Raw genomic sequence first — 57,671 nt, forward strand, 5'->3', positions numbered from 1 at the left:
GTGATTGATTGGACCGGTTTTCAAAGAGATTTTTTGTTGTTTGTGGACCATTTTTAGATTAGCATATACATATCGAAATCCTTCTGTCGCGTTTACTATCTTGCTTTTTTCTTGATTCACTCTGAGGCTTCGTTGCTCCAGTTCCTCTCCGGTTCTTCGGATCAAGTCTTCCATGCCGTTATTAGGTGCGATAAGCATATCATCCACATATCTCAGATAAAAGACGGAGTTGTTTGACATGGTTTGGTCGAAACGGACGGATGTAAAAAAAACGGGAAAATATTTTAAAAAATATTCTCCCGATCAAATAAACGTTTGTGTTGTAGGTCCTCATCATTTAGAAGGGTGACAGCATAAGATCAACGTAAACTTCAATGTATCCATCCGATGAATAAAGAGGTTTCTTTGTCGATATTCGTTGTCTATTCAAACTTTTAGTTAAGGAGTGTTCGGTTTCTTGCAAACCTCTCTTGAACAATCTATAGCACATTGAAGAGAATTGGAAATAAAGCCCTTCGTTAATTTAATCTTGAATGGTTGTCCTTTATCAGGATCCACTCCCTCTAACCCCTGCTTTTCAAGGTAGGCTATCATCCCCTGACTTGTGGTCATATTCCCACTTGCATGGTTAAGATTATTTCGAATCACTCTAATTGCATGGTAAAATTTCATAGCTTTAAAAAGATCATTATATTCCTTATGACGGGTTGCTTCTTTTTCTAAAATTTCTAAAGCCTTTAAATTAAATTCAGGTTCATTTGTGCCAAGATTTTTAATTTTGTTCGCCAAATATCTTTTAGCGTTATAATCCCCATTTTTCAATGCCTGAATAAAACGATAAAAATCTTTTTGAAGTACTAAAACGCTAGTACCATTCTGATTTATTTTGTGAGGAAGTGTCCCATTAATGTACTCGCTGGATATAGCTCTACATGCCTCAAAATCCGTTTTTATATGTTTTGCCACTCTTTGATCAATATCTCTTGCCGAGATATTTGTTGTACACGCAAGCACATCACTAAGTATATATTCAATAATACTTTTTTTATAAAGAAGATTATTGAATTTTTCTAGTATTTCATTACTTTTGCAATTACAAGGATCATTCTTTCTTAAAAACCAGTGTAGTACACCCCCAAAAACTTCCCAGTTATTATGATAATAATCCAAAATTTTTTCATTATAGATGGTTACCGCCTGTTGCAACATATTATTCTCCAAACACCACTGAGCCAAGTCCAAAATAGAGGGCGATGCTTTGTCGATATACAACTTTTCTTTTACTGTGGGGATAAGGGTCTTAAACATTTGAACAAAGATATCTTGTGTTGTGTCGTCTTCCAGATTCTTTATATTATCGGTTATTTCTTCTATCGACTTTTCTATATCATCTACCCTGCAGAGGGCGATCGCATCGGAAAAACTTTGCAGGCTATCAACAAAATCCTTCGCTTTGCTTTTATCAATACCGTTAGAGTTTGGTGCTTTCAAGTTTTCTTGCAGTTTGATCAACTGCCTTGCGTTTCCTGTACCGACAAACTCGCTTACCCCGTTGATCATATCAAACATATCATAGATATAACGAATATTACGAATTTCTTTAGGTTTGGAGAAAAAATCACTATAGACGATATCCTTACATTCGATATCCTTAAATTCCAAATATCGTATAAGCGCTACCATAAAGAAATTACTATCTCGAAGCCCTCCGGTATAATCAATATAAATACTATGCTCCACTTTATTTTCAGAACTCACGTTCAACCCAAGTTTTTCTTCTATTTTCCGATATATGTTTACCGATCTTTCTTTCGATTCCGGTAAAGATTTTAAATCAGATCCATCACCATCGTATTTTTCTCCTTTTTCAAACTTAGTGGGAACTTCAAAATCATATCCGATAGGAAGGATCTTTATTTTTGTTTTATAATCATCACCATATATTGCTGAGCAATGTTTAAGTACCATGTCCTTAAATCTCTCAAAAGCTGTCTGATTACCGGGAGCCTTCCTTTCCGTAAAAACTTCTTGTGACACGATACAAATAATCGTATCAATCGGATTATGATTTTCTTTTGCTATTTGAATCAAGCGCTTGACAGGAGCATCATTTGTTTGCTCTCCTTCAAATCCTCCCTTTGTCTCGTCATAGAAGTAAGTGTCTTTTTGCGCTTTATCACTATATTTACTCAAAAACAATATCATACTTGACCTTTTTTGTTCTTCCATAGGTTTTTCCTCCTTATATCAATATAACGATCTTATCTCAGCCGTCAATCACGATCATATGCTAAGATCGGATAAAAGAGTGGTCATATCGACCCTGCAACTTTGAATCTTCGTTTCATATCCTGTAAAATACAACTCTTCGATCAATAATCCCAATAGATCACAGTATTAAGGCGATACCACATAATCCAACAATCAACCTAAAATCCATTTTGCGCGAAGAATAAAATTTTTGAAAATATTGATATGACAAACCTTTATATTTTATAAACAAAGAAACATCGAAAGTTTGCCTTCGTGCGGTGTTTCTCTAAAGCAAAGGCGCAAAGTCAACACCCCTATCGTATGTAAACCGAAATCATGCCACGACCTGCACAGGAGTACAGGTACTCAGTATCTTCAAACTTCCTTTTCAAAGATAAAGCCTCGCAAGGATGTAACCTCTCCTCCGTCGTTTTATACTATCACTCGTTTAAATTGTGGATATAAACGATTTGTACCATAGAAGATAACACAATTTTTCATGGTCGAAAAACAGATATATCCACACTTCTATCGGAGAATAGTATTCGGAGTAAAACGGTACAAAAAACGACCGATGTCCATTCAAACTTTAACCTGCTCACACACTGCTTATATCAACGATTTGAGCTTTACAGACGTCGAAATACTTTTTTGTGATGAGCAGCTGCACTTGCATTGAACAGCGGTAAAATAAGTCGTTTAGAAACATCCGTATATTCCACTCTGTCTTTGTGAAGCGTCTTTCTTATTTCTCTCCATATTCCCGAAAACGTACAAACTCAAATACGATCTCTTTCTTGCTGATGCCCTCCACATACACCTCCTTCGTATTTCTTTCGCTACAAGCGGAAACCACGGTGATTCCTTTTTCCTTCAGTTTTTTCACTACCGCATAGGTCAGGGTAAATTCTCCCTGGCACAGAACAGCGGTGGGATTTTTTTCAAGGATCCGCTCCACCTGTCTGCATGCAAGGTCTTCCACCTCTGTTTCATCCGCGTGAGCGGGAACCGCCGGAAAAGCGAGGTCTTCGATTTCTCCCCATTGCGATGCCGCTTCTCTTTGTTCCTTGCTCCAATACTGAGACGGATGATTCGAAAAATTGATCAACATAAGATCACCTTCCTTCGTTTTGATTTTTAGAGAGGTCTCACAGCGCCATACCGCATTCCTGTCGTTGTTGTACCAAACGGATATCTTTATACATAGTTGCTTGCCGGAATTTTACCATTCGTGTAACACCGATTTCATTGCGGATTTTTGAATTGTTCGACATCTCCTTAGTATACTGTATCACAAACTAAGGCCTTCTGTACAGTACTTACCGATGCCATCAAGCCCTAACTTGCCTCCTACTTTTATATCCTTCGTTTTTTAAGCCATGTTAAGAAAACGCCGAGAAATTCAAAAAAATCGGTGCAATACCCATTTTGTATTAAGGGTGAGTTTCTTGAACATATTGATTTGAAAGATGTTTGAATTTGGGATCTTCATAGAGAAATCAAGTGTTCCCTTTTTACGGCATCCGTTTAATACTGTTCTGCGCCGAAATATCCGACATATCCCTATCGAAAAACAACTTGGATCATCCCGGTTCAAAGTTCGGGATCATACAATTCGAACAGACATCAACATAAAGAAACTACTTAAAATCTCAGGCTAATCCACCATATTTTTTGAGATATCTCCCATAAATAAAGGAATATCGGTAACGAGCTCTCAATGATTCCAATTCAAAAAACTTAACATCGCTTTCTTCCGGGTGAGATATTATATTGTAAGCGGATCGATTTAAAGCTTGCACATTTTGGAAAACCGTCTTATACTATTACAATCACTATAAAGGAGGAGCTTATGAAAAAGAAACTGATACCCTTTGTCCTGTTGACGCTGATGTTTGTTCAAACAGCAGTCGCACCGTCTCTGGCATCAAATTCAAAGTTCAAGTATTTTGACAAAGAAATCAAGACCGAACTCGACAAGATCTATTCTTCACCCAATTTTGTATACGGGACTCAGATCAAGATCCACTATACCATGAACAGCAAGGGAAAGGTTACCGGCTACAAGATCGTTCAGCACCAATCGGAAGCACTGAAACAAAAGGTTCAATCGGCGAACAGTGTTGTGAGAAAGTTCTACCTGGAGCGTATTCAAAAGCAGTTCCCGCCCACCGAACCCGACTGGAGATTCAAGCGGGAGATGGAGATCATACGATATATGCTTGAGAACATCGACTATGCGATCGACCGCTACAATACCGATACGATAAGCGATGACGATGCTACCGCCTACGGTGCTCTGGTCAAGAAAGAGGCTGTCTGTCAAGGATATGCCCACACCTTCTACCTGCTCGCAACTCGCTGCGGTCTGGAAGCGCATATCGTCAGTAACGGAGACCACGCCTGGAACATCATAAAACTCGATGACGGCAACTACTACCATGTCGATGTTACTTGGGAGGATCCCTATGAGAGCGATACCGGAAGACCCAACAAGGAATACGGCTACAAAAAACTTAGAAACCGCTATATCAACTTGACTTCGGAAGAGATACGAATGAGGGATGAAAGAGGTTTTCACAAAACCTGGACTCCCAACAAGTTCGAATGTAATTCTCTCACCTACGGACCCGATAAGGTGGAAAGCTATATCAAGGAGCTGACGGGAACTTCCACAGATATGAGATAAAAATCTGTGTGCAATCTTCTTAACTCCGGAGATAGATGCAAAGATAAGAGGATGATCAAGAGAAGGAAAGGGGTTTGGCCTTGTTTAGAAATTCATACAGAAGTTCGTACTATAACGGGGCATATCCAAGTCGGAGGATGACGATTCAAAGTATTCAACCTGTTAATTTTAACGAAAAGTAGTATTACACTGTTTTCTGTTTAAAATGTCAGATAAACAGAATATGTATTTGCCGGAAACGTTTTGAGTAATTGTAGGGTTCAAACCTCTCGACCGGACAACTTTAAGATATAATAGTATTATACTATTCTCCAATAGAAGTGTGGATATATCTGTTTTTCAAATCACGAAAAGTTGGTTTATCTTCTATGGCTCACAGATCGTTTATGTCCACAACTCAAAAGAATAATAACATTACACAAAATTACCGTGTTCAAAGAACAGTATCCGTCAAAAGAGGGACAAGCCTTATGCTTCGTCCCTCTTTCTCCCTTATTGCTCTTCTTTTGAATTTCTTTTTTCTTTGATCAACTTATGCTTGACATCGTACAGTTCTTGTGACAAATCCACCTTGTAGGGTTCCGGATTGCTTAGTCTCAAATACTGAGGCCAGAGGGAGGCCTTTTCCTTAAAGGCATATTCCCTGTACTCTTTGACTGTTTTTTTCTCCCTTACGCATTTCCCGTCTATAAACAAAGGTTGGAGAAGTTCTTTGATATAATAATCCTTATATGTTCGTACCTTCCATGTATAGATCGGATGAAAAATGGTCAGAGGCTTGGAGGTATCAATCTTTTCTCCGTCCATCATAATCAGATCCGCCTCCGCCTTATCGTTGTTCTTGTTATAGATACGAACGACCTGCTTGTATCCGGGATTGGTTATTTTTTCCGGAGATTCGGAGATTTTGATTTTCGGTTCATATTCCCCATTCTTGAGGACAGCGGCAAGCTTATACACTCCCCCAAGAGACGGGCAGTCACTCGAAGTAATCAACCTTGTTCCTATTCCCCAGGAATCGATTTTGGCTCCCTGGAGCTTGAGATCCATCAAGGTGTACTCGTCCAAGTCGTTGGATGCCGTGATTTTAACATTTGGAAACCCTGCTTCATCCAACCGTTGTCGGACTTCCTTGGACAGATACTCCAAGTCTCCCGAATCGATTCTTACCCCAAGAGGCTCATAGCCCTTCTGCCTCATCTCACGGAATACGGTAATTGCATTGGGAAGACCGCTTGCAAGGGTGTCGTAGGTGTCGATCAGCAGTATCGTCTTGGTCGGGTAGGTCCTCGCATAGGATCGAAAAGCCTCCAGCTCCGAATCGAACTTCTGGATCCAGCTGTGAGCATGGGTTCCCATTACAGGAACATCAAACATCTTGCCCGCCAGGACATTAGAGGTCCCTTGACAACCTCCTACGATAGCAGCCTTTGCCCCGTAGATCCCTGCATCCGGGCCCTGTGCACGACGCAGACCGAATTCCATCACGATATCGTCTTTGGCGACTTGACAGATCCTTGAGGCCTTGGTCGCAATCAGAGACTGGAAATTCAAGATACACAACATTGCAGTCTCAATAAACTGGGCCTCGATCGCCTTTGCTTTTACCCTCAAGATCGGCTCATAGGGAAACATCACGCTACCCTGCTCCACCGCATAAATCTCGCCCGTAAAACGGAAGTTCTTCAGATAGTCTAAAAATCCTTCGTCAAATATATCCAAACTGTGTAAATACTCGATGTCTTCCTGTGTAAGATGGAGGTTCTCAATATAGTCGATGATCTCATCAATACCGCAAATCAGCGTATATCCTCCCTTGCTCGGGTTGTTTCGGAAAAAAATATCGAAGACCATGATGTCTTCATGGCTATTATCCTTGTAATATCCATTCATCATTGTCAATTGATAAAGGTCCGTCATCAACGTCAGGTTTCTCATTACTACACTTCCTTTGTATGTAACTATTATTTTTTGATACAACTACAATTGAACCCATTGTATCAGTAATGGATATAAAATTCAAGAAAAAAACAAAGCCTTTGTATTCAGATCAAACCCCTGCTTTCATAAACACGGAAGATTTTTTCAATAACCCTCAAATTTTTAGGGAAACTCTGCAAAAAAAACACCCCTTTATTTATCCGAATGCTATAACTTATCTTCATAAAAGAAAAATAGTTCTATTTAAACTTTCAAAAACTCAAACATCCCTTATCGGACACGACTCATTTTTCTTCTATGTTTGACTATGCGACGTTTCCCTAAATCTTAGGCTTGAAAAACTACTTCAAATCCTCCATCTCTCTTATCAGATTTATCATCTCAATGGCTCCGACCGCACAATCAAAGCCTTTGTTTCCCGCCTTTGTTCCCGCTCTCTCGATCGCCTGCTCGATGTTTTCCGTTGTCAACACCCCGAACATCACCGGAAGACCCGTTTCTAAGGAAACCTGTGCGATCCCCTTCGAGACTTCGTTGCATACATAGTCGTAGTGGCTCGTACTTCCGCGAATTACGGTCCCCAAACAAATGACCGCATCGTATTTTCCGCTTTTTGCCATCTTAGACGCGATAAGCGGGATCTCAAAGGCTCCCGGTACCCAAGCGACATCGATGTCCTCTTCTCCCACCTCATGACGCTTGAGAGCATCCATAGCACCTCCCAAAAGCTTAGATGTGATAAACTCATTGAATCGCGCAACTACGATACCTATTTTTACTCCTTTAGATAAAAACTTTCCTTCATAGACCTTCATCTTTTGTCTCCTCATATCTCCGGGAAAGCCAAGCTCCAAGTTAGCCTCCAAGGTATCTCTTCCTCTGTCCTGCAGTTCATAGGCCTTGAGTTTGTTGATCAGACCGATACCCCTTCCTTCTTGACGCATATACAGCAAAATCCCTCTTCCCTCTTCCTCAATTCTCTTCATCGCAGCTGCAAACTGTTGTCCGCAATCACATCTTAAAGAACCGAAGGCATCTCCGGTAAGACATTCGGAGTGAACACGGCACAGTACGTTCTCTCCCTTGGAGATATCTCCCTTGATCAAAGCGACGTGATGTTCTCCGTTAAGCCTGTTGATGTAACCGAAAGCTCTAAAGTCTCCGTATCTCTCTTCCCTACCCCCTCCACAAAAGCACGGGAACATCAATCACTACAATCCCTTCCAACAAAAACACGAGAATTTAATGCAGAAATTTTTTGAGAAGAGAAAGCTTCGTCTTGCTGTAAGGCGGCTTGAGCACAAGCTCAGAGGTATGCAGCACGGTCTTTACAACGGCTTTTTTATGCGAAAACGCTTCCATACTGTACTTCCCATGATAGGATCCCATCCCCGAATGAGATACTCCTCCGAAGGGGAGATGTTCATTGGCCACATGCAGGATCACATCATTGATCATGGCTCCCCCCGAAGAAATCCTCGCCAAAATGCTTTGAATTTCAGTGTTATCCCTTCCAAATACATAAAGGGCCAAAGGCTTCGGATAAGACTGCACTATATTGTAAACTTCTTCCAATGACTTAAAACCGATGAGAGGAAGAACGGGGCCGAAGATCTCTTCTTCCATCGCAACACCCTCGGCGGAGTTCAAATCCAATAAAGTCGGCTCCACATATCTTCCTTCAATTCGACCTCCGTAGACAATATCTTCCCGATGCGCCTCGATCATCTTTTCGAGTCTCTTTACATGATGAGTGTTCACGATTCGGGGATAATCAGGCGAAAGTTGTGCATCATCACCATAGAGGACTTTGATCTCACGAATCATCTCCTTGATCAAACGCTGTTTTAACGGTTCATACACAAGGCAGTAATCAGGAGCGATACAAGTTTGTCCCGCATTGAGAAGTCTGCCCCAAACAATCCTTTTCGCCGCCAGTTTGACCTGTGCATCTTCCAACACGATGGCGGGACTTTTTCCTCCCAATTCAAGAATAACGGGAGTCAGATGTTTTGCCGCTTTCTCCATAATCAATCGTCCTACCCGTGAACTGCCCGTAAAAAAGATCAAATCGAAATCCTCTTCCAAAAGTCTCTTTGTCACATCGACCTCTCCGAGCACTACTTCAATATAGTCCGGTTCAAAGACGAAACTCAGCATCTCATACATCACTTCACTCACCTTGGGAGTTTGCTCCGAAGGTTTGATCACCACGGTGTTTCCTGCCATCATTGCTCCCACGAGGGGCTCTATCACCGTCAAAAAAGGGTAGTTGAAAGGTCCTATGATCAACACGCACCCGTAAGGTTCGTAGACCGTGTAAGCACAACTTCCGAAAAGCGTTAAAGGAGTGCGTTCCCTCTTTGGCTTCGCCCATCCGTCCAAATTTTTCAGTGCACTGCGGATGCTTCGTTTGCTCACCCCGACCTCCGTAATAAAGGCCTCGAATTCGCTTTTTTGCAAGTCTTGATAAAAGGCTTCATACAACCTCGGCTCATATAATTCTATCGCCATCAGAAGCCTGCGCAACTGCCGTTTTCTCCATCGAAGATCCAGAGTTTTTCCCGATAAAAAAAACTCCTTCTGTCTCTTTAAGCTCATCCCTTATCCCTCCGTTTCATCCAAGAGCATTTCCTGATTATACCGTTCTCTGCCGCAATATGTTTACGATTGATATCCCTTACATCCGCTAAGTCATTGTCCCTCTTCTATCTTAAAGCTATGATGGAGCGATCGATATGTCGTCCTGTCATCCGATTTATATCTCCTCCGCCTCTATTGTCTACACCCTCGACAATTCATACTGTTACCCGTTTTGAATTATCGAGATCAACAACTCAAATAAATAGAAGTATAAAATTCCGTAATACTATTCTCCAATAGAAGTATGGATATATCCGTTTTTTTCAACCTGCGAAAAACCTCTTCATCTTCTATGGTCACAGATTGTTTATATCCACAACTCAAAGGAAGAATAGTATAAGATACAGATACCTGTCATCAGTCTATCACAAGATAAGACGAAAGAGCAAATAAAAGGCGGAGGTTTCCAAAAGGAATTCCCCCGCCTTTACGACCCCACTTCCTGATAAAACCACAGGATATCGTCTGAACAAAACTTGCTTCCTGCCCCCTTCCTGCGATCCTCAGGCCGTGCCGACAAAGATATAATACTGTTATCTAAGGAAACAGTGCACAAAGGCAAGCTTCTGATTTTCCTCCGGTTTTATAAAGCATAGAAGTTTGTTATATCAATATTTTCAAGAATTTTATCCTTCGTATGAAATTGGTTTTATGCCGTTTTTTCGAATTATGCGTTATCTCCCTAATTAAAATGTCAGGTTGGATGCTTTGAATACTCTCATTATCCAAGCTGTTTTTCGGCAACGGTAAGTCTGTATGCCCTACATTTCAAACAGAGAACGGTATAATACTGTTCGCGATATCCATTCCGAGACGATTACTTCTTCCAGCAACCGATCTTATCTTCCAGACCTTTCAAGGTCTTGAGGTTGGAAATATGAAACTCCGGCTCTTTGCCCGACTTTAATTGGGAGAAATAATCCTGATACGCTTCTATCGCAATTTTGCCCAGCTTAATCAGTACGACGAGGTTAATGGTCGCCATAATTCCCATAAAGATATCTCCGGTATCCCAAACGATGGAGAAATCTGCAACACAACCCACAAAAACCATACCCAATACAAGAACTCTATAGAAGTTCAATGCCGTTTTTCCCCAGCCCAAATGCTGGATGTTGTTTTCTCCGTAGTAATAGTTTCCGATTACAGAAGAGAATGCAAACATCAACACACAGAATGTAAGGAAGGTGTGTGCCCACGGGCCTACCTCATGTGCCAATGCGGTCTGCGTGATGGCAATTCCTTTTAAGTTCGGATCCATGTATACTTCCTGCCCCGCCAAAATAATAATAAACGCCGTTGCCGAGCAAACGAGAATGGTATCCATATATACACCGAGAGCCTGAATCAAACCTTGTTTTGCAGGGTGGGTAACATCCGCGGTCGAAGACGCGTTCGGTACTGCTCCCATTCCAGCCTCATTGGAGAAAAGGCCTCGACGAACTCCGTTCAAAATAGCGGCCCCCAAAGTTCCTCCCGCTACCGCCTGCAGGCTGAACGCCGATCGGAAGATGATAGCAAACATCGAAGGAACCAGGGTAATATTCTTAAAGATGATGAGAAGGGCAAGCCCCATATAGGCAATCGCCATAAACGGTACGAGCAGGGATGTGACATCGGCAATCCTTCTTACTCCTCCGAAGATAACAAGGGCTACAACCACAATCAAAACCGCCCCTACAACATACTCTTTGACTCCATAAGAATTTGAAAACGCAGAGGCGATGGTGTTCGCCTGAATAGAGTTAAACATGAATCCGTATACAACGGAAATAACGATGGAGAAAACGATACCCAACTTAGGCAGCCCCAATGCATGGGTCATATAGTAGGCGGGACCTCCCCGAAAAGTTCCATCCGAATTTTTCTCCTTAAAAATCTGTCCGAGAGTATTCTCCACAAAAGAAGATGCCCCTCCTATCAAAGCAATGACCCACATCCAGAACACGGCACCCGGTCCTCCGGCAGCAATGGCTCCGGCAACCCCTACGATGTTTCCCGTACCGATATGAGACGCCGCGGAGATGGTAAACGCCTTGAACGGCGAAATCCCCTTTTCACCATTTTGCTGCTCTTTTGCAGGTTCGGTCAACAGCTTCAAAACGTGCTTCAGATGTGTAAACTGACCACATTTTAACTGAACGGTGTATAAAACTCCCACAATCAGCAACAGAGGAATCAGGATCCATGTATATATCGTATCGTTAAAAAAACCCGTCCAACTCGCAAATTTTTCCATTCTAAGAACCTCCTAAATAAATATGTTTAAATTCAATGTCTTCGAAATTTCTTCCAACACTTTAAGACCTCTCACGCTGTTTCCCGAACGATCGAGCCTCGGAGAATAAGTACAGATCCCGCATTTTCCGGGTACAATGCCGATGATGGCACCTCCAACTCCACTCTTGGAGGGAAAACCGACCTCCACCAAATACTGTCCGCTCTCCTCATACATTCCGCAGGCTGCCATAAGTGCCAAGGTGATTTTGACAACCTCCTTGTCCACAAGCTGCTCCTTCCCGTCCAAAGATCTTCCTCCATTTGCCAACACCGCCGCTATATGTGCAAGCTGTTTGACATTCAGACCGATGGAACAGTTCCTGACATACAACTCCAAGACCTCTTCCGCATCGTTATCGATGATCCCGATGCTCTTTAGATAGTAGCTGATGGATCGATTGATATCCGTCGTCTCCATCTCGGAGAGGAAGATGTGTTCCAAAAAACGTACATCTTCACTATTGCTCAAACTCCCGATCTTCTCAATTACCCGGTCGAATTTCTCCTGTGTCGAAGATCCCCGGATAAGAGAGCAGGTACTGATGGCTCCGGCATTGATCAAAGGATTTGCCGCCTTGTCGCTGATGGGGCGAATGGAGTTGAACTTGTATTCCGTCGGCTCCATGCCCACCTTGGAAAAGACCTCCTCTCTTCCCACGTCTTCCAAGGCCATGATCAGGTCGATGACCTTCGATATACTCTGGATCGAAAAAACAATCTCATCATCCCCCTTGACAATGATCTCTCCATCCACATCGACAAGCGCAATTCCAAAATTGTCGGGTTCCACATTGGCAAGCTCCGGAATATAGTCCGCGAGTTTTCCCACATCTTTATACGCCTCGCTGTTCCTGATTGCCTGCTCCAACACCCGCTCTACTTCCACTCTGTTTTTCATAGTTCCTTCCCCACTGTTTCTTTTACTTTTGTTATCAGTTCGTTTTCCTCGATATCAAAGAAAAACTCCTCCTTCAAGAGCAACTCTCTTCCAAGAGCTGTAACCTCACTCCCGCTCCTTCCGTTCCTGATTCGTACCAGCTCCCTGTCGTTCAGCTCTCCCAAAATCGACCTGATCTCCACTTCCGAGATCTTAAAGTAAATGTCCGAGAACAACTTCTCAAGGGTACGCCTTCCCGAAGGGATACCGACCTGTTCCAGTGCGCACATCAGGGCCAGAACAAGATACTTCAGCTGTTCTTCATCAAAATACTCCCTCCTGTGAAGATATTGAGGCAGGGAGTGAAACCCCACTTCCCTCACAGTCATTACCTCAATGTAACTGAACATATTCTTGAGTTCCCTGATGTTTCCGTCCCAACTGTAGTTCTCACAAAAAATGCGAAATCCCTTGCAGAACTTTCTTTCGATATTTTGATCATCCATCCAGTAGCGTAAGATCACAGGGATGTCCTCGACTCTCTCCTCCAAAGAGGGCAAATGGAGTTCAAACACATTGAGGCGATACAGAAGATCACGGCGAAACTTCGATTCTTTGACCATCTGAAGGATGTCCCTGTTCGTCGCAGCCAAAACTCTGGTGTTGATCCGAATGAGTTTATCTCCCCCAACTCTCATAATGCTCTGCTCCTCGAGCGCTCTTAGAAGCCTGGGTTGCAACTCCATCGGAAGGTCTCCGATCTCATCGAGAAAAATGGTCCCTCCACTGGCGCGCTCCAATAAGCCGATCTTCCCTCCTTTCTTTGCTCCCGTAAAAGCTCCTTCTTCATAACCGAACAACTCCGATTCCAGAAGAGTCTTGGACAAGGTCGAGCAATTGACTGCGATAAACGCCTCCTTCCTTCTTCGAGAGGCATTGTGGATCGCTCCGGCGAAAAGTTCTTTGCCCGTCCCTGTATCTCCGAGTATCAAAACCGGCTCATCCGTCAAGGAAAATTTGAGAGCCATACGCTTGGTTCTACGAATTACCTGCGATTGCCCAAGGATACTCTCAAAGCAATACTTCGAAAAGTAACCGCTCTTTACGATCTTATTGGACTTGTTGAACAACTCGACCACATCAAAGTAAGGTTTGAGCAAAACCATTTTTCCATAGTTATCCTCCTTATGATGGATGGTTCTGACACTGACGAAACAGTCCGTCCCGTTGACACTTACCAACTCTTCACGGACCTGCTCCTTGTCCGCCAGATTCATGAACTTTTCTTCAAGACGAAAGACCTCATAGAAATTGTGGTGTAGAAGCTTTTTCTTGCTTACTCCTATCAGTTTGCAAAACGCATTGTTACAGGTATTGATATCAAAATTTTTGTCTAAAATAAGTACTCCGGAGTCAAAGTCATCCAGAACATAATCCAACTGTACCTCCGATACAAACTTGGATTTTATGGAATAATTGATCCCATACCAACAGGTGGGTACCCGATTCATCATCTCCCATATAATCGACTGTGCCGTCTTCTCCTCAATGTTTAGGATGTAGATGATATCGAGAACGTTGGATATGTCCAAAAGTCTATGTCCCGTAACAATCGCCCTGCCGCGAATATCCGCGGCAAACTCAAAGACATCCGGTGCAATGTGAATGACGTAGGTATATTCCTGCTTACTCAGCACCTTCCCGGGAAAATACGGTTCCATAAAGATGTCCGTCTTTCCCAACTGGTAGATCAGAGCCATGGTTTCATTTGCCATAAATTCATTGATATTCACCACCAACACGTCACTGTCCGGTTCGATCCGATTGATCTCCTTTAGTGCCGCCCTGCTTATCGTCCTCTTCATCATCAACTGCGGTACATCACACTTGATCTTTCCGATCAGAAGGTTGATGATCTCGGGATCCGTATAGAGGATGAGGTCTGTATGATAGATGGGCGGAATCGGCTCCATCTCAAGGTTCCTATAATCTACAGCAATATCCTTGAAGATGGAACGAAGCTGGCGTTTATAAAACTGCGAAGAGTCCTCATCAATGGAAAGAATGGTAATTTGTCTCATCTCTACTCCTCCTTTTCCTTGACACTTATACTATATGCAAGTTCTGTGCCAAGTTCGTTAAACTTAAGATAAACTTTTAAAGCCGGCTGTTTTCATGCTTACAAACATCCTTCTTCTTCTGCTGAAAATATCACAATGGATTAAACGGGATTCTTCATTTTCTATTTGTATAAGTATCCCATTTATTGACGGAAAATGCAAGGTACTTCTTTATTCACTCGTACCGGATGGATTGCATTGTTGATGTCGAAGATTTTGCTCCACACGAGAGAAAGTGAGTTTCATCGCCGCAGAATAGATATCACCGCACTTCTATCAAACTCTGCTATTCATTGAAACGACAGATATCGGTAATTTTGCCTTTTTAAGAGCTGAAATAATTGATTTTGATGATCGAGATGGATATAAGCATACTTCTATCGAAGAATTTTATAAAACTCTCTGTTTTTTAGAACCGGAGCGATAATGTGAAAACCCGATAAAAAATGTCAGGCGAAGAGTGGTATAAGGGAGATATAGTTTGAACAAAAAAGCTGCCGAAAATAAATTTCCGACAGCTCTGTGATTGTAATACTAACGTTTGGAGAATTGAGGTGCTCTTCTTGCAGCCTTCAATCCGTATTTCTTTCTTTCTTTCATTCTCGGATCTCTGGTGAGGAAGCCTGCTTTTTTGAGCAGAGGTCTTAACTCCGCATCCACTTCCAACAGGGCACGTGAAATACCGTGGCGAATCGCTCCGGCTTGTCCCGTGAAACCTCCACCTTCTACTTTAACGACTACATCATATTTTCCAAGTGTATCCGTGATCGTCAAAGGTCTTGTTACTTCTCTTTTCAATGTCTCATATCCGAAATAGTCATCAAGAGTTCTTCCGTTGATGGTTACAACACCCTCTCCCGGAATAAGTCTTACTCTGGCAACCGAACTCTTTCTTCTTCCTGTTCCAAAATATTGTACTTTAGCCATGTGTATCCTCCCTTCTTATATGTCCATCGGTTTCAATTGTTGTGCTTCGTGCTTGTGTTCCGGTCCTACATAGATCTTTAATCTCTTCATCATAGGTGCTCTCAATTTATTTTTGGAAAGCATTCCGTACACTGCATGGCGAACAATCTCTTCCGGTTTCTTCTGTAACATATCTTTGAAGGAAACTTCTTTCAATCCACCAAAGTAACCTGTATGATGTCTATACACCTTTTGGCTTGTTTTCTTCCCTGTTAATCTTACTTTTTCGGCGTTTACTACGACTACATAATCTCCACCGTCAACGTGGGGTGTAAATGTAGGCTTATGTTTTCCTCTTAATAAAATTGCTATTTCTGTGCAGAGTCTTCCCAATGTTTTTCCTTCTGCATCTACAAGATACCAATTTCTTGTAACCTCAGACGGCTTAGAAATATAAGACTTCATTCTTATCCTCCTCAAATATAATTTTCATTATGGTTGTGTATGAATAAAGTCCGGGGCTGGTGGACAAATATATTAACACGTACTAATGAATTTTACCACCTGCTGTTTTTTCTGTCAACCGTATAAATTGATTTCTTAACAAAAATTTCCGTGTTTATAAGTGTTGCGATCTATTCTCAAGCCTTTGCCCCTTATCCTTGTGCAAACAACATCAGGCAAGGACCTTCGTTCCTTTGCTTTTCCTACTTGAAGCGTTTTAAGATTTTAGGGGGATGGTGCAAAATTCAAAAAGTCAGCATAACATCAACTTTGTACGAAGGATGAGATTGTTGAAAATATTGATTTGACAAATTTCTATATTTCATTGACTTGTAACAAAATCAAGAGTTTTCCTTTGTGCAAGATTTCTCTTAAAATATTTTTTGTAATTTGTAGAAAGACCTTCACTTTAACACGTTGATATTCGAACCGTTGTTGAGTGTGTTATCCGTATGTCTGCACCATAACATGAATATAACAACATAAGGCGAGCCGGAGATACGTCGTTACACCCATTCCGTTCTTCAAACAAACAATACCGTCAATCCCTACTCTGCGAAGAGTTTCTCTTCTCCATAATCCACCCTCTCCAAAAAAAGAGCGTGTGCAGGAGCCGTATGCCCCGCCTTTTTTCTGTCGGGCACATGCAGCAGCTCGTCGATATCGATCTCTTTCCCCTTCCCGATTTCTACAAGAGTTCCTGCAATGATCCGAACCATATTGTATAAAAATCCGTTTCCGCTTATCCTCAATTCAACTATTCCCTTCCGCTCACTTATCTCACAGTTGTAGATGGTCCTTACCGTCGTCAATGCGGAAGAGCCTTCACTGCGAAAGGCCTCGAAGTCATGAGTTCCCTCAAATTTTGAAGCGGCAAGCTTCATCGCCGCAACATTGAGCTTCCTTCCGATAAAGTAAACTCTGCCCTTTTCCATTGGAGATTCCACCGAATTGGTGTTGATGCGGTAACAATAGGTTTTCCTCTTAGCACAAAATCGTGCATGAAAGTCCTCCCTACACCTGCTGCTCCTCATGATCCTGATATCCCATGGGAGATAGTAGTTCAAAGCATTCTTGAATCTCGGCGCTTCCAGCTTTGTTTCGATATGAAAGTTGGCAATCTGAGCCAAGGCATGAACCCCGCTGTCGGTCCTTCCGGAACCTATCAGCTCCACGTTTCTTCCCGTCGTCTTAAAGATCGCCTCTTCGATCTCTTCCTGTATGGAAGGTGCATTTTTCTGCTTCTGCCATCCGGCATAACGTTCTCCCAAGTATTGAATCTCCAAAATAATGTTCATAAGTGCCCTCTTAGTATTATAATCTGCTTACATTGTCTGTAAGAAATCCGCATCCACACCGTTTTTCTCTTTGCACGGTTTATACAGGTGATGTCGTTCGGCTCAATTCCATACTACATTCTTTCTCTTCCATCTGCCAAAACCGTCTTTGATCTCACAATTTTTTTCGGGAAAAGTCTATGTCTGTTCCTATGATTTCTCCGAATCCCTAATTTGTATTGTAACTTATTTTTTGACTTTTTTCTATTTTTTCTTTCTCTGATCCAATTGATAAATCCTCTCCTTTATGCTATAACCTATTTATTGATTTCAACTTTGAGAAAATACCGCATAATTCAAAAAAAATAGAACGAAACCCGTTTTATACTACTATTCCTTTGAATAATGGATATCAACGATTTGCACTCCATAGAAGAAAAAACGAATTTTCGTGGTTGCAAAACAGATATAACCATACTTCTATCGAAGAATAGTATTATACAAAAGAATACAATTCTTCAACGTATTTATTTTACAAGATTTTCACACTTTATAAAACAATAGCAAAAGAAAGATCTCGTTTTGTGAGGTGTTTCCTAAACTACTTATTGATTTCAACCCTATACTGTTTCCTGATCGAACGGTATGGGATCAGAACCTGTATGATCGCCGACAAACACTCGAGCGTTTTCAGAGTTCAACTACACAACGTCGATACAACAGGGAATAACATCAGCATTCAGGAGGAACCTTATGTATAAAAAAACACTAATGATGATTTTCATCTGTCTCACTTTGCTTTTATCCGGCTGTGCAAAAAAAGATACGCCTTCTTCACACTCGGAGTTTGTTATGGACACCCTATGCACGATCACCCTATACGAGACCGACGAAGCGCGCATAAGTCGTGCCTTTGAGATCTTAAAGGAGGTCGAAGCTGAGATGAGCAATACCATAGAGACAAGCGAGATCTCCCTTGTAAACTCCGAAGCGGGAAAGAAGGCCGTTGTCGTATCCGAACCTACCTTCCGTGTTATCCGAACCGCCTTGGAATACTCTCGGGAAAGCGATGGGAATTTCGATGTTTCGATTGCTCCTCTGGCAGATGTATGGAATATCAACTCCGAGCATCCTTCCGTACCTTCCGAAGACAAGATCCGGAACGCACTTTCCAAGATCTCTTGGAGCGATATCAAACTTGATGAGAGTTCCTCCTCCGTCTTTCTCAAACGCGAAGGAATGAAACTCGACCTGGGCGGGATTGCAAAAGGCTACGCGGCCGATGCGGTAGCGGACTATTTCATAGAAGAAGGGGTGAAGAGAGCCCTTATCAACCTTGGAGGAAACGTATTTGTTCACGGTGCAAAGGAGGACTCTTCTCCTTGGAACATCGGGATCCAAGATCCAACCACCTCTCAAGAAAGAGCCATAGCCACCGTTAAGGTGAACGAAGGAACTGCCGTTGTCACCTCAGGGATCTATCAGAGATATTTTGAGCAGGAGGGAAAGGTCTACCATCACATTTTGAGCCCCAAAGACGGAAGACCTGTCGATAACGAGTTGGTATCGGTCACGATTATCGCCAAGTCCTCCATGGAGGCCGACGCTCTCTCGACAACAATGTTTACCTTAGGCTTGGAAAAAGGCCTCGCCTATATCAACGCTTCAAAAAAAGCCGAAGCGGTCTTTATCAAAAAAGACGGTTCCGTCTACCTCTCGGAGAACCTCAAAAGTGTCTTTGAACTTACCTCTCCCGAGTTTCGCTTGGCAAATCCTTAGACCGCAAAAAAGAGCTGTCTGTAAATTTGTCTATATTCCCAAACAGAAGATATAGACTGTCAAACAGATATGATCACCGACTAATACTATTCTCGTTTAAAATGCGAACAAAACAAAAGATATATCCACCGGAAGTATTTCGAGAGATCATAAAGCTCAAGCTGCACGACCGGACAATTTGAATGGATCATGGTATAATACTGCTGTTCTTTTGAATAGTGGATATAAACAATCTGTGACCCGTAGAAGACAACATAGTTTTTCGTCATCGAAGAATAGATATATCCACACTTCTATTGAAAAATAGTATGAGGAGACTAAACAGATAGAAACATCCTGTCGCGACGGCACACAGCTACAGTACATTTCTATACTGAATAAGATACCGGTCATATAGAGCTTAAGGTTCAAACGTTGTATCGGATCGCATGTAATACTGCAAAGAATACCCCGACAATTCAAAAGCCTTGGAGATCTCCACAAAGACCTCCAAGGCTTTTTCTACTTTATCATCCTCTTTATCACATCCATCAGTTCTTCTACAGCCTCATCCTCCCTGTCGTTTCGGTAGGCCTGTTTCATACACTTCTTGGTATGCCTTTCCAAAAGAAGAAGATTGACGTTTTCCAAGGCAGATATCACCGAGGAGATCTGGGTAAGGATATCAATACAATATCTGTCCTCCGTTACCATATTTTGGATTCCTCTTATCTGCCCTTCGATCCTCTTAAGACGGTTGATCAGGAGCTTAATCTCGTCTTCCGACTTGGGAACGGACTTTTGCTTCAGATCGCCTTCCGGTTTCTTCATCACAGTTGCTTCCTTTGCAGTCTAAGTGAATTTGTTACCACAGACACCGAACTGAAGGCCATGGCAGCCCCCGCTACCCAAGGTGCCAAAAATCCGAAGGCTGCAATCGGAATCCCTATGACATTGTAGCCCAAAGCCCAAAAAAGATTCTGCTTGATGATCCTCATCGTCAGTCTGCTCATCTGAAGTGCATCATAGATGGATTCCAGGTCCCCCCTCATCAAGGTGATGTCGGCAGTTTCCATGGCGATATCGGTACCTGTTCCGATCGCCATACTGACATCGGCAACTGCAAGAGAGGGAGCGTCGTTAATACCGTCGCCCACCATTGCAACCTTCCTGTTCTGAGCACGAAGTTTCTGCACTTCTTCCGCCTTCTTTTCCGGTGTCATTTCAGCAAAGACTTTGTCGATGCCTACCTGTTTCCCGATAAGTTTGGCAGTCCCTTCATTGTCTCCCGTCATCATAACGACCTCAATGCCCATGTCCTTGAGTTTGTTCACGCCGGACACAGAGGTTTCTTTCAAGGTGTCCGCCACTGCGATAACTGCATGCACTCCTCTGTCAACGGCAGCCATCATTACAGTCTTACCTTGCTTCTCAAACTCTTCTATACCGTGGTTTTGAGGAAGTTCGATTTCTTCCTCCTGCATAAGGCGACGGTTTCCTATCACAACTCGTCTTCCTTCGACTTCAGCGACGATCCCCCGTCCTGTCCTATTTTCAAAAAAACCAGGCTCGACCGTTTCGATCTCCCCTTTCTCAAGAAGTCCTTTCACAACTGCATGCGCCAAGGGATGCTCGGACATTTTTTCGCTATTAAATACAAGTCGGAGAAGTTCATCTTCTTCCATACCGTCGATCACGATATCCGTCAACTCGGGCTTGCCCTTTGTGATGGTACCCGTCTTATCCAAGACTACGGTATCGGCCCTATGTGCATTTTCGAGATGTTCCCCGCCCTTGAACAAAACTCCGTATTCCGCGGCACGACCGGAACCCGCCATGATGGCCGTCGGTGTTGCCAATCCCAGAGAGCAGGGGCAGGCGATCACCAAGACCGCTATCATATTCTCCAAGGCCCGTGCAAAGTTGCCGAAATCGGCAATAAAATACCACACCAAAAAGGTGATGACCGATACCGCTACGACAAAGGGTACAAAATAACTCGATATCTTGTCCGCCACCCTCTGGATGGGAGCCTTTGAGTTCTGTGCCTGCTTTACCATCTCGATGATTTGAGACAACACGGTATCTTTTTGTTCCCTGTCTACCTCCACCTTCAAAAAACCGTTGAGGTTGATGGTCGCTCCAATTACCCTGTCGCCTGTTTTTTTATCGACCGGCAGAGGCTCTCCGCTGAGCATCGACTCATCTATAGAAGAGGAGCCGAACACTACGACTCCGTCGAGAGGCACCTTTTCTCCGGGTTTGATATGAACGATATCTCCTACGCGAACATCGTCGATATCGATCTCACAGATCTGTGCATCCCTCTCCACCACAGCAACCCTCATCTGTAGTCCGGCGAGCTTTTTGATTGCTTCGGAGGTTCTTCCCTTGGCCTTCTGCTCCAAGAGTTTGCCCAGCAGGATTAAGGTGATCAACATCGCTGACGTTTCAAAGTAAAGGTGAGGATGGTGGATCACATGTCTGTAATACTGAATCGTCAAGTAGACACTGTAAAAATATGCCGCCGATGTTCCCAGAGCGACCAACACATCCATATTGCTGCTCTTGTTCTTCAAAGAAAGGTAGGCCCCTTCATAGAACTGACGTCCGATGATAAACTGTATCGGTGTCGCCAATAACCACTGGAACAAAGGATTTAGAAAAATAGATGGAATCCAAAGAAACGAGGTGAACGAAAAGTGGGTCACCATCGTCCACATCAGAGGGATGGACAGGATAAGCGATATCACAAACTTCTTCTCCTGTTGCCTGATAAGATCATCCTTATACTCCTCCAAGTTGGTCTCGGATCCTCCCTCCTCCTTCTCCACAAATTCAAATCCCATCTGCTTAACAATTTCCATCACTCTCTGCGCCGAGATCTTATCTTCTTCGATCACGACCCTCGATGTTTCAAGCGCAAGATTCACTGTGGCAAGTTGGACTCCTTCTTCCTTTGAAAGCCGGTTTTCGATCCTCGCTGCACAGGCTGCACAGTGCATACCTATGACATCAAACTCCATTGCCTTATCCTTCATTACATTCACCCTATCTCTTCTTAAACGACATCAAAGCCCACATTTTCGATTGCGGAGTGCAATGCCTCCAGGCTGACGACGGATTCATCGTACTCCACTTCCGCCTTGTTCTCCGCAAGGTCCACCTCCGCAAACTTTACTCCTTCTACCGATTTCAATGCCTGTGTAACAGCCTGTACACAATGCCCACAACTCATTCCTTTAATCTCGATACTTGCCTTCATAGGATACCTCCTGAATGTTTATAACTGATATTTAGTTTCATTTACTACCTTCTTCATTATACCCCCTACCCCTATTTTTGTCAAATTCTTTCTGCAAAAAATCCCCCTCCCACAGGCCTATCTTTCCTGCAAGAAGGAGAATATTTTCTTTTTCACTCTTATAGTATTATTTCACTCATAAGAAGAACCCTCTTACCTCGCTATCTTTTCTCCGCTGCATCTCTCCAACTCCTCTCTGAGATCGAAACCGTACTTCTTCTCAAAAAGACCGAAGTGGATAAACTCCAAGTACCTTGTGTACTGTACATCCGTATTCATCCGATTAAAGAGGAAGGAGGCTATACTGACATCTTCAAGACTGCCGTTTTTCTGTTTGACCCAAATATTGTCTTTCTCTCTATCATAGATTTTAATGTTGATCCTGTCCTCAAGGTAGAAATACTCCTTGGAAAAATCCTCGATCCGAGGATGACCGTGCTCTTCCAAGGCCCTGTTGATACTATCCTTCACAAAACCTTCTTCCTCTATGGAAGCTCTCAACTTGTTCTTATAGAACTTCTTACGGTAGAGGAAGGACGTACTCAATTCGCTTAAGATCTCATCGTCTGCCTCCTGCCACTTGGAAATATGATACATCAAGGTACTGTCATCCATTTTGATATACTCTTTCAAACTGAGTTCTTCTCCACTAAGCAGCTTCGAGAGAGCCCTGTCACAGTAGATTTCTTCTCCCGAATGATATAAGATCCCCGCCCTCTGAACAATTCGGCTTAAAATACCCTCCATCTGTCTCTTAAGAGCATGTTGGTAGACCTCTCTATGCATATAAAAACGTCCCATGATGTATTCCTCTATGGAAGAAATAAACTTTTCGTTGACACAGATGGTATAGGTCCCGTCCCGTTCGTCGATCTCGATGGCGCGAATCAACCTCTCCAAGTCATAGTTGCCGTTAGTAACACTCGTGAAATATGAATCTCTAAGCAAGTAGTCCATCCTGTCCGCATCGATCTGAGAGCTGACAAGCTGGGAGATCAAAGAAAAAATAAGGTTTTGCTGCATTGCCCCCTTCTTAGAAATAATTCCGACCAGTTGATTCAAGAAATCTTGAGAAAATTCTTCCACCAGAACCTTATGGATCTCGGTTTCCTCGCTCTCCAAGATCCTGACCGTCCACTCCTCATGCGATCCCTGACCAAATACCCTCTCAAAGGTATGTGAAAGACTTCCATGGCCGATATCGTGGAGCAATGCACTGCACAGAGCCAGATCCCTCTCCTCCTGCGTGACCTCAAGCCCTATCTTTTGAAGCTCCTTCTCTAAACGTTCCAAGAGTTTACGCATCACATAATAGGTGCCTATGCTGTGTGCAAACCGCGTGTGCGTCGCAGTAGGAAACACCACATATTCACAACTTAACTGTTTGATACGGTTTAAACGCTGAAATTCCGCCGCATTGATAATCCGAAAAAACTTTTCATTGAAGGGGATATCGTAATGAACGACATCTCTGACAATATAGGTATGTTCCCCCGCCTTATTCACGCTCGATCTCCTCCCTTTTGAAAATAGTTTACTATGTTAGCTGCCGTCTTTTTGTCGATACCCTTGACCTTGGAGAGCTCCTCCTGCGTCTTGGTACGGATCTCTTTGACGGACTTGAACTCCTTGAGCAGGATCATCTTCTTCTTGGGTCCGACCCCTTCGATCCTGTCAAGTTCAGATTTCGAGATATTCTTCTCCCTAAGACTTCTGTGGTAACTGATGGCAAACCTGTGAACCTCATCTTGAATAGAGGTGATAAAGCGGAAAAGTTCGCTTCGTTTGTCGACCTCAAAGAGTTCCTCCTCCGAGCAGATCCCCTTCGTCCTGTGTCTGTCGTCCTTATACAAGCCGAACACCGGAACTTCTACACCCAAATCATCCAAGGTCTTTCGAATAACCGACACCTGGCCCTTTCCTCCATCCATCAGGAAAAGATCCGGAAGATTTCCGTGACCGACCCTTCGTTCGATCACCTCTTTGAGTGACGCGTAGTCATCAGGACCTACCACCGTTTTGATCCGATATCTTCGATACTCCTTGGGAGCCTTCTTCCCGTTGAGATAGACCACCTGACCTCCTACGGAATCGACACCTGCGATGTTGGAGATGTCAAACACCTCTATCCTCTCGGGCAGATCTTCGAGTTTCAACAACCCTCGGAGTTCTTCGAGGAGTTGCATTTCCTTTCTTTTTTTCAGGTCCGAAATATTATTCTCCTTGATGTAATTCTGTTCTGCATTCTTGCGTACCAAGTCGAGCAATTTCCGCTTTTCCCCGCGATGAGGGATATGAAAACTTACCTTCTTCCCCTTCTTTTTGCTGAGAAGTTCTTCCAGAAGAGACCTATCTTCGAACTCTTCTTCAATATACACCTCTTCGGGTATAAAGTTTGCATTGATATAAAATTGCTTGATAAACGACGCCAATGTATCCTCGACACTCTGCTCCAAGTTTTTATAATAAAACCTGTCCGATCCGAGAAGTTTCCCGTCTCGAATATAGAACAGTTGTATCATTAGATTGTCTTTTTCCTCATAATAGGAAATATAGTCCTGATGCTTGGTCGATGTCACAAAGACAATCTTCTGTGTTTCTCGAAGGGTCTCGATCGCCTTGAACTTATCCCTCAGACGAGCTGCTTCCTCAAAACGAAGCTCATCTGCCGCCTTCTTCATTTTCTCCTTTACCAGCTTCATGACCTCATCACTCTTACCCTGCAAAAACAGAAGGATCTCATCGATCATCTCCCGATATTCTTCTTGAGAAACATGACCTGTGCAAGGCCCTATACAACGATGGATATAGTAGTTGAGGCAGGGTCTTTCCTTTTTTTCTATGGAACGCTCGATATCCCGCTTACACGTCCTTATCGGATAAATCTCCTGTAACATGTCCAAGATATCGTTGAGGGCAAAGACATTGGTATAGGGACCGAAATAGCGACTGTCATCCTTGGCTATCTTTCTCGTCTTGATTACCCTGGGATAGGTCTCCTTGACCGTAACCTTGATATAGGGATAGGTCTTATCATCTCGAAGCAGGATGTTATAAGGAGGATCGTACTCCTTAATCAGATTATTCTCAAGAATCAGAGCCTCCATCTCGGTATCGGTCACAATATAATCAAAATACTCGACATTGCGGACCATCGCATTTACCTTGGGATCGGTGTGTCCGGACTTTCTAAAATACTGACTGACCCTGTTCTTTAAAGAAATCGCCTTCCCCACATAGATGACCTTATCCCTATCATTCTTCATCAAATAGACCCCCGGCATCGCCGGAAGGGTCTTGATCAACTTTTGTATCTTCTCTGTCATTTCAACTCTCCCGAATCCGAACGAAAACTGCGTTCCATTCCTTTTCTACTGCTTTTCTTCCACTTTTTCCTCTTGAGGAAGCTCTTCCAAGACAAATTCTCCTTCGTTGAGGTAAAGAACATCGTCCGCACCGCCCGCATCTACGACCGTGGTCTCCAGCTTATAACTCTTGCCCAGGATAAACTTGGAAAAGTCGGTATTCCTTCTCGTCTTAGAAGACAATTGGATCTCCACGAGCTTATCCTCACTCTTCATATATACCGTTGCTTCATTCATTCGGATAATGGGACCGTAGAGCTGGATCCGTTTTCCCCTGGGAAACGGATTCTCTTCCTGTTGTGATGCTTGGTTTACCTCCATAACGAACTTGCCCACCGTATACTTCTCAATCTCGCCTCCGTTATGGCCGCTCTTCCATACCCCCCTTGACAGAAAAAGAATCATGAACAAAATAAGCAGTGCAACCCCGAACATCATGAGTTCCTTCCTGCTTGAAGGAAGCGCACCCTCCACTTCTCCGAGCTTATTCAAAAGAGTATCCTTCCAAGAGTTTGAATTGAGTTTTACGACCCTTGCCCTCTTCGGACTCTCTTCCCTGCCGTTTCCGTTCTCAGTTGCTTCTTTTTCCTCGGCCTCATCCGAAGGCTCTTCCCCGGTCTCTTCCTCCGCTGTGATCTCCTTCTCCAATTCTTCCTCTTCACTGCGTTCGAAGTTTTTTTCCTTATTCTTCCTGTCGTGAAGATAGATGATCTTGCTCCTTTCCTCCTGACAAGCTTCTTCTCTGCTTTCAGGCACCTGTTCTTCTCCTCCTTCAACCTCTTGAGACGTCTCTGCGTTCAAAGTATCTTCCTTCTCCCGTCCATCCTTCTTATCGATGTCGTTCTCCTTCATATCCGCTCTCCTTCCTTATCCAAAACATCCTCATTTATTTGAAGACCATTACACCGCACATCCTCAGCTCATAAGATCGTCGCACTATACTTCCCTTGTAATACCATCCTCTAACAGAAGTGTGGTCATGCCTACCCCCGAAATCATAAAAATTTATTCTATCACCCATAGATATAGAGGGTATTGATATCAATTATTCAAATGAATAGACAGTACAAACCATCACCTTATAAAGCTGTGTCCTGCGATCGAGTGTTCAGGCGTTCATACCGTTTCCACGGATGATATTTCCATCGGATCTTTATGAGATCCGTCCTCGAGAAGATCCTTCTCAAGAAAAAGGTTCTCCCTCATTGTAGCATTGCTTGTTTTGTCAATACAAGGAAAAACGGTATAGATCAAAGGTTTTTTGCTCTATGTTCTTATTCGGGAACTCCATTGACACGATGGAAATCCTCCTTGTTGTATCGTTTTTTCTCAATGCTCTTATTTATGAACGCGTTATTTTTCACATAACGCTATTTTCCAAACGGTTATCTCCCTTGTTACCCGTAATCCGATTACTCATAACAATCCCACAACAAAAAAGCATTGATCGGAATCACTCACAATCAATGCTTTTTACTGGAGCTACCGAGGGGACTCGAACCCCTGACCTGCTGATTACGAATCAGCTGCTCTACCAACTGAGCCACGGTAGCATATAAAATTTGCAACACAGAGATTATACCAAAAAAAAAAGGACTTGAAAAGAGCTTTATCAAAGAAAATCGAAAAACTCTTCGTCGTTTACAAAGGACTGTGTATTCTGCCATATCTTCACAAGACCTTGCCGACAAAAATCACCGGGCACAAAACATTTTTTATATCTTATGGTTCTGTTCTAACCCTCCTATTTCATCAAGCAATACTATTCTCCAAAAGAAGAAGTATGGATATATCCGTTTTTCAACCTACGAAAAATCGGTTTATCTTTTATGGTCACAGATTGTTTATATCCACAACTCAAAAGAAGAATAGTATCAGGTAAACAAACTATATGCTTGTCGGAAGCATTTTGAGTAATCGTAGAATTCAAACTTCACGACCGGACAATTTTAATAGACAACAGTATAACAACTTGATTCCACAAAAAGCTCCCGTACGTTAACGGCTCTACTTCAGCAAAGTTTCTCCGCTCATTTTTTAAACACAACTTTTGTTTCCGGTATTCACCGAAAACAAAATTCAAAAATATGCGAAACCCCTTTTATTTTCAAGATATTAAGACTATAATAAAAGAAAAAGAAAGGATGTTACGATATGAAAAAATCCATCGCTTTTGCATTGTCCTTCTCTCTTTGTCTGACAACACTCAACTTCATCCCCGCCTATGCACAGAAAAACGAAATTTCACTTGTGATCGGTAAGACTGCCTATACCGACTATGCTCCCGTCCTCAAAAACGGGAGGACCCTCGTTCCGCTTTCTTTCCTCTCAAAAAAACTCGGAAAGAAGGTGAGCTGGGATTCGAAAAGCAAGAAGGTGACCGTTGTCACCGACAAGGTCAAGATCGTTCTGTTTACAGGAAAAAAGGAAGCTCTTATCAACGGGAAGAAGAAGACTCTTGAGGTCGCCCCGGAGATCATCAACGGAAGCACCTATGTTCCTCTCTCCTTCTTCGCGGAGAACTTCAATATCTCGATCCGATGGGATGAAAAAGCAAGGGCGGTGCTTATAGGAGAAACAGCCGGCACACAAGATTTTTCAAAAGAACAGGCTCAGAAAAAACTCCCTGTTCAGACCCCAGGTGCTTATATCAAAGGTCATTTAAGCAGCGACGTCATCATGTATCCGAACAAGGACAATGACGCAGATATCATCGTTTCAGACTTTTTCAAGGATGGAAAACAGGCTACCTTCGAGATCGTAAAAGAAGCTCCCAAAGAAGAGATCATTTTCCCTAAGATCCGCTGGAACTCTTTAAGTTCTGAACTTGGGAGTTTCGGAGAAGAGGCAAGAGATTTCTATAATGACCATTCCTTGGCAAAGGGCGCTTCCCTACAACTGGCACTTGCCGATTTGGACAAGGACGGAAGAGATGAGATTATCGTCGCCGTACACGACGGTGTCATCGATGGAGTCTTCTGTGTGCTGAAACTTCAAAACTACCTTACTCCAAAAGAAAAAGAACGAGTTACCACCATCCACCAGGTCGATTTGGGCAAGGGGTGGTTTCAACAAGAGATCTATGTCGATGAAAACGGACATTTGATTTGTCCCTTCGGTTCACAGGGACTTTATGAAGAATATGCCTTAAAAAAGGGACGTTTAGAGCTGATTTATTCTCCTTGATCGCTTCTCTTTACTACTCATGAAACTTATGGAATAATGTCTTGGGAAGGCCACATAAGTAAAAAACTCTTGTGCTGTTGTCCGATGGAAGCTTACACATATCGATGCGGAAAATGAATTCATGCTGCTCTCTATTTGAAACGCCGAGTGATACGAAATGATCCTCTGAACTTATACTCTATTATTTCTTTGAACGGCATTTCTATCGGGGAACTATCCTCACTTATGGAGCGTATGCACTTGACCTGAAAAGTTTGATACCGAAACCCAATTAACCTGTCCGATCTATAGAATGCATGGATATGGATCGTAAGTTCCGATGAACAATAGTACAAACCGAACCGATACTGCATTTTTGTTTTGTGAAAAAGTGAAAAAGCAGCTCCACTTTTATATGGCATTTTTCTCAAAACCGTTCTATCGTCGAATCTGATGGAACGGTCGAATAAGAAAGGAGGTTTGAAAGATGATGTTAAAAAAAATCAAAAAAATTGTATGCTTAAACTCGGAAATAATACAACATCTTGTTTCCGCCGCGTTTTTTAAAAGTGATATATCCTCATTCGACGAATGTTACCAATATCTCAACACGATCCACAAAGATGTAAGGTCCGGTTCGTTAAGGGTCAAGCAGCCTAAGAACGAGGGCGCTTATCGCTATGATGTCTCGATAATAATGACAACGTACAACAGAGCACATCTTGTCGAAAACTGCATCGAGTCCATTTTATCCAATGTATCAAAGGACAGCAAATACAAGGTGGAATATATCTTTGTAAATGACGGCTCGAAGGATAATACGGAAGAAGTGCTTGAAAAATACAGGCACTGTCCCGATGTAACGGTGATAAACCAAGAGAACGGCGGCTTATCAAAGGCAAGAAACACCGGGATCGATGCTTCATCTGCAAAATATCTGCTCTTTGTCGACGATGACGATCTTTTGATCGAAGGTAGCATTGAAAAACTTCTGGATGTATCTCGAGCCGGAGATTATGACATCATCGAGGGAGCAATGGTAACTGTTTCAAAGGATGGAACACAGAGGAAGGTCAGAGTGGCCCAAGTAGGAGAAATACAGCACCCTTTAGGGATCTTAAAGGGATTTGCCTGGGGTAAACTTCTGCGTAAGACCATATTCGACAAAATCATCTTTCCTGAAAAATATTGGTTTGAGGACAGCATCAATTCCGCACTTATTTATGGAGACCATATCAAGGCCTACATGATCGCAGATCCGGTCTATAAGTATTTTGCAACACAGGGGTCGATCACTTCCTCTCACAATAACCCCAAAAATCTCGACAGTCTCTATATCAGCATGCAGCTGTTAAAAGACAGGAAGGAGCTGGGGCTTCCTTTTAGGCAGGAAAATTATGAGTATTTTCTGAGGATGACGGATCTTACATACCAACGAACCAGAAAATTTGATACCAAGGTCAGATATTGTATTTTTAAAATAACCCAATATCTTCAGCAGGAATATTATTCCGGTTTTTCCACCGAAAAGACAGGATATCTTCAACAGACAGAAGAAGCCCTTCTTGAGGACAACTTTCAAAAATATGTAAGAGCCTGTGAGTTCAATATTCTGTCCAAGTTCTCATAACCCTATAAACGAAAGAAGGGGGAATTCATACCAACACCCCCTTCTTTCGCTTGTTATTGTACTATGCTTTGATACAAATTTTGAATATAAAAAATGATGACAGTCTATCCATCGTCAAAGTCTAAAAGTTTTGTGGAAGCCTTTAACCCTTGATTTTTCTTGGATTTATTGTACTATCATCATTATAACATTATCCTCGGTATTTGTTTCAATTGCCTGTATCGCAAGTTTGCGCTCCATAGGAGACGGAACGAACTTGCGTAGTCGCAGGAAGGCATTTGAGGGCATCTCCCAACAGCCTTAGGGTCAAGGGATGTTCCGCTCTTATCTCCCCGCCTATATCCTCCAAAGTTTCTATGATCCTTCCCCCATCCATCACGATGATCTTATCGCAGAGATAGTAGCAGGTCATAAAATCGTGAGCAATAAATACATAAGTAAGATGGAACCTTGACTTCAAGTCCCCGAGAAGTTTGAGCATCTTTCGTTGCACCAACGGATCTAAGCCGCTTAGAGACTCATCCAATACAAGTACGGAAGGTTCTGTCATCAAAGCCCTCGCGATACACACCCTCTGGAGCTGCCCTCCGCTCAACTGCCTCGCATTTTGCGAAAGGGAGATCTTATCCAGACCTACCCTTTCAAGATACTCCTTCGCTCTCTGTATCTTTTCCTCCTTGGACATCTTCTTCCCATAACAGATATTCAGAGGCTCAAAAAGAACATCACCTACCGAAAAGTTGGGATTTACAGCTCCGGACGAGTTTTGAAACACCATCTGTACCCTTCTGTTTCGATTCCTTCTCTCCGTCTTCGTCATCTTTGAGTAAGAGTGCCCTTCATAGAACAAATCTCCTTCGCTATGTTTCTCAAGACCTGTAAGAAGACGCGCAATCGTACTTTTTCCCGATCCGCTCTCTCCCATGATACCGATACAACTTCCTTCTTCCACACAAAAACTTACCTTCTGCAAAACCGTGGTCTTTCCATATCTCTTTGTAACTTCGGAAACTTCCAGTTTAGACATAGTCTATTCTCCTTCTTTATAACGCAGGTAGATTTGCGGTGTCATCAGTTCTCTCGCATACTCCGTACGCGGATTCTCCAAGATGTTCTTTGCCTCTCCGGCCTCTATGATCTGCCCGTCCTTCATAATGATCACTTCGTCCGCCACCTGTCTGACCAACTCGTAGTCATGGGTGATGACAATCATACTGCAACCCTCCTGTTTACAACTTTTCAATGTATCAATAACCGTTTGTGTATTATGACGGTCCAAAGCGGAGGTCGGCTCATCCGCGATGAGAATCTGCGGAGACAGTTCCAACATCATTGCAAACATAATACGTTGCAGCATACCGCCGCTGAGTTGAAACGGATACTTTCCGACGATCCCTTGCGGGTCCTTAAAGTGGAATACCTCAAGAGCCTTAATCAATCGCTTTACACTTTCTTGTTTCGAGATCGACAATTTGCTCCTAAACAGTTCCACCGAATGCGAACCTACAGTCTGGTTGGGATTGAACAGGGCCATGGGATTTTGTGCAATATAGGCGATCACATTTCCCCTATAAGCCTTCCATTGTCGTTCCTTCATCGAGAGAAGATCACGCTCCTGCAAAAGAATACTTCCGCAAACCTCCGCTTCTTCCGGCATTTGGCCGATTAGAAGTCTCGAAAGCATGGTTTTTCCCGAACCGCTTTCTCCAACAATGGTCAAAGTCTTCCCCGCCTCCAAGGTAAAATTGATATTGTCCAGATAAATCCTGTTTCCCGATCGAACATAGACATCTTGTATTCTCAGTTTTCCCATAGTCTTTTCAGTCCTTTTTTATCAAAATTTTCGCCCAGCAGGTTGAACGTAAGTACCGTTACAAAAATTGCCAAACCCGGATACATGACCAGTCCCGGTATTCGACGAAAAAACTGCTTGGCGTCATTGAGCATCATACCCCACTCCGAAATATTGGGCTGTACTCCGATGCCCAAAAAAGAGAAAGAAGATATCATTAATATGATGCTTCCGACATTCATCAAGGCGATGATCAGGACAGGCTTGAACACAAAGGGTAGAATGTGTTTGTATATAATATAACCGGAAGAAGCTCCCATGGACTTGGCTGCCATGACATATTCGTAATTCTTTACCGTAAACACCATATTCCTAAGGATCCTCGAGTAATAGACCCACTCGACCAAGGTCACGGCAAGTACAATATTGCCCAATCCCTGTCCCAGGATCCCCGCAAAGGCCATGGAGAGAAGAAAACTCGGAAAGGCCATCACAATATCCGCAAAACGAGAGAACACCTTCTCCGTCCTACCTCCCAACCATCCCACAAGAAGACCGACAGGAAAGCTGATGACTAAGGTACAGACCGTGATGACGGCGGAGATCGACAGAGACAACCTCGTACCGTAGATCAGTCTGGACAGTACATCCCTTCCCAAGTGATCCGTTCCGAGAAGATGAGTGTCGCTTGGAAGCTGCAGTTTGTTTGCAAGGTCGATATGCTGGGGATCGTAGGGCGCAAGCAGGGGCGCAAAGATCGCAACAAAGATGAGAAAAACCGCCATCCCCACAGCAAGATAGAACAGCTTATTCTTCAAGAGAAACACCTCGATTCCGTAACTTCAAATGAGGATCCAAACGATGAACGGCAAACTGCGTAAGACTGTTTATCGTAATGGATAAGATACCGAATAAGAGCAAAGAGCCCTGGATCAGCGGAAGATCCCCTCCTTGCACTGCCGAGACAAACATCTTTCCGACGCCCGGCCACGAAAAAACTTCTTCGATCAATACACTACCCGTGATCAAATACAGGATATTCGAACTCAAGACCGTTACAATGGGAATAGCCGCATTTCTCAACAGGTGATTGAAGACGATGTATTTCTTGTCCACTCCTCTAAGGACCGCATTTCGAGCATGGGGCTGACTCATCTGTTCCATGACGCTCTTACGGATCAACAGGCTTGTCTGTCCGACCAAGGGTGTGATCAATGTCAGACACGGCAGGACGAAATGCCTCATATCCCCCCGCCCCGAAACAGGCAACCACTTGAGAGTTACCGAAAAATAAATGATGAGCATATAGCCCAGCCAAAAGGTAGGGATCGAGGCGCAGATAAACGAAAAGGCCTGCACCACATAATCAACAATGCGTCCATGATAAAGTGCTCCTGCTATCCCGAGAATGAGCGAAAGAAGCAACAGAACTGCAAAAGACAGAGCTCCAAGTTGAAAGGTGGGGATCACAGCTGAGAAGATCACCTCTTTTACCGGTGCCTTCTTGAGATAGGATCTGCCCAGATCTCCTCTGATTGCATTTGAGAGCCAATCGATATACTGCTGAGTTACAGGCTTGTCCAAGCCAAGTTCCAACCTCGCCTTGGAAAGAGTCTCCTCGGTAACGGCAACGTGAGATGCCCTCAGATAATTTACGGCCGGATCACCCGGCGACAACTGTACCAATATAAAAGTCAGGATCGAAATCACAAGCAGGGTGAGAACAAACATCCCCGCTTTTTTTAGAAAATCAACCAAACGTTCTTCCATCTTCACTACTCCTTCGAATCTTCTGTGTATCTGCGATCCCTATGAAAATCCCATCCGGTCTTCTTCTCTTTTGAAAAAAGAGGCAGGATCCGCCTCTTTCTCCAAAAGATGAAATTTCCTTATTTTACTTTCACTGTCTTCCATACAGGAAGTCTGTTTTCCTCAGGCATAAACTCTATGCCTTCGAGTTCTCCCGTACGATATACGCTTACGAGAGCCTGATAGGAAACAGGAATATATACCGCCTGCTCATGAAGGGTGGTCAATACATCGGTATACATCTCCTTGAGTTTCGCCTCGTCGGATTCAACGAGCAGGGCCTGGATTGTCTTATCGATATCCGCCTTCATCGGCAATGCTTTTTGTGCCGCATAATCAGGTCCTCCGTTATCCGATACTTCCGTCATCGATGTCAGGAAGGCATGCGGATCCCAGGGAGCTCCCCAAGAGAAGTTCATCATGATATCAAAGTCTCCCTTTGAAGCATTTGCCCAGTGCGTTTTTTCTTCCAAAGCCTTCAAATCTACCTGAACTCCTATTTTTTGCCATTCGCCCTGAACATATTCGCCTACACTCTTGTCGGTGATCTTCGATGCGATATAGGGGAAGTAAAGCACGAGTTTCTCTCCGTTTTTCTCACGGATCCCATCCGCACCTTTTACCCATCCTGCTTCATCCAACATCTTCTCCGCCTTTTCCAAGTTGTAATCGTATTTCTCAAGCGGAACATTCGTATTGGGAACATTCGGTGCAAAGATCGTATCCGCCGCTTTTTCAACTCCTCCGAAGATGTTTGCAGCGACACTCTCCTTATCCACCGCATGGCTCAAGGCTTGACGTACCTTCACATCGCTCAACTTCGAGCTTCCGGTGTTCATAAGCAACATACGGGTGGACATCGGTTCGGAAGTATCCGTAGTGTACCCGCTATCCTCACGATAGACGTTGAATCGATCCAAACTGATCAGACCGTTTCCGTAAATCAGATCGATATCTCCCGACTCAAATTGAAGAGCCAGGGTCTCGCTGTCCGGGATCGCTTTGATCGTAACTTCGGATGCTGCGGGTTTCTCTCCCCAGTAATGCTCGTTTCTCACAAAGGTCGCATACTCATCCTTCTTATGCTCCTTCAAGACCCAAGCTCCCGTTCCGATCGGAGCTGCGATCTCTTTCGCCGTATTCCCGTCCTGCGGAAAACCTGCATCGGCCAAGAAACGGATAGGCCGGATCATAGCCAGATCATAGAGGGTCGCAGAGTATGCCGTTGACAACTTGATCTCAAAGGTCATATCGTCTACCGCCCGATAAGACTCCAGATAATTCGTAAATGCAAACCAGGCATGATTTTCACGGTTTTCCGGTGCAAATATCGTGTCGAAGTTCTTTACTGCATTTTGAGCGTTAAAGGGGCTTCCGTCGGAAAACTTCACGCCTTCTCTCAGCTTAAACGTATAGGTCTTGCCGTCTTCAGAGATTTCCCAAGACTCTGCCAAAGCCGGTTTGATCTGCCCGTTTTCACCATAATACACCAAACCGTCATAGACCATATCCTGAGTAATAAACTGACTGGGAAGGTACATATGAGGATTGAGAGTTCCCACGGGATCCTCATTAAATGCCAAAGTCAATTTGCTCTCTTCCATCTCACTGCTCTGAACTTGCCCCTGACCTTGCTCTTCCTGTTGTGAAGCAGGTGGAGCCGAAGCATTGCAACCAGCCAATACAGCTGTAAGTAACAGAGCTGTAACGGCTTTGATCATTCTCTTCATTAAAATCTTCCTCCTGAAATTTATATTTTTTTAAGGAGTTTTTGTATTATAACAAACAGATCATCAAAAAACAAACCCGCCATATGGAAATAGCGGGCAGAAAAATACAAATTTCATTTTCATCCGGCTATCACTCGTAGCATCAATGAATTGCATTATGGGTAGTTATCTGGCTCAAACACAAGGTTTGTACAGTTGCGGGACAGCGGAGTTTACTCTCTTCCCTACCTTTCAATTACCGCAGTAATTTGTCATAATGAAGAACTATTCAGTTATTTTTATACAAAAACATCATCTTGAATCGTTTACATACTACCACAAATTCCAATTTTCCACAAGTAAGCATATCCTATGTAAATCAAAAGTTTGTTTCCCTGTGGAATGATCCGTTTCTTCCCCCAACTCTCCATTTAACGTGATTATCCGTTTATAGTATTCTCCGGTGGAGGTACGGTTATATCCGTTTTGCAACCACAAACATTCGTTTTATCTTTCCCGGAGTACAAACCCTCCCGGTCCATCATTCAAATGACGAATTGTATTAGAAGTATCTCCTCATTCAACTTATTTTTTGCGAATGATATATTCTGTACATCCGATCTTTCAAACGCAGAAGTGTATTTACATCGTTTTGTTTGCACTTTCATTTACTATAAATTCTAATTTATCTCTATATCTCCCATGCACCTGACATTTTAATCGGGTTTTAGTATGAAATCTTATTGAGGTGTTGAGACGTTTTCAGATACTCCCTAATTTCAACTATGCAATGAACCCTTTTGCATGATAAAAAATGCTGAGTAAAAGTAAATATCAATAGCCCGATACACCGGTGTTTCAACAAAATACTCCTTTTCCGTCAGGAGAATAAAAAACTAATGTGTATAAGGCAATCAAAAAGGGAGTCGTAATAACCCCCTTCTACACTAGTTATCCAATTTTAACACGGCCATAAAGGCTTTTTGAGGAACCCCTACATTTCCGATTTGACGCATACGCTTCTTTCCTTCTTTTTGTTTTTCGAGCAGTTTCTTCTTACGAGAGATATCTCCTCCGTAACACTTGGCAAGTACGTCTTTTCGATAAGCACTCACGGTCTCACGAGCAATGACCTTCTGCCCTACCGCTGCTTGAATCGGTACCGGGAACTGATGGCGCGGGATCTCGTCCTTGAGCTTTTCACACATTCCCCTACCACGCGTATAGGCCGTTGTCTCATGAACGATAAAGGACAGCGCATCGACCTGCTCCTTATTGATCAGGATATCGAGCTTTACAAGGTTGGAGATACGATACTCCTTAAATTCATAGTCCAAACTTCCATAGCCTTTGGTGCGTGATTTCAGTGCATCAAAGAAATCATAGATCACTTCATTGAGCGGCAGTTCATAGTGAATCATCACACGTTTTTCATCGAGGTATTCCATGTGTATCATAATCCCCCGTCTTTCCTGTGCCAACTCCATCACCTGACCGACGAAGTCCTTGGGCACGATGATATCCGCCTTTACGATCGGCTCTTCGATATGTCTGATCTCAGCTGCCGGAGGAAGATTCGTCGGGTTCTGGATCATTTCGACCGTTCCGTCGAGCTTAGTCACCCGATAGACGACCGAAGGTGCTGTCGTGACGATATCAAGATCGAATTCCCTCTCCAATCTCTCCTGGATGATCTCCATATGCAGAAGCCCCAAGAAACCGCAACGAAAACCGAAGCCCAAGGCGACCGAGGTCTCCGCTTCAAACTCCAGAGCCGCATCGTTGATCTGGAGCTTTTCAAGAGAATCTCTTACATTCTCGTACTTTTCTCCCTCTGCAGGATAGATACCGCAGTAAACCATCGGCGTTGCCTTCTTATATCCCGGAAGATGTTCTTCGGTAGGGTTGGATGCCAAGGTTACGGTATCTCCCACACGACAGCTTCTGATATCCTTGATCGAAGCCGCAATATATCCTACATCCCCGGCAGACAGTTTGTCCACCGCCATATGGTTCGGTGAGATGATTCCCGTCTCAACAACCTCAAACTTCTTTCCCGTATTCATCATCAGGATGTCATCGCCCTTTTTGACCTCTCCGTCAAAAACTCTTACATAGGCGATTACTCCCTTATAACTGTCATAGTAAGAATCAAAAATCAAAGCTTTAAGCGGTTTTTCGTCTTCTCCCTTGGGTGCAGGGATTTTTTGAACGATCGCTTCCAGGACATCTTCTATATTCAATCCGTCTTTTGCCGATATCATAGGTGCATCGTGAGCCTCCAGACCGATGATGTCTTCAATCTCCTGCTTGATCTCATCGGGCCTTGCACTGGGGAGGTCGATCTTATTGATCACCGGAAGAATCTCAAGATTCTGATCGAGTGCGAGATAGACGTTCGCCAAGGTCTGTGCTTCGACCCCCTGAGCGGCATCCACGACGAGGATGGCGCCCTCGCAGGCTGCCAAACTTCTCGACACCTCATAGTTGAAATCGACATGTCCGGGTGTATCAATCAGATTGAGATAGTACTCCTCTCCGTCCTTTGCACGGTAGACGAGTTTTATTGTTTGAAGTTTGATCGTGATTCCACGTTCTCTCTCGAGGTCCATATTGTCAAGCATTTGACTCTTGAGCTCCCTAAGCTCCACCAAACCTGTTTTTTCAATCAAACGGTCTGCCAGGGTAGACTTTCCGTGATCGATATGTGCAATAATACTAAAATTTCTGGTTCGTTGTTTCTTATCCAAAAAAACTCCTCCTACGTTTTCTTCATCATCCGATGTTCTCGATTTCTATACACACTCTGACAAAGATGGTTTTTTCTCTGTCTTTATAGTAAGGTCTTCCGAGATTTTTTTCAACAAGTTTTTTACAAAATAATTGATTTTTACATATTCCTATTATATAATAAATATTATTGTAAAACCAGCACTTATTATATGTGATAAAAGAGCGGAAAAATATTTTTCTTTTCCCATCTTTTTCATTTACAATTGACGTTATCTTTGATACAATGTTATCTGTTGACGTTACGTATATCAAATTTATAGGAGGTGAAACCGTGGCTAATATTAAGTCCGCTAAAAAAAGAATTTCTGTAACTGCTAAGAAAACAGCTATAAACAAGATGAGAAAATCTCAAATTAAAACCGCTATTCGTAGATTTGATGAGGCAATTGCTGCAGGAGATATGGAAAAGGCAAACGAGACCTTCCGTTACGCGCAAAAGAAGATCTATCAAATCGCTTCCAAGGGAACCATCCACAAGAAAGCCGCTGACAGAAAGGTGTCCAAGCTGGCAAAAAAATTGAACGTTGCAAAATAAGCTATCGAAGTGAAGATAGAAATTTACTTATGATGTAAAATCAGACCATAGGGGCTCACCTATGGTTTTTTGCATTACGCACTATCCCTCGTCTGAACAGTGGAAGTATCGACCTTTACAAATACAAAACATCCCTTGGAACTCTATGGTTCACGACTTGCTTGTATCTCATACTGTTTTTCAATAGAAGTGTGGATATATCTATTTTTCGATGACGAAAAACTATGTTGTCTTCTATGGGTCACAGATTTTTTATATTCACTATTCAAAAGAATAGTAGTATCAAACATATTGTCGCATGTAAGAAAAAACGCAGTCTCTCAAAAAAAGAGCTGCGGTTTTTCTTCTGCTTCCGTTCGTTCTCCAAGCTCCTACATACATAGAAAGGAAGCGTCGCGCCTCTTATCGCGTTATCTGCAAAGTTCAAAGATAATGTACTCTCCCATCATATCCTGTACAAGTCCACCCGACTTGAAACGCCGATCGAGTTCAAGAAGAGCGTTGAACTTTCGCAGGGCCCGTTCCTGTGTATAGTACTTTTTTAAATCCAAGGACTTTTTGAGTCGAAAAACATGCAGGTCCAATTCTTTTGCAATAGATGCTTGGGAATGTCCCCTCTTCAACATTCTGACAGCGTACAGATAGGAGGACAGACTTGTCGTAACAAGGCTCAAAACAGTTAAAGGCAGCTTGGAGCTCCCATCCGTCCTCTTCAGCAACTCATACATCTCCAAGGCTCTTTTGCGATCTCCTGCCAAGAGAACATCGACGAAAGTAAAGAGCTCCGCCGTCCTTGTGTCTCCCACCAGAGTAACCATATCTTCCTCGGACATCCTGCCCTTCTCCTTGAGAAAGGCGATGAGTTTTTTGAGGTCGGCGTCCACATCATATAAATTCCTACGCAATTGTTTATCATAGTAACCGCTCAGCTCTTCATACCTTGCAATAAACCCGTCTTCCATGGAGAGTCCTTCTCTCTCAAAGCGAGTTTCGATATGTTCATGAAATTCTTTCGGTTTGAGCTTGCTCAGTTCAAAGACCTCGCTCATCTCGCAAAGTCTTTTGTAGATATTGTTCTTCCTATTCTCCGCTTCAACGTTCACTACAAGATAAGTGCTCGGATCAAGAGCTTCGACCACTCTCAGGAACTCTTCCAGCTCCTTCTTCGTCCATAGACTTTTGCTCGTCTCCCGCGTGATAAAAGAAGGAAAGTAGATGATCTTAAGTGCATCCATCATAGGAACGGATTCGATCTGTGACAGAGCCGTGAGATAGTCCGTCTTGTCCTGAGTTAAAGTTATAAAATTAAAGTCGGCAAAAGAAGGTTCGAGATAGGATTTGAGAAGAGCGAGAAACTCATCAGCCAAATACTGTTCTTCTCCAAAAAAAACATATTTTTTTATGCTATCCGACTTCTTTTTCAATTCTTTGAATGTCATAGAAATTCTCCTTGATCATCTTCTTCTCGCTGTTGATATACCAGACGATACAAACCCCATAATAAAAAAACATAAAAACGGCGGGTACCTCCTGTATCTCCAGATAAGAACAGGGAAGACAGACTAGGCATGCGATCCCCTTATTCATCAGATCTGTCAACAGGTTTACACCCCAAACGAGAATATCTGTAAGAAACAAGCCCGCAGGCAGGAGCATGGAAACCAAAAAAAGGGTCATGCTCAAACTTATCAAAGGAAGAACAAAGAGGTTGCTCACTGCCGAGAGAAGAGGTACGATCTGAAAATGATATGCCGCCAAAGGCAGACTTAAGATCAACGGAGATATGCTCAGAACAAGCGTTGAACCGACTGACTTGCACCCTTTCTTTAAGCGTTTGTCTTTCAAAAGGCTCACCCAACCTTCCAGACAAGCCTCCATCCTTCCTTGGAAAAGAGCAATGGACAAGACACTTAAAAAAGATAACTGAAAACCTACATCCAAAATGCTCAAAGGATGTAAGAGCAAGATCCCGGCACACATAATACAGAGAGCGGAGATCAAATCGTATCTCCTGTGAAATAAAAAGGAAAGGTAGTACAGAAGGTAGAACCCCACCGCTCTGACAATCGAAGGACGAAGTCCTGTCAACAGGGCATAGACCGTCAAAATAAAGCAGATCATCGTCGTTCTCTTCCTCAAAGACAGGGGAAGGAGCAAGACTTGAAGAAACATCGCAAGAATCCCTACATGAAAGCCCGACAAGGCCAAAACATGGCTTAGACCCGCTCTTGCAAAGTCTTCCCTCACCTCCCTCGGAAATTCAGTTCTGTCTCCGTAGAGAAGAGCCTTCCAAAGATAGGAAGTCGATCGAAACCTCTCTTCGATCCTCCTCTGTAGATAACCGAGAACCTTTGCCCTGTAACGATAGAACAATTTGACTTCATCGGTCTTTTGAATTATCGGTTTTTTCACTGTGTAAAACAGTCCTTGTGACAGAAGATATCTGCGATAAAACGCGCTCTCTTGCTCGGTCGCAGGAATAAAGTCTCCTCTTAGAACAAAAACATCCCCTTCACGCAAATCTGAGACGGAGGTCTCCACAATGATTCTCCGCCCTCTTATCCTTGTTTTACCAAAGCGTTCTTCAACTCTTACAACAGTATCTCTCAATTCTTGAGTCGGACCGACCTCTTCAATCTGCAAAGTGGATGTCAATATCAGGGAGAACAGAATACTCGCAAGTGCCAAAATCATAGTCGGTCGTCTCAAAAACCAAGTTCTATACGTAATCATTGCTGTAGTTTTCGTCCAAGAAATCGTCTTGGAGAAACACAAAACTCTTCCGCCTGAATTCAAGCAAAGACGAAGATTCCAACTCTTCCAAAGTTGCCTGCCTCATCACAAGCAGGGTCAGTGCCTCAATACTCATACAGACATCCCAATCCTCATGCCCATCCAACCTTTGAATCCCATCCTTTTTACAAAGATAGGATCCGGAATTTTCTTTGATCATCTCATCCTCGATCCTTATTACAACATCGACAGAAAACTTCAGATGATCCCTTAAACAGTTTTGTGCATGTAAGACTCTGCTCATCATAAAGGGACGAATCTTGTGCTCGATTTGGTTGTCGAACTCAATCCCGAGTTGAAACCTTCTGGCATCCACAGGCTGAACGATCGCTTCCGAACATTGAGTCTGGTGCTGATATAGAAAGGTCATCAGCCTATTGATACAGTCCGTATCGAAAGCTACCAGCTCCTGAACCAAGGCCATATCCTTCTCATACTCGTCAAAAAAGAAAAAATACCCTACCTTCTCTCCCTCACGTACAAAAAAGTAGACTGTTCCTCCTTCACGCTCCGCCTCATCCAAGCGGACGGCGAAGTCTTCCTGCGTCCTATCCACATAGGCATACTTGCTCCTCATCGCTTTTTCATAGAGAGTACAAAGCGCTTCGGTATCTTCTTTCCTCGTAAAAACCGCCTTCTTCAGTAACAAAGGCGACTTTCGCCCGACTCTTCCCTTGACGCTCGTAAGAAAAGAATCTTGAAAAAAGGTGTTAATGAATCCATATCTTCGATAAATGGAGGTGTCGATCGGCATAAGAAGAACCAGATCTTCTCCCTTTTCGTACAGGATAGAAAGTGTCCGTTTCAAAAGGGCGGAAGAATACCCTTCCCCTCTGTACTGCGGCTCTACGCTGACCGCAACAATATAACTTACCTTTTTTCGAGATCCTCCCATGCACAGGATGTAAGGATTGGTTAAAAGCGTGGCAACAAGTTCTCCTTCTACCGTCAAAACAAGATTGTTCTCCTGCCTGTAACGTTTCTCGAAGTAATAATCCAAGTACTGCGGCGTGTCCGAGAACGAATACTTCCACAGCTTCTTTACCCGCTCTTGTTCCTCTACAGTTGCAATACGAATATCCATGTCCTTCTCCTTTAGTTTTCCAAACCCGCCTGCTTTACATAATACTTCTCAACCATCTTTAGCGGCTTGTAGGACAGCTTTGCCTTTCTCAAACCTTCAAGTCCCAGGTCCTCTTCCCGATTGACAAACAGTACCTCCGGAAACTCATTGCGCAAAAACAATACACTCATAGCTACATAGAGCCCCCGAATCTCAGGGTTTGCCTTCTCCACATGGATCAATGCCGTATCCGGATTGAGATAATCTCCTATGGTAAAGGCTTCCAAACGCCCATCGACATAGATCCCTCCGACTCGAAGATCCGGCAGAAACTTGTAATTGGCAAAGATCTTGGGAAGGGCAAGACGTTCACTGATGATGTTCTCATCGCGTTCTCTTGTCTGCGCCCAGCGCTCTTCGATGTCGATACACTGATGGAATTCCGAAGGTGTAAGCAATTTGTACTCAAATCTTCCGCCGTATTCCTTCAAAAAAGCATTGAGATGGTTCTTCTTGGAATGAAGTTTTCTTCCCGAAAGAGTCCTCATCTTTTCGCCTTCGTAGAAGTAATCCCACGCATCTCGACTGTTGATGTACTCCATAGTATCCGCGTACCTTCGCTCCAAATACTCCTTGATCTCCTGCGTAACCGCACGAAAGCGAAGCGGCATATCCAGTTGCGAAAAGATTGCTTCCCCATACTCAAAAGCCTGATCGAGATACTTCATCTCACACAAGGGATTGATCATAAAGATATGTCCCTCGTACTCTCCGAAAATCAGTGCAAACTCATCCTTGCAGAGATAGCGAAAACCATAGGACTGCTGCCACATATACATCGTTGTAAAACTGTATTCACAAGCCTCATAACCCACCTTTTCAAAAAAAGGCACCAGGCAGTCTACCGAATCTATATTGATCGGTTTCATTTCCGGTATAGTGTCTAAAATACTGATAAAAATCTCCCCCTTTACCCTTCCATTATACCCTATTTTTTGTAAAAAAACATTTTTGTTGCCAAACAAAGTCCTGATAAGGAGTTTGAAAAAATTCTGTAATGCTTAGAAAAATCCTTCCCCCGCCTGACTACACAAAGGTTTTTTACCCCCTGATCTCCATGTTTTTTCTATTCTTTACATTCCCTCTTTTAACACTATCCTGCTCCAAGAGTTTTATGCTATACTTTTACTGAGGTTTTCCGCTTTTTGTATACCGAACTCCGGTAGAAAGATAAGTCGGGGCAGCTCAAAGCACGGCCACGATCTTCTGTCGTAGTCTGACTGTTTATACTATTCTCCAATAGAAGTATGGATCTATCTATTTGTTGACTGCGAAAAATTGTTCTATCTTCTTATTGTTCACAAATCGTTTATATCCACAACTCAAAAGAATAATAGTATAAAATGTCAGGCAAACAGAATATATCTTTACCGGAAACGTTTGAAATTCAAACTCCACGACCGGACAATTCTAATAGATACTAGTGTCCTGACATATTGATATTTAGCTTTATTTCTTATCTCGGTTATAAACCGAAAGAATTCATATCAAAGTCGAAATTACCGTGAATTTCAACGTGCCGCTACACTAGTGTTAAAAAAGAAAACGATATGAACACCGATACCGCGAAAGGAGAATTATGAAAAAAATCTGCCTTCTTCTTCTCATCCTTCTATGCTTCCTTGCAGGATGTCAAGATCTACATATCCCATCGTTCAAGACTTCTTCCGGAATGCTTGAACTGCACAGCATCGACGTCGGTCAAGGCGACAGCACTCTGATCCTCTCCCCGGGCGGAAGGACCATGCTGATCGATGCGGGAGACAATGCTCACGCAGATGAGGTCGTTTCCTACCTCAAAACGAAGGGGATCTCTCACATCGATATCCTTATCGGGTCCCATCCCGATGCAGATCATATCGGCGGCATCGATGCCGTCATCGACGAGTTTCCCGTCGGAACCTTTTTTATGAGTTCTCACAAAAGCAAGAGCAAAAGCTACAGAGACGTTCTGCGAGCCGCAAAAGAAAAAGACCTTCCCATCCAAACCGTCGTTGCGGGAATGAAGATCGACTTTGATAAAGAGATAGAGGCCTTCTTCCTTTCTCCCTTCGATCACGCCTATATGAGCAGCAACCAGTTTTCAGCAGTGACCTACCTCCGCTACAAGAAGAACCGCTTTCTCCTTATGGGAGATGCCGAGGCTGTCAATGAAGAGGAGATTCTGAAGCATTATCCCGATCTCCGCTGCGACTACTTGAAGATCGGCCACCACGGGAGCAAGCACTCGACCACCGACATCTTTTTGAGAACCGTTCGTCCGCGGGTCGCCATCATCTCCTGTGGATACAAAAACTCCTTTTTCCATCCTCACAAGCGGGTGATGGAGCTCTTGAAAAAGAACGGGATCCTTGTATATCGCACCGACGAACAAAAAGATCTTATCTTCTTCAGCGACGGGATCGATCTCTACACCGACATGCCCTCCCCGGGAAGTTACAACTATCCCAAGTAAGCACTGAACACCGTCATTCGTCGCAGTATTGCCATCAACGATCTGCACTCTGTAGAAGATGAAATGAACTTTCGTAGTCGCAAAACGGATATAACTACATTTCTATAGGAGCATATATGAGGTAGGACCCATACCTCAAAAAAATAGTGCGGAGAGAGTTTTGTATGAAAAATAAAATTTGGAAGGCCTATAGTTCATAATCTTTTCACGATCGCTATACCGACGGCAAAAAGCGAGGATGCTTTCATACAGCCTTGGCTCTCCAAACGATCCTTGTAGAAAAATACGCTTACTGCGCTTCCAACAGACCGTATTTGATCCTTACCCTTTCTATCTTCTCCAGCATGGGCTCCGCCAAAAACCACAGGAAGATCGCCGTCGCGCTCCCGTGTACCAAATCGACGGGAAGTCCGCTCAACATATACCTCTTCAGCGAGTCGAGATCGACATAGCCCTGGGCCATCAAGGCGGAGGCGGGATTGAGGATGGGACCGAAGATGCACAGGATGGACAGGAAACCGAAGATGCTGATCGCGATCTTATTGTTCGGCAAGAGTTTTTTCTTAAAGAGGATACCCGCAACAAAGCCAATAAAACCGTAGGTAAACATCTGCCACGGAGTCCACGGTCCCTGTCCGAAGAAGAAGTTCGAGACAAAGGCGGACATCGCTCCCACCAGAAAACCCGCCTCCGCTCCGAAACCGAGACCCGATATGATGACGATGGCGATCACAGGCTTGACATGGGGAAGAAAGTACAGAGCTCCCCTTCCCGCGACCGCCAGGGCAACCATGACCGAGATCAGGATGAGTTCCCGTGCCTTGGGCTCCCTTTTTTCGAACAGCATAAAAAAAGGCACCATCGTATAAATAGCGATCAACAGACTCACGAAGTAGTACTTTCGGTCTCCGAGATAGCGCAGGCTAATGAACATCGTGAGAGGTATCATCACCAAAATGATGAAACCCGCCATCTTGAACCTGGTGTTCAGAAACCGTTTGAGGATCGACAGAAGTATCAAAAACCCCGGAAGGAGGACGATCATCACTACCTTGTGCTCTCTAAAAAAGAAGTGGGACAACATATAACCCGCTCCTGTCAGTGCAACGAGAAGAAGCGGCAAAGCCCTGTTTTTCACATCTCATCCCCTCCCTTCTCAACAAGTTCAGCCTGTTTCAACCTTCGTCTTACATCCTCCGTCGTCACCGCCATAGGAAAGTAATTGCGTGCCATCCGGTTTGCCGCCGTCGTGTAGAAGTGGTTCCCGGCAAAAAACTCGTTCGCCCCCCTTTGACTGACGACTCCCTCATCGAAGAAGAGGGCACAGGTATCGGCATATCTTGCGCAAAACTCGACATCGTGGGACACCATGATCACCGTCTTTCCCTCCGCCTTCATCCCCTTCATGATCTCGGCCAAACTCTGTTTAAAAAAACCGTCTAAACCCTTGGTCGGCTCATCGAGGAGAAGCACATCCGGTTCCAAAAGAAGGATCTTTGCAAGAGCGAGTCTCTGCTGTTCCCCTCCGCTCAGGTCGTAGGGATGTTGATGTAGAACTTGCCTTATCTTCATCCTGTCGATCATCGCCTCTATCTTCTCCTTCTCTTGTTCCGTCGGTTTCTTAAAGACCTCCTTCAAGTCCTCCTCCACCGTTTTTTTCAGAAACAGGCTCTGCGGATCCTGAGGAAGCATAAGGATCCTCACATCCTCGCTGCTTCCCTTCTTCCTCTGCCTTCCGCGGACAAAGACCCTTCCCCGATAAGGCTTCAACAGATCCCCGATGATCGAAAGCGTGGTCGTCTTTCCCGTTCCGTTTCCTCCCAGAATGGCAAAGATTTCTCCTTCCCCGATCCGCAGATCCAAACCTTTAATAACGTCCTGACCTTCCTTGTCATAACGGAACCAAACCTCGTCGAGACAGATCCCTGTCTCGGGTACCTTGCTCACACTCATAAATTTGGAAAGGAGGCTCTTCTTTTCAGAGTCCTCTTGTGTGCTTTCCTCCTTCGAGCGACCGTTCAGAACGGAATTGAGCCAGCTGCGCCCTTCCCTGACCGTCAAGGGACAAGAACGACCGCTCTGTGCTCCCGCATAAATCTGAACCGGGGTCGGCATTGCGACAAACATATCATTTTCCTCTTTCAATAGCTGCATGGCGACCGTTCTCGGATCATCGTTCGCTATGATCTTCCCATCCTCCATCACAATGATCCTATCCGACATCGGCACGACCTCCTCCAGGCGATGCTCCGACAGGATGATCGTCGTGCCGATCTCTCTGTTGATCTTTGCGAGCGTCTCCAAGAAATCGACGGCAGCGATCGGATCCAATTGGCTCGTCGGCTCATCCAAGATGAGGACACTCGGGTTCATCGCCATGACGGCCGCCAGATTCAAGAGCTGTTTTTGTCCTCCCGAGAGTTCGGTCACTCTTTTGTGAAACCAGTTTTGGATTCCGAAAAAACTTGCCATCTCGGCAACCCTGAGGCGAACGGTGATCGTATCATAGCCCAGACTCTCCAGACCGAAGGCAAGTTCATGCCACACCTTGTCGGTCACGATCTGATTTTCGGGACTCTGAAGCACGAAACCGATCGACTGTGCCTGCGCCCTGTCATCCAAACCTTCTATGTTTTGTCCGAAAAAACAGATCTCGCCCGTCCTTTTCCCGTGAGGGGTCAACACGGGCTTGAGGTGGCGAAGCAAGGTCGTCTTCCCGCAGCCCGATTTTCCGCAAATGGTCACAAACTCCCCTTCTTCGATAGAGAGATCGAGACATTTCAAGGTATCCTTCTCTGCCAAGGGATAAGAAAAACTTAAATTGTCGATTCGAAAGATTTCCACTTTTTATCCTCCCAAAGATTAAACATCAACGCAGTATTGCACAACAGGGCATAGGCGGTATAGATCACAAAACTCCCGAGACGGATGTCTTTTATCTTGATAGACGGGTAGTATTGGATCGTATTTTCCCCGGCGATCGCTCCTACAATTACCAAGAAAGCCAACCCTACAATGACCAAAAAAAGATTGCGATCCCTCACACTCCATCGATAGATGGAAAATGCCGTCCTTCCGGGAAGTCCGTATCCTCTCGCCCTCATCGAATCCGCCGTTTCGATCGCATTTTCGAGCGCCCAAGTTACGAGGATAGACAATATCCTCGCACCCCTCCTGATCTTTGCAAGGTAGGTCCTTCGCTGAGTCGTCGTTTCCATACACTCCTGTGAACGCAGGATCACCTGTGCCTGGTGTCGGTATCGGGGCACAAAGCGAAGTGCCATCGAAAATACCAGAGAAAGGGCAGGGATCAGCCTGCCGAACAGGTATATGAACTTGTCGGAGGTCATCACGTGGTTGTAACAGGAAAACCACGAAAGTACGCTCAAAAACATCGAGGCTGCCGCAACTCCGTATACCATGGATTCCAAGGTCATGGGATTTCCGCTCTTGAGATAGAACAGTATCGTGACCCCCTGATGGTTGAACAGGGGATTTAAGATGACGATGAAGAAGAAAAACAGGACGGCAAACCGAAGTTTCTTCAAAAAACCTTCCCGACCGACAATATAGGCCAGATACATAGCGGATGACAGGAGGGAGATGAGCAAAAATACGGGATGCATAAAAAACATACTGAAACACAGAACAAAGAAAAAGTATATAAAGTTGATGACGGGATGCAGATAGGAAAACTCGTCCTTTCTTCCATTCATAACCTACTCTCCTCCGCCTTTTGCGTTGCCCATATAGTTGTCTCCCACATCTCTTCCCAAGTCACAGGTGTATACCCACTCGATCTTATCCCCGTCCCTCAAGCGGTATCGGCTCGAACCATAGTTAGGAAACCAGCCGTTGACCTTGTACATCCATCCGGAAAGTTCTCCGCAGTCAAACTCATAGAGGTTGTTGATCCCCTCGATGTAATTGGAGTTGTATACGGGCGTCATCTCAAATTCCAAATGGATCTTATTTTTCTTCATCTCTCTTTGAAGAACGTTGAACACCGACTCTCCATCATAGAAAACGACCTCTTTTTCTGCATAGATGATCCCGTCCTCGGGCAAGACTTCCAGCTTGCTCTTATCCAAAAGGTCGATATTGTCCAAAATAGTCTTACAGCTCACCGACAAAGTGCAATGATACTGTGCATCCTCATCGACGGTAACATCCTGCCACTCGACCGGTAGAGGTCTTCCCTCGGGAACAGGCTCCGTCATATACTTATCCTTCCCTGTTTTGGGGTTGATCTTCATCTTAGAAGGCTGCTTCTCTTGTTTCTTCTCCGGTTTCTTTTGATCATCCTTCTTTGTTTCTTCGAGCTTCGTATCCTTCTTTTCTTTCTGCTCCGCCTCTTTCTTGTCCTTCGTCGGGGATTCGGTCGGAGTTTCTTCATCCGGTTTCCGCTCTCCTGCGAGCTGCTGTTCCTCCGGCTTATCCGCCTTCTCTTCGAGGGTCTTTCCCGTATCGGAGCTGTCCTTCTCCCCTGAAGAAACCTCCTCCGTCGTCGAAGTCTTCTCCTGTTTTTCCTGTGTCGCTACAGGTTTTTCGACCGTTTTCTCTTTGGGATGGTTCCCACCCCAGATAAAACTTGCAACAAGAAGGAGAACGACAAAGATGGCTATGATCCCCTTATTTTTCGTCCACTTCATCACATAACTTCCTTTCGAATTTTTCCGCCTTCCATCCTTTCAAACAAGCGCTTTCATAAACTTTTTGCCGTATAATACCATTATCTGTTCAAATTGCTCGGTCGTGCAGCTTGAATTCTGTGATCACTCCAAATGTTTCCGGTAATACTATTATCTATTAAAATTGACGGGTTGAACGCTTTGAATAATATAATCATCCAAATTGTTTTTCGGCAATGATATATTTTGTATACCCGGCATTTCAAACGGAGAATAGTATAACTATATATTCTGTTTGCCTGAAATTTCAAACGGAGAACAGTATAAAAAATGTTCATACAGATAACCGAACGATACAACGGATAGTAATACAAAACCGGTTTCTCCCCGCTTTTTCCGGATTGTGCAGTCTTCCCTTAAAACGACTTCAAACGCCTATGGCTTCCAATCACAGATATTTTGATCGGAAGCTGAGATCAACATCCTTCCTCCAACCAAAAAGAGAAGGAGTCGAAGCAACTCCCCCCTCTCTTATTTTTCCATATGGATGAGCTGATACACCATTTTTGCCATCTCTCCTCTGCTTACAACGCTCTTAGGTCTCAGTTTCATCTCGTCCTGAAATAAGATCCCCGCCTTCAGACAGTAGGCGAGATAAGGTCTTGCCCACTTGTCCGAGGTCGTATAGTCTTCAAACTGAGCCAACATATCTCGTGCGGCACCCTCGTTCATAGAAATATCGAAGCCCTTGTACTTCGCAGCATTGGCAAGAATGACCGCTGCTTCCTGAACTGTGATCGGATCGTTGGGCAGGAATTTCTCAGCCGTACTTCCACGGATCAGACCCGCGTTGCTTGCGGCGGAGACCTCATCGTAATACCACGAAGTCCTGCTCACGTCCCTAAACTTCATTTTTCCTCCGTTCTTCAGCGACAGGGCCTTCACCAATATGGTGGCAAACTCTGCCCTCGTCATCCTCTTGCCCGGCTCATAGGTCGTCGGTGTCGTACCCGAAACGATCCCCTTCTGAGCCAGATAGATGATCTCCGCCTTGAACCTGTGACCGGAAACATCCGTGAATCCTCCGCCCTCCGCCTTTTTCGACGGAGTTTCCGAAACCGGCTGCTTCTTCTCGACCTTGGCCTTTTTAAACTTCACGTCCGTCATATCGTAGAGCCTTGTCTTACCCTTGAGCAATCTCGAATAAGAGGTCAGTGCATACAAGGCCTGGTCGGTCGCCATCCCGTCTTCCTTTCCGGCCTCTCCTCCCCCGTTGTTCTTATCTCCCGCCTTCACGTGCATAAAACCTCCCGAAGGAAGTTGGTAAGACAGGAGGTTGTCCACAACGGAATAAGAGTTTTTAATAAACCTCTTATCCTTTTCGGGATCGACGCCCATGGCTGTCAAAGCGACCAAAACCTGAGCCGCACTTTCGGAGGTCTTAGCCCCCCAAGTGGAATATCCTCCATCCTCATTTTGGATGGTAGATAAGAAGGCCACAGCCCTGTCCAGCGCCTTTTTGACCTTGGTCTTATCCCTGTAGGGAGCCAAAGCCTGGATCGCCATCCCCGTCATATCGGGATCTCCCTGATCCTTTGCAGACTTGGCACCGAAGGCAAAACCTCCGTCATCGAGTTGATTGTTCAAAATCTCCTGTATCAGCAGTTCTCGGGTGTTTTGCCTACCCCCCTTGGCAACCTTGGGAATCTCGTACTTGTGAGAATCCACTGCGATCAAGGCCCATATAGGTCCGTTGAGACCCTGCCATACGACCTTATCATAGTCGGACATCTTCTCCAAGAGATCGTAGCCCTCGACATCGGAAGGATCTCTCCCCAAAGCGGTCAAAGCAAGGATGAGTCTCGAATATTCCGTATACTTCTTAGGATGAAGGACTCCTTTCTTCTCCTTGATCTCCTTGGCTACAGACCTGTAATAGACATCATAATAACCGGCCGGAACCGAAGAAGAACTGCGTGAAAGCCCTAAGACCGTCCAGTCTCCGCCCACCGTTCCAAGTTCCGGCGACTTATTCGTACTCGTCATATAAACCGCGGTTCTGCGTATCGCAGCATCGACTGCTTGACTGTCGGCAAAACTCATGCTGAAGCCCGTTAAAACCAAGACGGTAGCCAAAACCGCCGAAACCGCCCTCTTCCATCTGAACCATTGTTTCATCTCTTAACTCCTTATATTCATACTCGATTCGCCCTCTTCTACAGCGGTTTTACCATCTTGATATCGATAGAAGGAGGAAGAATGATCCTATCCTTAATCATTTCAAAACATACGATTGTACAGACATAGCTGATATCCTTTCCCAAAGGCTGGACAAAAAAATCCAACTCCCTCTCCAACTCTTCTACAGACACCTCTCGATCAAACCTTACCGTGATCTCATGAGTCATTCTTATCTCAAACAAACTTGAGGGCTTGGGCCCCACAAAGGTATGTAGAAGAATTTTGCAAGCTCGGTTCTTCTCCGACATCGTGATCTTGTACCTGTGACTCTCTTCGATGTTCAGCACCGTATCTCTGCTTGGAGTTTCGGACAAGACCTTCGATTCCAGGGATGACAAATGCCTCTCCAAATAGATCATACTCTCTCTTAACGTTTTCATAATTTCTCTCCTATCTTATACCAAAACCTCACAGTACACAAACAGGTAGTGGTATCTTTCATGTCCTATTATCTTTGTTCTCCGTAGTCTATTATACCTGAACCTTGTCAGTATTTCAATCTATTCTGCCGGTCGTTAAGAGAGGGATCCCTCCCTTAACGCCGAACAGAACAACTTGGGAACCGTCTCAAAAAGACACACAATAGATCTGTCGTAGTTTTGCAAAATGAAAAAATGTGAGATTGATGCCTTTATAAAATCTTTCGTGCAAAATCGGCTCTGCACCATTTTTTCGAAGCACATGATATTCGCTTTATACTATTACCTACTACAATATACTTATACTGTTTTTCAATAGAAGTATAGATATATCTGTTTTTAAAACCGTGAAAAATTGGCTTGTTTCCTATGGATCACAGATTGTTTATATCCACAACTCAAAAGAATAATAGTATTATGCTTAATCTGCCTTATATCCGGTAAGGGTTTTCTATCCTGTTGCTTAATACTATTCTCCAATAGAAGTGTGGATATATTTATTCTGCAATCACGAAAATCCGTTTTATTTTCTATCAGTTACACAACATTTATATCTATAATTCAAAGGAATAATAGTATAAGCCATGTAATGATAGAATAATAGGCATCTCCGCTTTTCATACTATTCTCCAATAGAAGTATGGATATATCTGTTTTTCAACCCAAGAAAAATCGGTTTATCTTCTATGGGTCAAAGATTGTTTATATCTACAATTCAAAGGAAGAATAGTATCAAACAGAGAGTAGCGTCAATCAGTTGCAGAACCGTCGCAAAGCTTATGAAACAAAAAAGAGCGACAGAGTTTTCTCCAACGCTCTTTTATATCTGTATTAAATGTGTAATTCACAAGCCTTTACATATTTTCCGAAGTTGTTTTCAAGAAGGGATTCTTCAATCGTCTTGAGATAGTCTCTCTTTTCGGTTTTGAAATCCTTATAGTATTCTTGACGCAGGTATTTGTTGATCTCAAAGATGCAATATCTGACTTTGGTGTCAAATTTTTTGGTACGCTGATACGTCAGATTTACCATCCTCAAAAAATACTCATAATTCTCCTGTTGAAACGGAAGGCCCAAGTCTTTTCTGTCTTTCAAAAGCTGCATTGTAACATAGATACTGTCAATGTTTCTGGGACTTTTAGGAGACGATGTGATAGAGCCTTCAGTCAAAAAATACTTATATACCGGTTCTTCGATTACATAACCCCTGATATGATCTCCATAGATGAGGGCTGAATTGATGCTGTCCTCAAACCAATATTTTTCAGGAAAGATGATCCGATCAAAAATATTTCTGCGTAAGAGCTTGCCACACGAGAATCCCTTTAATGTGCCTAAAGGATGTTCTATTTCCCCGCTTTCAGAAACTTTTTCTTTTCGCTCCGTTCCATCCTTCAAGACCCTCATCATCCCGCCTTCAACAATATCATAGTCCTTTTTTTCAGAAGCTTTAAGAAGTTTCTCGACTGCTCCTTCCGCCAAAATATCGTCATCATCCACAAAAAGTATATACTTTGCCTTTGAAGTATCGATCCCAGTGTTCCTGGCGTTCGACACCCCTTTGTTTTCCTGATTTATAATGGTTACATTCGGATAGGTCCTGTATCTCTCAAGTATTTCTTCCGTGTTATCCTTTGAACCGTCGTTTACAAAAATATATTCGACTTTGTATTTGTCATTCTTAGGTATATTCGACAAAATGGACTTTACACATCTTTCAACGAGATCCGCCCTATTGTATGTTGTCATTACGACAGATACATCGTACTTGTAATCCGCTTCGTCATCGGGAGTCTTATTCCTAACCGCACTTGATCTCACATCCTTATGAATACCGTTGAGATATCGATAACAATCCTCCCACGAAGACATATCACTCTTAAAGAACATAGCGGGAACCGTATGTTCCAGTACTTCGGCACTTCTCATTGCCACTCTTTTAACCTTGTTAAAAACCATGTCTTATACCTCCTCGTCTCTTAGGAAAACACTACACTCTCGGGGAAATACAAAAGAGAAGATAACTCTGTTGCTCAAGTTCGGTCAAATGTTTCAAAATCCTCCCGTATTTGCCCTACACTATCAAAATATTTTCAAAAACACGGTCAAAACAAAGCACAGCATCACAGTCAAAATCCTTTGTTGAAGGTGGACAAATTTGAATTAACAAATTTGAATTGAATTAAAGAAACACTACACAAAAATACACAATTCTTTTTTGTATTACTCGATACAATTACTTCTCGGGTTGATACCGATATGGTTTAAATTCTACAAGCCTCTCAAAAATACCTTCCATCTTTACACAGTTCACACGACATTTTAATCGGATTGTAGTATTATTCCATTAAATATAAAATAATACCACAAAATAGCGAAATAAATGAAAGCAACATTCCTATTTTTCAAACACAGAAATTTTTCGGAATAAATCCTTTTAAAGGGGTATGTTTCGTAAAGAGGCGCTTCCCACACTTTGTCGAGTGATACTTTGTTCTCTTATACGAATCTCCGGATGAATCGTTGTACTGTACAAAACCGTGTTGTATAATCGTTCAAGCGTTTCAGAGCCTATATTGTTTTTACAAGTTGCATATTTATCGAGGAATAGTATTAGGCGATACCTCACAATTCAAAAGATTGGTATAAAATCAATCTTGTGCAAAGGATGAAGTTCTTTAAGATATTGATATGACCAACCTCTGCATTTTATTCAATCTAAGAAAAACCGGAAGATTGCTCTTGTGCACTCTTTCCTTATATCTATTTTGGGACCAAGAAAATTCGATTTATCTTCTATGGAGCACAAGTCATCGGCATCCATGACTCAGACAATAACAGTATAGGATTACCTTCCTCGTTTTGGAAATATCCAAGGTTCTTTACTGAAACAGGTGTTTCTCAATATCAAGACGGATCTCTTCTTCCCTAGCTCTCGCCTCTTCTTCACAACTCGCTCTGACACAGAGATAAGCCTTCAACTTGGGCTCGGTCCCCGAGGGCCGGACTGTGAAGGAGGAGTCTGCTTCCAAGATATACTTAAGTACATCGGACTTGGGAAGAGCGTCGATTCCGTTTGCATAATCGAGGACTTGCAGGGTTTTTCTTCCTGCGATCTCGCCGATTCCGTTTCGGAAGGTATCCATAATGCCCTTCATTTTCTCAAAACCTTGTATTCCCTCGAATTCATAAGAATGAAGGGTGTTGAGGCAGTATCCGTATTTGTCATAGAGTTGTTTCAACTTCTCCGAGAGGGATATTCCTCTCGTCTTGTAGAAGGCAAACATCTCGCAGGTAAGGAAGGCTGCATTGACAGCATCTTTGTCCCTCACATACGTGCCGCTCAAATATCCGCAACTTTCTTCAAAACCGAAAATATAGTCGTTTTCTCTTCCTTCTTCTTCCATGTATCCTATTTGTTCTCCGATGAACTTAAATCCCGTAAGAACGTTTATCGTCTCCACAGCGTAGTTTTGCGCGATCTTCTCCGCCATGTCCGTCGTTACAATGGTCTTGATCATCACGGGAGAACTCGGCATGGTTCCAAGCTCTTTTCTTGCGGCACAGATATAATCAAACAACAATACCCCGATCTCGTTTCCTGTGAGAAGGGTATAGCCTTCTCCTTCTTTGACTGCAACCCCCAACCTGTCGCAGTCCGGATCGGTCGCCAAAAACAATTCAGCCTTCAACTGTTCGGCGTACTGCACTCCAAGTCTCATTGCTTCTTCTATCTCAGGGTTGGGATAGGGGCAGGTAGGGAAGGTTCCGTCCGGTTCAGCCTGTTCTTTGACTACACTGACCTTTTTGTAACCGCTTTCACGCAGAACCCTCGTCACAGGCTCCAAGCCCGCTCCGTGCAAGGATGAGTATACGATGGACACGTCCTTGTCCACCTCGGTATTCTCATCCAAAACAGATTGTTTTTTTACTTCTTCGATAAAGTTCGTGACAACTTCTTCTCCGATAAATTCGATCTTCCCCAACTCTTTCGCCTTGTCAAACTGCAACCTCAAAACATCTTGGAAGATGTCCAAGGCCTCTATCTCCCCAAAGATCTCATCAGCAACGCTCGTCGTAATCTGACAACCTTGAGAGTTGTATACCTTGTAGCCGTTGTACTTCGAAGGATTGTGAGAAGCTGTCACCATGACCCCCGCACAACAGCCCAAACTCCGAACGGCAAAAGAAACACAGGGAGTCGGCATCAGGCGGTCAAAAAGGAAAGCCTTGATGCCGTTGGCGGCAAAAACTTCCGCCGCTGTCCTTGCAAATACCTCGGACTTAATCCTCGAATCGTAGCCGATCGCCACTTGGCGCTGTTCCCGAGGCACCTGCTTTAGGATGTAGTTTGCAAGGCCCTGAGACGCTTTTGCCACAGTGTAGATGTTGACACGGGAACTTCCCGCTCCGATCACTCCGCGAAGACCTCCCGTACCGAATTCCAGATTTTTGTAGAAGGCTTCCCGGACCTCTTCTTCCTTCCACGAAGCCATTTCCTTTATCAAGTCCGGATCTTCTTTTGCGTTTTTCATCCACAGCTCATACTGCTGAGTAATTTCCTGTCTATCCATCTTATTCTCCTTATTTCTTGTCTTACGATCCACTTTCTCGATCTGTTTTCAGTAAAACAGGGACAGTATCTCAAGTCGTTTCCAA

The 57,671-nt window shown here is 43.7% G+C and carries 42 protein-coding genes, 1 tRNA gene and 1 pseudogene; 6 read left to right on the top strand and 38 right to left on the bottom strand.

Going from position 1 to position 57,671, the window contains the following annotated elements; all coding sequences use genetic code 11:
• From ACFO4R_RS02000 to ACFO4R_RS02010, 3 genes are all read right to left on the bottom strand, one after another.
• The coding region (locus tag ACFO4R_RS02000) for a hypothetical protein (RefSeq protein WP_379787312.1) at positions 1-198 on the bottom strand (198 nt) is incomplete at its 3' end.
• Between the two features lie 240 nt (positions 199-438).
• Positions 439-2,229: a TM1812 family CRISPR-associated protein gene (locus ACFO4R_RS02005; protein ID WP_379787313.1), complete on the bottom strand. Its 1,791-nt coding sequence runs from the start codon at positions 2,227-2,229 to the stop codon at positions 439-441.
• A 769-nt stretch (positions 2,230-2,998) separates the two neighbouring features.
• Entirely contained in the window at positions 2,999-3,364 is a 366-nt protein-coding gene (locus ACFO4R_RS02010) for a hypothetical protein (protein ID WP_379787314.1), read from the bottom strand.
• 741 nt (positions 3,365-4,105) lie between these two features.
• Between ACFO4R_RS02010 and ACFO4R_RS02015 the strand changes: the two genes are divergently transcribed.
• Positions 4,106-4,942 (top strand): transglutaminase domain-containing protein, encoded by an 837-nt coding sequence (locus ACFO4R_RS02015; RefSeq protein ID WP_379787315.1) that lies wholly within the window; start codon positions 4,106-4,108, stop codon positions 4,940-4,942.
• Positions 4,943-5,434: 492 nt separating this feature from the next.
• Here the strand turns inward: ACFO4R_RS02015 and ACFO4R_RS02020 are convergent, their stop codons facing one another.
• The 10 genes and pseudogenes from ACFO4R_RS02020 to truA form a co-directional block, all read right to left on the bottom strand.
• Positions 5,435-6,880 (bottom strand): nicotinate phosphoribosyltransferase, encoded by a 1,446-nt coding sequence (locus ACFO4R_RS02020; RefSeq protein ID WP_379787316.1) that lies wholly within the window; start codon positions 6,878-6,880, stop codon positions 5,435-5,437.
• 344 nt (positions 6,881-7,224) lie between these two features.
• Positions 7,225-7,698, bottom strand: coding sequence for a 6,7-dimethyl-8-ribityllumazine synthase (gene ribH, locus ACFO4R_RS02025; RefSeq protein WP_379787399.1), 474 nt, complete (start codon positions 7,696-7,698; stop codon positions 7,225-7,227).
• Positions 7,699-7,707: 9 nt separating this feature from the next.
• Positions 7,708-8,052 (bottom strand): annotated as a pseudogene (locus ACFO4R_RS02030) (GTP cyclohydrolase II); the annotation flags it as partial.
• Positions 8,053-8,125: 73 nt separating this feature from the next.
• A complete protein-coding gene (locus tag ACFO4R_RS02035; RefSeq protein ID WP_379787317.1) occupies positions 8,126-9,484 on the bottom strand; it encodes an aldehyde dehydrogenase family protein in 1,359 nt (452 codons plus the stop codon).
• Between the two features lie 859 nt (positions 9,485-10,343).
• Positions 10,344-11,765: an alanine/glycine:cation symporter family protein gene (locus ACFO4R_RS02040; RefSeq protein WP_379787318.1), complete on the bottom strand. Its 1,422-nt coding sequence runs from the start codon at positions 11,763-11,765 to the stop codon at positions 10,344-10,346.
• 12 nt (positions 11,766-11,777) lie between these two features.
• Positions 11,778-12,704 (bottom strand): glutaminase A, encoded by a 927-nt coding sequence (gene glsA / locus ACFO4R_RS02045; protein WP_379787319.1) that lies wholly within the window; start codon positions 12,702-12,704, stop codon positions 11,778-11,780.
• Positions 12,701-14,764 carry a sigma-54 interaction domain-containing protein gene (locus tag ACFO4R_RS02050; protein ID WP_379787320.1) on the bottom strand — a complete coding sequence of 688 codons (2,064 nt, stop codon included), beginning with the start codon at positions 14,762-14,764 and terminating at the stop codon, positions 12,701-12,703. The genes glsA and ACFO4R_RS02050 overlap by 4 nt, the downstream gene beginning before the upstream one ends.
• 573 nt (positions 14,765-15,337) lie before the next feature.
• On the bottom strand, positions 15,338-15,730 hold the full coding sequence (gene rpsI, locus ACFO4R_RS02055) for a 30S ribosomal protein S9 (RefSeq protein WP_379787321.1): 393 nt from the start codon (positions 15,728-15,730) through the stop codon (positions 15,338-15,340).
• Between the two features lie 15 nt (positions 15,731-15,745).
• On the bottom strand, positions 15,746-16,174 hold the full coding sequence (rplM, locus tag ACFO4R_RS02060; protein WP_379787322.1) for a 50S ribosomal protein L13: 429 nt from the start codon (positions 16,172-16,174) through the stop codon (positions 15,746-15,748).
• Between the two features lie 587 nt (positions 16,175-16,761).
• Positions 16,762-17,511, bottom strand: coding sequence for a tRNA pseudouridine(38-40) synthase TruA (gene truA / locus ACFO4R_RS02065; RefSeq protein ID WP_379787323.1), 750 nt, complete (start codon positions 17,509-17,511; stop codon positions 16,762-16,764).
• 732 nt (positions 17,512-18,243) lie between these two features.
• Here truA and ACFO4R_RS02070 point away from each other — a divergent pair.
• A complete protein-coding gene (locus tag ACFO4R_RS02070; protein WP_379787324.1) occupies positions 18,244-19,269 on the top strand; it encodes an FAD:protein FMN transferase in 1,026 nt (341 codons plus the stop codon).
• Between the two features lie 501 nt (positions 19,270-19,770).
• Here the strand turns inward: ACFO4R_RS02070 and ACFO4R_RS02075 are convergent.
• The 7 genes from ACFO4R_RS02075 to ACFO4R_RS02105 all read right to left on the bottom strand — a co-directional run bounded on the left by ACFO4R_RS02075 (position 19,771) and on the right by ACFO4R_RS02105 (position 27,470).
• Positions 19,771-20,079: a metal-sensitive transcriptional regulator gene (locus ACFO4R_RS02075; protein ID WP_379787325.1), complete on the bottom strand. Its 309-nt coding sequence runs from the start codon at positions 20,077-20,079 to the stop codon at positions 19,771-19,773.
• The gene (locus ACFO4R_RS02080) at positions 20,079-22,289 is read right to left on the bottom strand and encodes a heavy metal translocating P-type ATPase (RefSeq protein ID WP_379787326.1); all 2,211 of its coding nucleotides are present in this window, start codon (positions 22,287-22,289) and stop codon (positions 20,079-20,081) included. The genes ACFO4R_RS02075 and ACFO4R_RS02080 overlap by 1 nt, the downstream gene beginning before the upstream one ends.
• Before the next feature lie 20 nt (positions 22,290-22,309).
• On the bottom strand, positions 22,310-22,513 hold the full coding sequence (locus tag ACFO4R_RS02085) for a copper ion binding protein (protein ID WP_379787329.1): 204 nt from the start codon (positions 22,511-22,513) through the stop codon (positions 22,310-22,312).
• Between the two features lie 192 nt (positions 22,514-22,705).
• The gene (locus ACFO4R_RS02090; protein ID WP_379787330.1) at positions 22,706-24,058 is read right to left on the bottom strand and encodes an HD domain-containing protein; all 1,353 of its coding nucleotides are present in this window, start codon (positions 24,056-24,058) and stop codon (positions 22,706-22,708) included.
• On the bottom strand, positions 24,055-25,878 hold the full coding sequence (uvrC, locus tag ACFO4R_RS02095; RefSeq protein ID WP_379787331.1) for an excinuclease ABC subunit UvrC: 1,824 nt from the start codon (positions 25,876-25,878) through the stop codon (positions 24,055-24,057). Before uvrC ends, ACFO4R_RS02090 begins: the two co-directional genes overlap by 4 nt.
• Before the next feature lie 45 nt (positions 25,879-25,923).
• Positions 25,924-26,769 (bottom strand): hypothetical protein, encoded by an 846-nt coding sequence (locus ACFO4R_RS02100; RefSeq protein ID WP_379787332.1) that lies wholly within the window; start codon positions 26,767-26,769, stop codon positions 25,924-25,926.
• 625 nt (positions 26,770-27,394) lie between these two features.
• Positions 27,395-27,470 (bottom strand) — tRNA-Thr (locus ACFO4R_RS02105).
• A 601-nt stretch (positions 27,471-28,071) separates the two neighbouring features.
• Here ACFO4R_RS02105 and ACFO4R_RS02110 point away from each other — a divergent pair.
• Together ACFO4R_RS02110 and ACFO4R_RS02115 are read left to right on the top strand one after the other, a co-directional pair.
• Positions 28,072-29,103 (top strand): copper amine oxidase N-terminal domain-containing protein, encoded by a 1,032-nt coding sequence (locus ACFO4R_RS02110; protein WP_379787333.1) that lies wholly within the window; start codon positions 28,072-28,074, stop codon positions 29,101-29,103.
• 466 nt (positions 29,104-29,569) lie between these two features.
• Entirely contained in the window at positions 29,570-30,712 is a 1,143-nt protein-coding gene (locus ACFO4R_RS02115) for a glycosyltransferase family 2 protein (protein ID WP_379787334.1), read from the top strand.
• A 208-nt stretch (positions 30,713-30,920) separates the two neighbouring features.
• On the opposite strand, the gene ACFO4R_RS02120 is transcribed toward ACFO4R_RS02115, so the two are convergent.
• From ACFO4R_RS02120 to lepA, 6 genes are all read right to left on the bottom strand, one after another.
• The gene (locus tag ACFO4R_RS02120; protein WP_379787335.1) at positions 30,921-31,739 is read right to left on the bottom strand and encodes an ABC transporter ATP-binding protein; all 819 of its coding nucleotides are present in this window, start codon (positions 31,737-31,739) and stop codon (positions 30,921-30,923) included.
• A 3-nt stretch (positions 31,740-31,742) separates the two neighbouring features.
• A complete protein-coding gene (locus tag ACFO4R_RS02125; protein WP_379787336.1) occupies positions 31,743-32,525 on the bottom strand; it encodes an ATP-binding cassette domain-containing protein in 783 nt (260 codons plus the stop codon).
• Positions 32,513-33,322, bottom strand: coding sequence for an ABC transporter permease (locus tag ACFO4R_RS02130; protein ID WP_379787337.1), 810 nt, complete (start codon positions 33,320-33,322; stop codon positions 32,513-32,515). Before ACFO4R_RS02130 ends, ACFO4R_RS02125 begins: the two co-directional genes overlap by 13 nt.
• Positions 33,312-34,274, bottom strand: coding sequence for an ABC transporter permease (locus ACFO4R_RS02135; RefSeq protein ID WP_379787338.1), 963 nt, complete (start codon positions 34,272-34,274; stop codon positions 33,312-33,314). Before ACFO4R_RS02135 ends, ACFO4R_RS02130 begins: the two co-directional genes overlap by 11 nt.
• Before the next feature lie 119 nt (positions 34,275-34,393).
• Positions 34,394-36,043: a nickel ABC transporter substrate-binding protein gene (gene nikA, locus ACFO4R_RS02140; protein ID WP_379787339.1), complete on the bottom strand. Its 1,650-nt coding sequence runs from the start codon at positions 36,041-36,043 to the stop codon at positions 34,394-34,396.
• A 926-nt stretch (positions 36,044-36,969) separates the two neighbouring features.
• Positions 36,970-38,772, bottom strand: a complete 1,803-nt coding sequence (gene lepA, locus ACFO4R_RS02145) for a translation elongation factor 4 (protein WP_379787340.1) — start codon at positions 38,770-38,772, stop codon at positions 36,970-36,972.
• 314 nt (positions 38,773-39,086) lie between these two features.
• On the opposite strand from lepA, the gene rpsT reads away from it, so the two are divergent.
• Positions 39,087-39,350, top strand: a complete 264-nt coding sequence (rpsT, locus tag ACFO4R_RS02150) for a 30S ribosomal protein S20 (RefSeq protein WP_379787341.1) — start codon at positions 39,087-39,089, stop codon at positions 39,348-39,350.
• 410 nt (positions 39,351-39,760) lie between these two features.
• Here the strand turns inward: rpsT and holA are convergent, their stop codons facing one another.
• From holA to ACFO4R_RS02170, 4 genes are read right to left on the bottom strand one after another with little or no spacing between them, the layout of a single operon-like run.
• Complete coding sequence (gene holA / locus ACFO4R_RS02155; RefSeq protein ID WP_379787342.1) at positions 39,761-40,789, bottom strand: DNA polymerase III subunit delta; 1,029 nt, start codon at positions 40,787-40,789, stop codon at positions 39,761-39,763.
• A complete protein-coding gene (locus tag ACFO4R_RS02160; RefSeq protein ID WP_379787344.1) occupies positions 40,755-42,044 on the bottom strand; it encodes a ComEC/Rec2 family competence protein in 1,290 nt (429 codons plus the stop codon). Before ACFO4R_RS02160 ends, holA begins: the two co-directional genes overlap by 35 nt.
• A gap of 25 nt (positions 42,045-42,069) precedes the next feature.
• The gene (locus tag ACFO4R_RS02165; RefSeq protein WP_379787345.1) at positions 42,070-43,227 is read right to left on the bottom strand and encodes a GNAT family N-acetyltransferase; all 1,158 of its coding nucleotides are present in this window, start codon (positions 43,225-43,227) and stop codon (positions 42,070-42,072) included.
• 11 nt (positions 43,228-43,238) lie between these two features.
• Complete coding sequence (locus ACFO4R_RS02170) at positions 43,239-44,135, bottom strand: DUF2156 domain-containing protein (RefSeq protein ID WP_379787347.1); 897 nt, start codon at positions 44,133-44,135, stop codon at positions 43,239-43,241.
• A gap of 710 nt (positions 44,136-44,845) precedes the next feature.
• Between ACFO4R_RS02170 and ACFO4R_RS02175 the strand changes: the two genes are divergently transcribed.
• Positions 44,846-45,721: a ComEC/Rec2 family competence protein gene (locus tag ACFO4R_RS02175; RefSeq protein WP_379787348.1), complete on the top strand. Its 876-nt coding sequence runs from the start codon at positions 44,846-44,848 to the stop codon at positions 45,719-45,721.
• A 289-nt stretch (positions 45,722-46,010) separates the two neighbouring features.
• Here ACFO4R_RS02175 and ACFO4R_RS02180 read toward each other — a convergent pair whose 3' ends face one another.
• The 8 genes from ACFO4R_RS02180 to ACFO4R_RS02215 all read right to left on the bottom strand — a co-directional run bounded on the left by ACFO4R_RS02180 (position 46,011) and on the right by ACFO4R_RS02215 (position 57,586).
• The gene (locus tag ACFO4R_RS02180; RefSeq protein ID WP_379787349.1) at positions 46,011-46,859 is read right to left on the bottom strand and encodes an ECF transporter S component; all 849 of its coding nucleotides are present in this window, start codon (positions 46,857-46,859) and stop codon (positions 46,011-46,013) included.
• A complete protein-coding gene (locus tag ACFO4R_RS02185; protein ID WP_379787350.1) occupies positions 46,856-48,565 on the bottom strand; it encodes an ABC transporter ATP-binding protein in 1,710 nt (569 codons plus the stop codon). The genes ACFO4R_RS02180 and ACFO4R_RS02185 overlap by 4 nt, the downstream gene beginning before the upstream one ends.
• The gene (locus tag ACFO4R_RS02190) at positions 48,538-49,437 is read right to left on the bottom strand and encodes an energy-coupling factor transporter transmembrane component T (RefSeq protein WP_379787351.1); all 900 of its coding nucleotides are present in this window, start codon (positions 49,435-49,437) and stop codon (positions 48,538-48,540) included. The genes ACFO4R_RS02185 and ACFO4R_RS02190 overlap by 28 nt, the downstream gene beginning before the upstream one ends.
• 3 nt (positions 49,438-49,440) lie before the next feature.
• Positions 49,441-50,373: a DUF4430 domain-containing protein gene (locus ACFO4R_RS02195; protein ID WP_379787352.1), complete on the bottom strand. Its 933-nt coding sequence runs from the start codon at positions 50,371-50,373 to the stop codon at positions 49,441-49,443.
• Positions 50,374-50,883: 510 nt separating this feature from the next.
• A complete protein-coding gene (locus ACFO4R_RS02200) occupies positions 50,884-52,530 on the bottom strand; it encodes an S-layer homology domain-containing protein (protein WP_379787353.1) in 1,647 nt (548 codons plus the stop codon).
• A 38-nt stretch (positions 52,531-52,568) separates the two neighbouring features.
• The gene (locus ACFO4R_RS02205; protein WP_379787354.1) at positions 52,569-52,973 is read right to left on the bottom strand and encodes a hypothetical protein; all 405 of its coding nucleotides are present in this window, start codon (positions 52,971-52,973) and stop codon (positions 52,569-52,571) included.
• A gap of 870 nt (positions 52,974-53,843) precedes the next feature.
• Entirely contained in the window at positions 53,844-54,971 is a 1,128-nt protein-coding gene (locus tag ACFO4R_RS02210; protein WP_379787355.1) for a glycosyltransferase family 2 protein, read from the bottom strand.
• Between the two features lie 923 nt (positions 54,972-55,894).
• The gene (locus tag ACFO4R_RS02215; RefSeq protein WP_379787356.1) at positions 55,895-57,586 is read right to left on the bottom strand and encodes a phospho-sugar mutase; all 1,692 of its coding nucleotides are present in this window, start codon (positions 57,584-57,586) and stop codon (positions 55,895-55,897) included.
• Positions 57,587-57,671: the final 85 nt, after the last annotated feature.

This window comes from Filifactor villosus (genome assembly GCF_042652965.1).
Taxonomy (GTDB): domain Bacteria; phylum Bacillota; class Clostridia; order Peptostreptococcales; family Filifactoraceae; genus Filifactor; species Filifactor villosus.

Coding starts and splice junctions, on each gene's coding strand:
- ACFO4R_RS02005 (WP_379787313.1), bottom strand. CDS start 2,229: ATGGAAGAACAAAAAAGGTCAAGTATGATATTGTTTTTGAGTAAATAT.
- ACFO4R_RS02010 (WP_379787314.1), bottom strand. CDS start 3,364: ATGTTGATCAATTTTTCGAATCATCCGTCTCAGTATTGGAGCAAGGAA.
- ACFO4R_RS02015 (WP_379787315.1), top strand. CDS start 4,106: ATGAAAAAGAAACTGATACCCTTTGTCCTGTTGACGCTGATGTTTGTT.
- ACFO4R_RS02020 (WP_379787316.1), bottom strand. CDS start 6,880: ATGAGAAACCTGACGTTGATGACGGACCTTTATCAATTGACAATGATG.
- ribH (WP_379787399.1), bottom strand. CDS start 7,698: ATGAAGGTCTATGAAGGAAAGTTTTTATCTAAAGGAGTAAAAATAGGT.
- ACFO4R_RS02035 (WP_379787317.1), bottom strand. CDS start 9,484: ATGAGCTTAAAGAGACAGAAGGAGTTTTTTTTATCGGGAAAAACTCTG.
- ACFO4R_RS02040 (WP_379787318.1), bottom strand. CDS start 11,765: ATGGAAAAATTTGCGAGTTGGACGGGTTTTTTTAACGATACGATATAT.
- glsA (WP_379787319.1), bottom strand. CDS start 12,704: ATGAAAAACAGAGTGGAAGTAGAGCGGGTGTTGGAGCAGGCAATCAGG.
- ACFO4R_RS02050 (WP_379787320.1), bottom strand. CDS start 14,764: ATGAGACAAATTACCATTCTTTCCATTGATGAGGACTCTTCGCAGTTT.
- rpsI (WP_379787321.1), bottom strand. CDS start 15,730: ATGGCTAAAGTACAATATTTTGGAACAGGAAGAAGAAAGAGTTCGGTT.
- rplM (WP_379787322.1), bottom strand. CDS start 16,174: ATGAAGTCTTATATTTCTAAGCCGTCTGAGGTTACAAGAAATTGGTAT.
- truA (WP_379787323.1), bottom strand. CDS start 17,511: ATGAACATTATTTTGGAGATTCAATACTTGGGAGAACGTTATGCCGGA.
- ACFO4R_RS02070 (WP_379787324.1), top strand. CDS start 18,244: ATGTATAAAAAAACACTAATGATGATTTTCATCTGTCTCACTTTGCTT.
- ACFO4R_RS02075 (WP_379787325.1), bottom strand. CDS start 20,079: ATGAAGAAACCGGAAGGCGATCTGAAGCAAAAGTCCGTTCCCAAGTCG.
- ACFO4R_RS02080 (WP_379787326.1), bottom strand. CDS start 22,289: ATGAAGGATAAGGCAATGGAGTTTGATGTCATAGGTATGCACTGTGCA.
- ACFO4R_RS02085 (WP_379787329.1), bottom strand. CDS start 22,513: ATGAAGGCAAGTATCGAGATTAAAGGAATGAGTTGTGGGCATTGTGTA.
- uvrC (WP_379787331.1), bottom strand. CDS start 25,878: ATGACAGAGAAGATACAAAAGTTGATCAAGACCCTTCCGGCGATGCCG.
- ACFO4R_RS02100 (WP_379787332.1), bottom strand. CDS start 26,769: ATGAAGGAGAACGACATCGATAAGAAGGATGGACGGGAGAAGGAAGAT.
- ACFO4R_RS02110 (WP_379787333.1), top strand. CDS start 28,072: ATGAAAAAATCCATCGCTTTTGCATTGTCCTTCTCTCTTTGTCTGACA.
- ACFO4R_RS02115 (WP_379787334.1), top strand. CDS start 29,570: ATGATGTTAAAAAAAATCAAAAAAATTGTATGCTTAAACTCGGAAATA.
- ACFO4R_RS02120 (WP_379787335.1), bottom strand. CDS start 31,739: ATGTCTAAACTGGAAGTTTCCGAAGTTACAAAGAGATATGGAAAGACC.
- ACFO4R_RS02125 (WP_379787336.1), bottom strand. CDS start 32,525: ATGGGAAAACTGAGAATACAAGATGTCTATGTTCGATCGGGAAACAGG.
- ACFO4R_RS02135 (WP_379787338.1), bottom strand. CDS start 34,274: ATGGAAGAACGTTTGGTTGATTTTCTAAAAAAAGCGGGGATGTTTGTT.
- nikA (WP_379787339.1), bottom strand. CDS start 36,043: ATGAAGAGAATGATCAAAGCCGTTACAGCTCTGTTACTTACAGCTGTA.
- holA (WP_379787342.1), bottom strand. CDS start 40,789: ATGACATTCAAAGAATTGAAAAAGAAGTCGGATAGCATAAAAAAATAT.
- ACFO4R_RS02160 (WP_379787344.1), bottom strand. CDS start 42,044: ATGATTTTGGCACTTGCGAGTATTCTGTTCTCCCTGATATTGACATCC.
- ACFO4R_RS02165 (WP_379787345.1), bottom strand. CDS start 43,227: ATGGATATTCGTATTGCAACTGTAGAGGAACAAGAGCGGGTAAAGAAG.
- ACFO4R_RS02170 (WP_379787347.1), bottom strand. CDS start 44,135: ATGAAACCGATCAATATAGATTCGGTAGACTGCCTGGTGCCTTTTTTT.
- ACFO4R_RS02175 (WP_379787348.1), top strand. CDS start 44,846: ATGAAAAAAATCTGCCTTCTTCTTCTCATCCTTCTATGCTTCCTTGCA.
- ACFO4R_RS02190 (WP_379787351.1), bottom strand. CDS start 49,437: ATGAATGGAAGAAAGGACGAGTTTTCCTATCTGCATCCCGTCATCAAC.
- ACFO4R_RS02195 (WP_379787352.1), bottom strand. CDS start 50,373: ATGAAGTGGACGAAAAATAAGGGGATCATAGCCATCTTTGTCGTTCTC.
- ACFO4R_RS02200 (WP_379787353.1), bottom strand. CDS start 52,530: ATGAAACAATGGTTCAGATGGAAGAGGGCGGTTTCGGCGGTTTTGGCT.
- ACFO4R_RS02205 (WP_379787354.1), bottom strand. CDS start 52,973: ATGAAAACGTTAAGAGAGAGTATGATCTATTTGGAGAGGCATTTGTCA.
- ACFO4R_RS02210 (WP_379787355.1), bottom strand. CDS start 54,971: ATGGTTTTTAACAAGGTTAAAAGAGTGGCAATGAGAAGTGCCGAAGTA.
- ACFO4R_RS02215 (WP_379787356.1), bottom strand. CDS start 57,586: ATGGATAGACAGGAAATTACTCAGCAGTATGAGCTGTGGATGAAAAAC.